Consider the following 56,186-nt stretch of genomic DNA (forward strand, 5'->3'; position numbering starts at 1 on the left):
TTTGGGCGGCGGAAAGATGTGTTGAAGCACGCAATGCAGGCCGTCTGAAAACGCCCTTAACCAGCCACGGTTTTCTGCTGGAAAACATCACGTTTTGGACACCCGAGAAAACGGCGGTACGGCCAACCGCAACAGGCGGCATAGCGGCGGTCGGCCACTACCATGCACCCGAACCGCAAAGCAAACTGCGTGGCGGTGTGGGCGACTTAATGGAGTGGGCAAATGAGGCAGGAGAATGACTGGCTGAAAAAAGAAATCGCCAAAGGCTTTATGCTGCTCTCGGCCTTGAACCTCAAAGGCCGTCCGGCGGCGAAAGACCTAACAGCGGTGGCCGAAGTCTGGTACGGCCTGTTGGCCAAGCAGCAATGGCAGCCCGAACGCGACATACCGCGTTTTCAAACGGCCTTTGAAACCATCGCCGCCACGCAGACCGAATGGCCTAATCCGGCCGATTTTGCGAAGTATCTGTCGCCCTTACCCGTAAAGATGGTGCCGAAGCTGGAAAAGAAACACGTCCGCACCGAATACGGCAAGGCGCAGATGGAAATTTTGAAACAGCAGTTGGCTGAACTGAGAACCCAAAACGCACCGTGTATGAACCGCGACTGGATACACGGCCCGCGACACCGCTCGGTGGAGGAATGCAAACGGATTTATGCCGAAAGGCAGAAAGAGAAGGAAAAATGAAACAAATTGAAAACGGTCTGGCAGATTTGCTGCTGGAATTTGTCACGGAATATTTTGAAGAGTTTGAAAAGTATGCCGCTGCAAACGGATTTGATGACGATGCGGTTGCAGATGCCGTAGAAGCCCTGAAAGGAGAAGAAAATGACTGATTTAAGCCAATACCGCCAAGATGCCAAGGGTAATTTAGTACCTTTGGCCAACATCAAAGAAATTGACCTGCTGCGCGATGAGCTGGTGATGGAAATTGCCGGTAAGGCGCATAAGGTGCAGCAGCAGATGACTGCGTTTAAAGCCGATTCGATGGCCGATATTGCTGCTTTTGTGCAGCTCTCTGCCGACCGCTACGATGTGGCCGTGGGCGGCAAGAAAGGTAACGTGACCCTGCACAGCTTCGACGGCGCATACCGCGTCAACCTCTCCATGCAGGATTCGCTGGTGTTTGACGAAGGTTTGCTGGCGGCCAAAGCCCTGATTGACGAGTGCATCAACGAGTGGACGGAAGGCAGCCGCAGCGAGCTGAAAACGCTGATTAACGCGGCGTTTCAGGTGGACAAAGAAGGAAACATCTCCACCGCCCGCGTACTCGGTCTGCGCCGCTTGGAAATCAAAGACGAAAAATGGCAACGCGCGATGGAAGCCTTGAGCGACAGCTTGCAAGTGCATACCAGTAAGCAGTTTGTGCGGGTGTACAAACGCGATGATGCCGGTGAGTATCAGCTGGTGAGTTTGGATATTGCGAAGATTTAAACAATCAAACCGCGCGGCACGGTCTGTCGCTCATTAATCTTTTGGAGTCAATCATGAATAAAACTGAATTTGTAAATGCGGTCGTTGAGAAAATTAATGCCAACAGCGACTATATTCGTAAAGAAACCGTGGCTAAGGTGCTGGCGGCGTTTGAAGACGTTATCGAAGCAGAGCTGGTGGCCGGTAACGATGTGCAATTGACGGGCTTCGGCACTTTTTATGTTGCTCAAACCACCGAGCGCATGGGACGCAATCCGAAAACCGGCGAAGCTTTAATGCTCCCTGCACGCAAAGCCCCGAAATTTAAAGCAGGCAGTAATTTGAAAAAAGCACTCAATTCATAAGCGGTTTAAATAAAGGCCGTCTGAAATCAGTCGTCAACGTCAAGTAGGCAGCTGGTTTTCAGGCGGCCTTTTTTTATTTGCCAACGACATGGCAAGCGGATAGAATAAACGCTAATTTATTGATTTTACGCTATAAATGAAACAACGTTTCACAGAGTGAAACAGAAAGGATTGGGTATGGAAACCGCCAAGCAGACCAAACAGCGTTTAATCCGCCTGATCCACGTGGCGAAAACGCAGTTGATGATGAGTGATGCCGATTATCGGGCATTGCTGGCCAATGTGTCATGCGGCAAAACCAGCAGCACCAAGCTGAGCATTGCCGAGCTGGAATTGGCCATCCGCGCGATGAAAGCCAAGGGCTTTGTGGTCACAACCAAGCAAAACAGCGCGGCCAAACCGGACATCAAGGTGCGCCCCGCGCACAAGGCCGTTGATGCGCAAATCAAGAAAATTCGTGCGCTGTGGTTGACCCTGCATGATTTGGGCGAAGTACGCAGCCCGTCGGAATTGAGTTTGGCCAAATTTGTGAAGCGCATGACGGGTGTGGATTACCACGGCTGGCTCGACAGCGACAATGCCAGCAAGGTCATTGAGCATTTGAAAGAGTGGGAAAAACGGGCATTAAAGAAAACGGGGGTGGCAAGTGGCTGATGAAAGAGTACCTGAGCTGGTGGCCGATTTGGAAGACCAAACCGCTGCCTGCTTGATTGCCGAGCTGGCGATGGAAAAAAGCCGTGCGCTGGAAGTGGCCAAAAAAGTTGCACGCCACATCACCAACAACTGGGGAGGCCAGCTGATTTACATCCCAAAAAACCATTTTGGCCAATTGTCGGAACGCGACCGCAAGCTGTATGAAGAGTTTAATGGCCACAACCATGCAGCCCTGAGCAAGAAATATAACCTGACAGTGCAGCAGGTTTATCGCATTGTGAAAGAAGTCGGCATGCGTGAACGGGCAAAAAATCAGTCAGATTTGTTTGCGTAATGGCGGATGAAATCAGAATAGCGGTCAGGTTTTGTCCTGACCGCTTTTATATTGCGTTTCTCGGCTTGGTCGGGGGTTTGCCTACCCTAAGCGCGAAACGCGCTAAAAATGCCGTTTTTGCGCCTTTGGGGAAAAACAAGTTTTAAACCGCATTAAAAGCCGTTTCAGACGGCCTTTGTCAAAATAGCCTCATCAATCCGATGAGGCTTTTTTTGTGAAAAAGTTTTTTGAAATTTTTAAATCCGGCACGCGCACCGACAACAACGGCCGCACGGTGACGATTACCGATGCGGATGTTGCGCAGGCGGCTGCGGCGTATGACCCCAAGCTGCATGAAGCCCCGCTGGTTATCGGCCATCCTAAAATCGATGCCCCGGCCTATGGCTGGGTGGGTGGCTTACACGCCGATGGTGGCGTGTTGTCTGCCGATTTCGCACAGATGGACGATGACTTTGTCGGCTTAGTGCAAAGCGGCCGCTATAAAAAGGTGTCGGCCAGCTTCTATCCGCCCGACAGTCCGAGTAATCCGAAGCCCGGCTCTTGGTATTTGCGCCATGTCGGCTTTCTCGGCGCACAGCCGCCTGCGGTGAAAGGCTTGTCCGCCATCAACTTTGCCGAAGACGATGTGTATGTGGAATTTTCAGAAGCTGCGCACGGTTATGCTGCCGGTTTATTTGTCCGCCTGCGTGAATTTTTGATTGAAAAATTCGGCATTGATGAAGCGGATAAAGCTGTACCGAGCTGGCAGATTGAAAATTTGGAATGGGCAGCGAAATCTGCCGATACATCACCCACCCCGGCTTTTGCCGACCCCGTAACCCCAACAGAACCTCAAAACCATGAAAACAAGGAGACCGATATGTCGCCCGAAGAACAACTGGCAGCCGAAAAAGCCGCCCGTGAACAAGCCGAAGCCAAGGCTGCTACTGCGGAAGCGGAGCTGAAACGCTTGAAAGACGAACAAGACCGCGACTTGCGCGACGGCAAGCATGAGCAGAATGCCGAATTTGCCGAAGGCTTGGTGAAAGCAGGCCGTCTGAAACCGGCCGATAAAGACTTGGTGGTGCAGGTGTTGGATTTTGCCGAATACCCCGAGCATACCAGCGTCGATTTCGGCGAAGGCGAAGCGAAAAAGCCGCTTTCTGAAGCCCTGCGTGCGTTTTTGGGTGCGGTGCTGCCCACGCAGAATTTGGGCGGCAAGTTTGCCCAAGGCCGAACGGCAATGGATTTTGCCGAAGGCATGAGCCACCACGACCGCGCGCTGGCCTATCAAAAGGTACACGGTTGCAGCTATGAAGAAGCCGCCCGTCGCACCGCGCAAGATTAACCCCTGTATCGAAAAGGAAACACAATGAGCAAGCATTTAGCAGCGTTGCGCGAAAAAGACGAAGTGCTGACCCATCTGGCGGTCGGCTACCGTCAGACCGGCTTTGTCGGCGAACAAATCGCGCCGGTGGTGTACACCGAAAAAGAAGGCATCAAGGTGCCGGTATTCGGCAAAGGTTCGTTTGTCGAATACGAAACCGAGCGTGCGGTCGGCGCGGCCAGCAACGTGATTACGCTGGACCGCGGCAAGACCATGCCGGTGGTATTGGAAGAGCACGACTTGGCGGCCGGTGTGGACTACCGCGAGCAGCACGAAAGCCGCCATGACGAAAAAGCCAAGGCCGCACGCCGCGTAACCGCCGGTATCCAGCTGAAGCAGGAATTGGAAATCGCCCGTCTGATTCAGGATAAATCGGTGTACCAGTCCGGCCATACCGAAGACTTGTCATCCGCCGCCGAAAAACAGTGGACACACGAGCAATCCGACGTGCAGGAAGCGTTGGAAACCGCCAAAGAGAAGGTGCGCGCCGCCTGCGGCATCCGCCCGAACATCTTGGTGGTGGGTGCGCAAGTATTGAGCAAGCTGCGTATGAACGCAGGTTTGCGCAGCCACCTCTCGGCCAACGACCGCAAGGTATTGCTCAACATCGAAACCCTGAAAAACCTGCTCGATGTGGACGACATCATTGTCGGTGAGTCGGTGTATGCAGAGGGCAGCGGCAAGGCCACCAAAGACGTATGGGGCAATTTTGCCAGCCTGATTGTGCGCCCGACCATGATTGCAGACGGCAACGACGAAGGCCAAACCGCCTTTGCCTACACCTTCCGCCGCCGCGGCATGCCGGTGGTCGACCGTTACGATGCAGTGGGCGGCAAAGTGGAATACGTGCGCTATACCGACATCCGCAAAGCGGCGGTGGTCGGCGGCGCGTGCGGCTATCTGTTCCAAAACGTGATTGCTTAAATGCGACGACATCGTCGCTTTTGATAAAGGCCGTCTGAAAGCCTTTCAGACGGCCTCAGGAGAAACCGGGTGACTTTACAAGTGAAATTCGAAGACCTTGATGCCAAGGTCAAGGTAGCGGAATACCACCGTATCGGCGAAACCACCGCCATCGTCTGCTCGCTGACGCTGCAATCGGGGTTTGTGGTTATCGGTCAGGCCGCCTGCCTGAACCCTGATGTATTTGACAAGCAGGCAGGTTGCGAGCTGGCCTATCAGGATGCCATGCGTAAATTATGGGAGCTGGAAGCCTACCGCGTCAAAGAAAATGCTTTTGCAGAAAAGGAGGCCGTTCATGGCTAAACAAACCAAACAGGTGGTGTTGACCACCACCATCAAAACCACCGGCAAGGTGGTGGAAAACCGCTTCGTAACCTACGCCGGCAAACAGGCAAAGGCCAACGAAGCCGTGCTGGGTGTAGCTGCCTACGATGCTGACGAGAACGAACTCTTGGCTGTTGACGTGGTCGGCATTGCGCTGGTGGAAGCTGGCGGTGAAGTGGCCGCAGGTGCAGCGGTATCTGCTGATGCACAGGGTTGTGCGGTGGCCGGTACGCAGAATGTGGCTGGCACGGCGGTAACGGCTGCAGCGGCTGCAGGTGACTTTATCCGCGTTTTGCTGAAAGGTTAATCATGGCGAAAAAAACCTATATCGCGGAAACCGCGTTGATTCTGCAAGACAAAGACGGTAAGGAATTTCGTGTTGAAGCCGGTGAAGTGGTAGACCTTACGCCGGAGCAGTATCAGGACGTGGCCGCCCATGTGGTGGCGGCGGAAATTTCCGACGAAGACTTGGCCGAAGCGGGCTATCAGCCCGACGGCGAAACACCGTTGGAAGACACACCTGCCGAATCCGTGCCATCTGAAACCACTGAAGCCGACGCACAGCCTGAAAGCAAACCTGCCCGCAGCCGCGTTAAGAAAGGCGCGTAATGCGTTACATCACGCGTGATGACTTGGCGGCCGCGGTCAGCATGGCTGAGCTGGTGCAACTGAGTAATGACCAGATGAGCAACTACGGCATGGAAGAACCCGATTGGAACGTGGTCGACCGCGCCATCGTGTATGCCTCGGAACTCATCGACGGCCATATCAGCGGCCGCTACACGCTGCCGCTGGTACCGATGCCGGGCATCCTGCCGCAGCTGGCCACCGACATTGCGCGCTTTTGGCTGCATCAGCGGCGTGTCAATGCGGCGGAGTTTCCAAAGCCCGTTCAGACGGCCTACGACAATGCGCTGAAATTTTTGGCGGCCATCCGCGACGGCAAAATCCATCTCGGCATACGCGAGGTGGAAGAGCCGACAGGCCGGTTGCAGCCCGAGCGCGGCGCATACCGCGTGCGCGGCGGCGGCAAGATGGATTTGGAGGGCTACTGATGGCGGCGACCGTACCGATTTTGCAGGCGGTGGTGTCGTGGTTGCAGGAGCAGCTGCCTGAAGCCGAAGTGCGGCTGTTTCCCGACAACCCTGCCCAATACCGCTTTATCCACCCCAAGGGCGCGGTGTTGGTGGGCTATCAGGGCAGCAAGTTCGGCAGCATCGAACAGTTGGGCAATATCTCGCAGCAGCGCGTGATGACCCTGCATTTAACTGTGTTCGGGCGCGGACTGCACCATGACGGGGCGGCTTTGGATTTGCTCGACAGGCTGCGTTTGGCCGTTGTGGGCTTTAAGCCGCCGCACTGTCTGCCCTGCCACTTAATCAGCGAGCAGTTTGCGGGCGAAGACGGCGGCGCGTGGCAATACAGCCTGCTGGTGCAAACCGAAACCCACCAAGTGCAGCAATGCCGCGAACCGGCACAACCGACCTTTATTGCCGCGCGTTACCGCCGCGAAGGCGACCCTTTAGAAACCGATTTGAAACCCAAGGAGAAACCATAATGGCAGCAGCCTTCCACCACGGCACGGAAACCATCCGCATCGACGGCGGCTCAGTGCCCGTTTACACCGTCGACGGCGCGATTACCGCCATCGTCGGCACCGCGCCTACCGGCGCGGTGAACGAACTGACCGTGTGCCAAACCAAAAAAGACTTTGCCGCATTCGGCGGCGAGCTGACCGGCAAAGGTTTTACCCTGCCCGATGCCGCGCATATCTGGACGCGTTACGGCTCGGGCGTGGCCTATGTAATCAACGTATGCGACCCGGCCAAACACAAAACCCGCATCAGCGACGAAGTGCTGAGCGTTGACAGCGATACGCTCACCGCATACACGGCCAAGCCCGCATTGTTGGACGGTTACCGCCTTGCCGACGGCGCGGCCGCGCTGACCGAAGGCCAGCACTACACCATCAATGCGCTGACCGGCGAGATTGTGTACAAAACCAAACCGACCTCCCCGAAAATCACCTACGACCATGTCGACCCGGCAAAGGTTACCGAAGCCGACATTCTCGGCGCGTATGTAGCCGCCACGGGCAAACGCACGGGCTTGGAGCTGCTGACCGAAGGTTTCAACCGCTTTGGTGCGGACGCGAAAATCCTCATCGTGCCGGAGTTTGACAAAACTGCCACCTGCGCCGCCGCCATGATTGACACGGCCACCAAGCTCAATGCCATTGCCTATATCAATGCCCCGAAGGGCACATCGTTGAGCAAGGCTTTGGAAGGCCGCGGCCCGAACGGCACGATTAATTTCAAAACCTCTTCCGACCGCGCCCAACTGTTTTACCCGCACGTTGTCGGCCTGCTTGGTTTGGAACATCTGGCCACCCACGCGGCCGGCCTGCGCATGAAAACCGATGTGGAAAAAGGCTATTGGTGGAGCATTTCGAATAAAGAGCTGTTGGGCGTAACCGGGCTGGAAGTGGGCTTGACCGCCCGTGCCGATGACCCGCAAAGCGAAACCAACCGCTTAAACGAAAAAGGCATTACCACCGTGTTCAACAGCTACGGCACGGGCTACCGCTTGTGGGGCAACCGCTTGGCCTGTTTCCCGACCGTTTCTCATATCAAAAACTTTGAAGTGGCGCAACGCACGGGCGATGTAATTGACGAATCCATCCGTCGAGTTGAGCTGCAATACGTTGATCGCCCAATAGATGTTGAGGATGATGCTTTGATCGATAGCCTGATCGAAACTGTACGTACCTATTTGGGCACACTAAAGAGTATCGTCGGCTACGAAGTGGATTTAGACTACGATTACGATCTGCCCGATGCGTTCAGCAAAGGCCAAGTCCCGATCAAATACGATTTCACGCCCAAGCTGCCCGCCGAGCGCATCACCAATACCAGCGTGATGACGCGCAAGTATCTGGTCAACCTTGCCTCGGGCAACCGCAATTAAGGAGCTGACACATGAGCGATTACATCCGCGCGATTTACAATGCCAACGTTTACGTTGACGGCAACAGCCTGCTGGGTAAGGCTTCCGAGTTCAAACTGCCCGATTTTGAGATTACTCAGGACGAACACAAAGGCTTGGGCTTGTACGCCACCATCAAGCTGCCCTCGGGTGCCGAAGCCTTGGAAGGCGAAATCACTTGGAACAGCCTGTATCCCGAAGTGGCCGAAAAACTCTACAACCCGTATCGCGGCGCACAACTGATGGTACGCGCCAACCAGCAGCTGCACGATGCGGCGGGTTTGGCCAAAGAAGTGCCGGTGGTTACCGTGCTGACCGTCTTGCCGAGCAAAAATGGCTTGGGCACGTTCAAACCGAAAGAGAAATCGGAACACAACACCACCTATCAGGCCACCGAAATCCGCCAAATCATCGACGGCCGCGAAGTGCTGTATTTCAACGCGTTCAAAAACATCTACCGCGTCGGCGGCAAAGACGTGTTGTCGCAGATGCGCAAAAACATCGGTGCGTAGGTTTTAAACCGCATTAAAAGCCGTTTCAGACGGCCTTTGGCAGAATCGCTGTATCTCCCGCAGATACAGCGATTTTTTATTTGTATTGAATTTTTAAAAAGGAAACCATCATGAACGAAGCACAGAAACTGCAAGAAGACTTGGGCGCAACCCAAACCGTGAAGCTGAAATATCCGGTGCGTTTGGGCACGGGTCAGATGCTGGAAAAAGTGAATGTACGCCGTCCGCGCGTAGGCGATTTGCGTGCGGTTATGCACATCAGCAACGAAGCCGAGCAAGGCTTGTTATTGGTCGCCCGTGTAACAGGTTTGGTGCCGGAAGACTTGGACGAGCTGGATTTGAAGGATTTGGAGGCGATTCAAGCCACCTTTCGCTCCGAAGACGAAGCCGTCGGCGCATAAATCAGCTGCCGAGTCCAATCAGGAACTATTGGCCGCCTGTGCGGATTTGGCCTGGTGGTTTGGTTGGAGCGTGCAGGCCGTTTACGACCTGCCACTGGATGAGTTTGAGGAGTGGCAGAAAGAAGCAGCCCGCCAAATTAAGGCGGGCTATGCTCGGAACGGAATGATTTGACGTTATGGCCGGATTAACAGCGTTTTTCCCGTACTTCTTCAGCGAGACGCGTACACCAACCGTTTGGTTCCGGCTCTTTTTTGAACCATGCTTCGTATACCCATTCCAGTAAGCCCCAAGCAAGTCCGGCAATCATAGCCAAACCTGAGGCAATCACGATGAGAAGCAAGGCTGAGACGGCAAAGGCAAACATCTTTTTTCCCTTTCGTTATTCATAAACAGGATATTACCACATGGCTTCTGATTTAGGTGTTTCGATTTCGGTATCCGCTACTGTCGGCGGTGCCTTATCGGGCTTGGCCAGCGTCAGCAAAGCCATGAAAACGCTGGAAACGACAACAGGTACGCTTAAAGCCCGACAACATGAATTGGCTGCTGTATTGGAGCGGAATAAAGACCGCTTGGGTGTGCAGGCTGCCAAGCAGTTGTGGCAAGAGTACGACAAAATCGACCGTTCTATCAAAAAGCTGACCGCCAGTTCTGCCAAGTTACAGCAAATTCAGGCTGCCAAGGCGGTGAATGCACAGCAATGGCAAGGCTTGAAAGGTCAATGGCAGACTGCAGTAGGTGCTGCCGGTACAGTCGCTTTGCCTGTCAAACTCGCTATTGATTTTGAATCGTCGATGGCCGATGTGCGCAAAGTCGTCGATTTCGATACGCCACAGCAGTTTAAAGAGATGGAACAGGACATCTTAAAGATGACCCGTACCATTCCGATGGCGGCTACGGAATTGGCCAAAATCTCGGCATCCGGCGGCCAGCTGGGTATTGCGCGTAAAGATATACCTGCTTTTACCGAAACCATCGCCAAAATGTCGGTCGCTTTCGATATGTCTGCCGAACAGGCGGGCGACAGTATGGCGAAGCTGGCCAATATCTACAAAATCCCGATTGCCGAAATCGGCAGGTTGGGCGATGCGGTCAACCATCTTTCCAATAAAAGCCCGGCCAAAGCTGCCGATATTGTCAATACGCTCGGACGTGTCGGCGGTGTAGCCAAACAGTTCGGCCTGACCGAGCTTCAGACGGCCTCGCTCTCTAATGCTTTCATCAGTTTGGGCAGAACGCCCGAAGTGGCGGCTACCGCCATCAACGGCCTGCTGACCAAGCTGGGGACAGCAGACAAACAGGGCAAAAAATTCCAAGACGCTTTGAAAGCCATCGGAACCGACAGCAAAACCCTGAAAAAAGCCATCAAAGAAAACGGCGAACAGGCTCTGATGGATTTTTTGAAGCAGATTGAAAAGCTGCCGAAAGAAAACCAGATGGGCGCGTTGGTGGATTTGTTCGGCTTGGAATACGCCGACGATGTGGCCGCGCTGGTTGGTGGTTTGGATACCTATAAAAAGTCCATTGAAGAGCTGAAAAAAACCGGCAAAGGCGGCAAGCCCGAATTTATGGGCAGCATGGAGAAGGAGTTTGCCGCGCGTTCGGCAACAACGGCTAACCAAATCCAGTTACTGAAAAACAGTCTCGTTGAGTTGGGTATCTACGTCGGCAGCGTGATTCTGCCTGCGGTCAATGATTTTGCGGGTGCAATAACCAAGATTGCCAATAAACTTGCGGACTGGGCGAATGCACATCCGGTATTAACAGGCTATATTATCAAAACAGCGATGGCTTTGGCTGCAATGGTTGCCGGTGGTTGGTTGGTAAGAATAGCAGCCAATCGGATTACGGCGGGATTTCTGACTGCCAAAGGAGCACTCCAATCATTCAAAGTAACGGCGCAACTGGTTTCTATGGTTATGAAAGGCGGTATCCTGCCCGCCGACTTACCCGGCCGCTTAGGGGCATTTGTCCGCGCCTTATCCGCAGCCCGCACTGCTATGATGGGTTTCGGCCTGTCTTCATTGGTTGCCATGTGGCCGGTGGTGCTGGTGGTGGCCGCAGTCGCTGCTGCCGCATTCTTAATTTATAAATATTGGCAGCCGCTTAAAGCCTTTTTTGCAGGATTATGGGACGGCTTAATGCAGGGGCTGGCTCCGCTGAAACCGGCATTTGATGCTTTGGCCGCGGCAATGGCTCCTTTCGGACAAGCCATTATGTCCGCACTGGGCAGCATTTGGTCTGTCATTCAACCATTGGTGCAACCGCTGCTTGACTGGTTTGGCGATTTTTTCAACATGAGCCAAGTAGCCGAAGGCGGTGCTCGTAACTTTGGGCAGTCTATCGGCCTGTGGATTGGCCAAACCATCGCAGCATTGGTGACATTTGCATCAACAGCATGGGCAAACATTATCGCCTTTTTCTCAGCCGGCATTGCTGCACTGCTTAACCTGATTCTGACCTTCTCGCCGGTAACTGCCTTTATGACTGCTTTTCAAGCCGTATGGACTTGGTTCTCGGGCTTGGGTGCAACCTTTATGTCCTACGGCAGCATGATGATCGATGGACTGGTCAACGGCATCAAGGCGGGTATCGGCCGTGCGGTGGCAGCGGTGCAAGGTGTGGTGTCGGCGGTTAAGTCGGCGTTTACTTCCGACCGTAAAGGTATGGGCATTCACTCGCCGAGCCGTGTGTTTGCAGGCTACGGCGGCTACATGACTGAGGGCTTGGCCGTGGGCATCAAGCGCACGGCAGGCAGACCGTTGCAGGCTGTGGGTGCATGGGCAGGCCGTCTGAAAGACGGGTTTTCCCGTCGTGTGGGCGGTATGCGTGCGGATTTGGCGGCGCGGATTTCCGGCAGCAGTGCGGACTTTGCCGCTGCCCGCGCAGCGCAGTCGCAAGCCCAAGCAGGTGGCATCACCGTGAATTTTAATCCGACCATCAATGCGCCCGGCGGCGACCCTGCCCAAATTCAAACGGCTTTACAAATGGGCTTGCGTGAATTTGAGACACTCTTTAACCGCATGATGGACGACCGCGAACGGAGGGCTTACTGATGTACGCACAATTAGGCGAGGTGCAATTTGAATTGCTGCAAGGCTTTACCAGCCTTGAGTCCACTCACGCAGCCAAGTTTGCCAAGCATGAGGTTTTGGCCGGACGGCCGCGTTTGCAGGCTTTGCAAAACGAGCTGACCGAGCTGCGCTTCGGCGTGAAGCTGCACTGGATGCTGGGCAATCCCGACACGGCCTACAAAGGCTTGCTGGCGGCGTTGGAGGCGCGACAGGCGGTGTCTTTGGTTTACGGCAGCGGCCGTTTTGCGGGCTGGTGGGTGATTGAGCGGCTGACCGAGCGCACGCTGATTACCGATGCCCAAGGCCGCACGGCTGCGCGCGAATTGGATGTGGAGCTGACCGAGTTTGTCGGCGACCCGAACAATCCGCTGCCCACGCCTGCCGTGATGGGCGGCAAACAAAACCCGCTGCTGTCGCTCTTGCCCGAATCGGTACAGGCGCAAGCAGGCGAAGTGATGAAAGCCGTGGAAACGGGCGTGAAAATATATCGGGCAGCAGAAAGCGGCATAGATGAGATGCAATCGCTGCTGACGGCGGCCAAAACCTTGAAACACGACCCTGCCGCGCTGTTGAACCTTGCCGGAGACGCTTTGGGCGCGGGCAGCGGCGTGTTGGCCAAACTGAACGGGCTGCCCGAAGTTACCGCCGTGTTGGGCGATTTGTCGGCGGCAGGCCAAATGGCCGCACAACTCGGCCAAGCCGGTACGCTGCTGGGCGGTACGGTGGCAGGGCTGAGAAGCGGCATGGAAAGCGGCACCGTCGGAGACTGGTTGGAGGCCGCATCATCGGGTGTCGAATCCGCGGCAGGTGCGGTGATGAACGGCGCGACGGCCGCCGAAACGCTGACGGGTTTCTTAGCCTCGAGGAGGAGCTTATGAGTGCGGTATTGCGCTACACCACCCGCGCGGGCGACCGCTGGGATTTAATCGCCCACAAACACTACGGCAACGCGCTGATGATTGACGGGCTGATTGCGGCCAATCCGCACCTGCCCCTAGCCGAAGAGTTTTCAGACGGCCTGACCGTATTCGTGCCGGTGTTGGAAAGCAAACCGAAAAACAGTCAGGCGGATATGCCGCCGTGGCTGCGTAAAGGAAGTGAATGATGGATGTTTTGGGCGTATTTTTACAGCAAGCTGGCTTGGCGGCGGCTAACGTCCACCCCGTTACCCGCCCCGATTTCCTGCTGGCCTACGAGCAGCAGGACATTACTGCCGACATCAAGCCCTATCTCTTGTCGCTCACTTATACCGACTATCTCGGCGGCCAGTCCGACGAATTGCAGGTGGACTTTGAAGACACCGACGGCCGCTGGCTGCGTGGTTGGTATCCTGAGCAAGGCGATGCGTTGACCTTGTCGTTGGGCGACCAGTTCACGGGCTTGGTGGATTTGGGCAGCTTTGAGATTGCCGAAATCGAATACAGCCATCCGCCCAGCACCGTCTCACTCAAGGCGTTGGCCACGGGCATTACCAAAGCCAACCGCACCCTGCAGGCCAAATCCTATGAAAAAACCACGCTGGATAAAATCGTGCGCATGGTGGCAGGCCGTCTGAAACTGAAGGTAACGGGCGAAGTGGAAAACATCGAAATCGAACGCGTGACCCAGTATCAGGAGCGCGACATCGAGTTTTTGGCGCGCTTGGCCAAACAATACGGCCACACCTTCAAAATCGTCGGCGATACCTTGGTCTTTATGAGTAATGCGAAGCTGGCCCAACGCGAACCCGTGGCCGAGCTTTTGCCTGCCGACATGATCCGCGTGCGGCTGCGCGATTTGATTAAAGGCGTGCCCGACAAGGCGGTGGTGTCGGGTTACGACCCGAAAACCAAGCAAAAATACGAAACCGAGCGGCCAGCCCGCCCGCGCCGCCCCAAGGCCAAACGCAGCACATCGGGCGACACGCTCAAAATCATCCCCAACAAAGGCGAGAGCCAAGCACAGACCAATGCCCGGGCCGACGCTGCCTTGGCCGATGCGCAGGATGAGCAATGCGCCGGCAATGTGACCGTGGTCGGCAACGCCAAGCTGGTGGCCGGTCAAGTCGTTATGCTGAAAAGCCACGGCAAATTCAGCGGCCGCTATATGGTCAAGCAGGCGCGGCACAGCTATGACCGCATGAGCGGCTACACAACCGATTTGGAAATCAAAATGTTGGAATACGTCCCCGAAACCGAAGAAACGCAAGGAAACACCGATGCCGTCTGAAACCCATGATTTCACCGCCACCATGCAGTTCGGCACGGTATCGGCGGTCGACGAAGCAGGACACAACCTGCGCGTGCGACTGCCCGCCTTGGAAAACATGGAGACCGACTGGCTGCCGATGATTAGCCCTGCGGCGGGTAGCAATCAGTTTTACAGCCTGCCCGACGAAGGCGAGCTGGTGGTCTGCTTGCTCGATGCGCGCGGCGAAACGGGCTGCGTGGTCGGCGCGGTTTACAACGCCGCCGACAAACCGCCTGCGGCCGATAAAGACAAATGGGTGCGCCGCTTTAAAAACGGCACGGTCATCGAGCATGACCGCAAAACGGGCGATGTGTTGGTGCAAACCCAAGGCGTGGTAACCATTGATGCCGATGCGATAGTGAAAAAAACGCTGACGGTCAACGGCCTGTTTACCTATACCGCCGGTATGGCGGGCAGCGGTGGCGGCGGCGCGGCGGCCAAGATTGACGGCGCGATTGAAGCAACGGGCGACATCAAGTCCAAAGGCATCAGCCTGCCCGACCATTACCACGACGGCGACAGCGGCGGCCAAACCTCCAAAGCCAAAAAGTAGTTTTAAAACTCATTAAAAGCCGTTTCAGACGGCCTTAGGCAAAATCCCTGTATCCATTAACGATACAGGGATTTTTTCATGCAGTTTTCCACGCCCGTTTCCAAGCACTGGCAGCTTGCTCAAGGCGGCAGCGGCCTGTCGCAGGGTGCGGACGACATCGACCTCTGTATCCACACAATTTTGTCCACCCGCAAAGGCTCGGACGTTACCCGTCCCGATTTCGGCAGCAACCATTTCGACTGGATTGACGCGCCGGAAGACGTGTTCGTTCCCAACGCGGTTCGCGAAATCGTGCTGGCCGTGCAGACGTGGGAAAAACGTGTGCTGGTGGACAACGTAACCTTTTCGGGCAACGCGCCGCACATCGTGATGATGGTGCATTGGCGCGTGGCCGATGACGTGGCAGGCGAGATTTACGCCACGCAAGTGATTTTGGAGCAGGCAGCATGGATTTAGCAAAACTCAAACGTGCCCACGTGAAGGTGGTGGACGACGATTTGGCCAAAGTGCTGGCCGAAACCATCGCCGACTACGAACAGCGCAGCGGCAAGACCTTACAGCCCGCACACATTGAGCGGCTGCTGATTAATACCTATGCCTACCGGGAAACATTGGTGCGCCAAGCACTCAACGAAGCCTACCGCCAGCAGCACCCGCGCTTTGCCACGGGCTTGATGCTGGATTTATGCGGCGATGATGTGAACACGCCGCGCTTGGAAGCCTCTGCCGCACGCTGCACCATCCGTTTTCAGGCAGCTTTGAGCGGCGTTCAGACGGCCTATATCCCCGTTGGCACACAAGTGGCTGCGGGCGAAGTGGTGTTCGCCACCACCGAAGCGGCCGAACTCTCGGCCACGCGCAGACAGGCCGATTTGCAGGCCGTCTGCACCCAAAGCGGCACGGCGGGCAACGGCTGGTCGGCAGGCCAAATCAGCAATCTGCTGACCGCGTTTTCAGACGGCCTTAAAGTGAAGGCCGCCAACATCAGCGTGCCTGCGGGCGGTGCTGATACGGAATCCGACGATGCCTACCGCGAGCGTATTCTGCTGGCGCCGGAGAGCTTTTCGGTGGCCGGGCCGGTGGGCGCATACGAATATTTTGCGCGACGCGTGAACCCGACCATCTGCGATGTCCATGTCGACAACAAAAAAACCGCCTCAGGCGAACCGATAGGCGGTCAGGTGCAGGTTACGGTTTTGACGAAGAACGGTCTGCCGTCTGAAGAATTGTTGCGCGAAGTGGGCAAAGCACTGAGCCACGAGCGCGTGCGGCCGCTGTGCGACACCGTTACCGTGTCTGCGCCGACGGCAGTCGATTACGCGCTCGATGCCGAACTGGTGCTGTTTACGGGGATTAACCCTGCCGAAGCCGTGGCCGCTGCCGAAGAAGCGTGGGCAACCTATGAAGCCGGAAGGCGCGAACAGTTGGGCAAGGATATTGTGCCGCTAGATATTCAGACGGCCTTGAAAGTGGCCGGTGTCTACGACGTGGTGCTGCACAACCTGCCGCGTAAAGTGGTGGCGGCCGACCAATGGGCACGCTGCACTTCTGTGCGTATCCGTGCGGCCGCGCAGCAGACGGAGGGTTAAAACATGACCAAACTGAGCTACGCGGCGGTGATTGAGCGCGACCAACGCTACAAAATGCTGGCCGATTTGGGTTTGCGCCTTAGCGAGGCCGACACGGCCAAACTCATGCCGCGTCTTATCCATTTGGTTGCGCCCGAGCATCTGGAGCTGTTGGCCGAAAGCCGCAGCATCTTGGGTGCAGACGGCTACTGGCTGGCCGAGTCCGACCAAATGAAACGCCGCCTGATTAAAGGTGCGTATGAGCTGCACCGCCATAAAGGCACGCCATGGGCAATCCGCGAAATCGTACGCCGCTTGGGATTCGGCGAAGTGCAGATTATCGAAGGCATGGGCGGCAAACGGCACAACGGCGAAATCGTTCGCGACGGCCGCTACGCCTACGGCCACAGCGACCGCTGGGCGCACTACCGCATCATCATGAACAACGTGATTACCAACGACCAGGCCGCGCTGCTGCGCCACACCCTGAAAGCCTTCGCGCCGGCACGCTGCGTGCTGGCTGCACTCGACTATCAGGCCAGCGCATTGAGACACAACGGCCGCGCCCGCCGCGACGGCCAATTCAACCGAGGAACCGCATAATGGCAAACTTAACCGAAACCAGCCGCTGGGAAGCGGGCATCTATCAGTTTGAAACCTCCGACCCCGTGATGGGCGGCCCCAACGGTATCGACAACCGCCCGACCCGTGAGCTGGCCAACCGCACCCTGTGGCTGAAAAACGAAATCGCCAAAGCCGTGCAGAGCATCGGCACGAACAAAACCGCTGCCGAACAAGCCATCGCACTCAAAGCCAATGCGGCCACGATGCTGACCGCCGGTGCAGGTTTGACAGGCGGCGGCACGCTGGCAGCCAGCCGCAGCTTTGCGCTGGCCACGCCGTCCACGCTCAACGGCAGCACCACCAACTGGGCAGGCAACGGTGCAACCGGACATACGCATGAGTTGGCCAAAGCCACCCCGACCGTGGCTGGCGTGGTTAAGCTGGTCAATGCACTAGATGTATCCGCCACCGATGCCGCATTAACCGCCGCGATGGGCAAAAAACTGCAAGACGAAAAGCTCGGCAACAGCGGCAATCAGACGCTGAACGGCCAACTGGGCATTACCCGCAATGCGTGGGAAAAAATGCGCTTCACCAATTCAGACGGCAGCTTCTGGCGATTTGAATCTGCCCCGATTGCCAGCGGCGAGAACGGAGCGCGCTTTAACTGGGTTTTTACAGGTAAAGATAGTCAAGAAGTAGGCCGCGTTTCATTCCCGCGCGTTTCAGGGGGTGAAACGGTTGCCTATCAAAGCTGGGTTACTCAAAAAATCGGCGAGGCAGCAGATAATAAAGTGCCGTCGAAGGCTTATGACTATTGGGCAAGAGCATCGTCAGACTATGGACAAAGCGGTTTCTACCGTGCAAATGGTCGCGAGGCAGACGGATTGAAAACGCCGAGTATGGAAATCCACATTGCCCATCCTGCCGAACAGGGCACCAACAAATACGGACGCGGTATCGGTTTTTCTTATGGCCCGTCTTTTGGCTTGGTAACGACAGCTTGGGACGCCGAAGGCCGATACCAAGGCATGAAAACCGTTCTGACCGAAGAAAATGGCGTGATGTTGAGCGGAAACCAAACCGTCGGCGGCACCAAAACCTTTTCCAACCGCGCCGATTTTGCCCAAGGTCTGCGCATCAGCGGCAGCAACACGGAACAATACTCAGTATTTTTACGCGGTAATGGCGACTGGTATTGGAGCAACCCGATTTCAGGGCAAGCCTTGCAACTCAAAGACAATGGCGACCTAGCTTACCAAAACCGCAAAATCTACCACGAAGGCAACAAACCCGCTTGGGGCGACATTCAGAGTAAGCCCGATGTTGCTACGCGCGGCAATACATTAGCGCATTACGGCATTGTCGATTCCGTAACCAACGCGGAGTTCCAGTGGTCGAGAGTACCGACAGGCACGGTTGCCTACTTTGCTTCCGACGGTGCGCCGCACGGCTGGCTGAAAGCTGACGGCGCACAAGTCAGTCGAAGCGGTTTTGCCGATTTATTCCGCATTATCGGTACGCGTTACGGCGCAGGAAACGGCAGCACCACATTTACCTTGCCCGATTTGCGCGGCGAATTTGTGCGCGGCTGGGATATGGGCCGCGGCGTGGACTCAAACCGTGTTTTAGGCAGTCTGCAAGCTGACGCAATCCGAAACATTACAGGCAAAGCCCTTGTGATTGACGCGGATATTGGCAGTGCCGGCGCAGGGCAAGGTTCGCTCTATTTGGAATCGTCAACGGTACAGACAAACGCGTCTGAAAACTCATCAGTCGGCTCTGCACACCGCAATCTGATATTTGACGCTTCGCGTACTGTGCCGACCGCCAATGAAAACCGACCGCGCAATATCGCACTTTTGGCCTGTATCAAGGCTTAAGGCCGTACCGCTATGCGGCAGGCTACGCACTCTGGAACTGTTTTTTAAAAAGGAAATCACATGACACAAAATATCCAATGGCAAAAACCCGTCTGCCAACTCGATCCAGACGGCCTGTATCTCCATCAGACGATGGCCGACCTTGATGTTTATACCAAAGACGGCGGCTACATCATTCCGGGCGGCTGCATCGATGCCGAACCGCCCGAAACCCGCGAAGGCCACGCCGCCCGCTGGGCGGGTGAGACATGGGAATATCTGCCCGATTTGCGCGGCCGCACCGCCTACCGCACCGACAGCGGCGAAGCCGTGCTGATTGAAACGGTTGATGCGCTTTCAGACGGCCTCACCCTTGAACCGCGTCCGAGCGAAGCGCACGAATGGCAAAACGGCGCATGGAAGGAAAACACCGAACGCGCCGCCGAAATCAAGGCTCAGGCCTTGGAAAAAGCCAAAGCCGAAAAGCTGGCCGAAATCAACCGCGCCGCGCAAGAGTTTGTCAGCCGAGCGGCGGAGCTCGACAAAACGCCAGAATTCGAAGTCGCCACTTGGCCGCTGCAAGCCGCCGAAGCGCAGGCATGGCACGCCAGCCCAGAAGCCGAAACGCCCGTATTGGCCGCCATCGCCGCCGCACGCGGCTTGGATTTGGATAAACTCCGCGCTGCCGCTTTGCGTAAAGCCAACGCCTATACGACTTTGAGTGCGCATATTGCCGGACAGCGTCAGGCTTTGGCGGATAAGCTGGATAAGGCCAAAACGCTCAAAGCGGTGGAAGCGGTGTCTGTTTCCTACGCGCTGCCCGGCTGATTTTTAATCCGCATTAAATGCTTGTGTCCTACCCAAACGTTAATATCCCTGCATATTTATGCAGGGATTTTTTTATGAAAATCGCGTTTTACAAAGGCACGCTGCGTGGCCGCGCAGGCTGGTTCAGCCGCTTGGCGCGCTGGGCAGATCAAGGCCGTTACAGCCATTGCGAAGTAGTGTTTTCAGACGGTATGTGCGCTTCGGCCAGCTGGTACGACGGTGGTGTACGCTTTAAAAAGATTGCCTTCAATTCAATGAATTGGGACGTGATCGAGCTGAATTTTACGGCACAAGCCGAAGCAAAAGTACGCGCATGGTTTGAACGCCACGAAGGCCAACCGTATGACCTGCGCGGCAGTTTGGGCGTGGTATTCCGCCCGTTTGGCCAAGGCCGCAAGGGCTGGTTTTGCAGCGAGGCAGTAGCCGCCGCATTGGGAATGCACGAGCCGTGGCGTATCAGCCCGAATCAGCTCGCAGCCTTTTTGGAGAAGGTTAAATGGTAAGGCTAGATATGGAAATCGTGCGTGACGACAAGCAGAGCATTGTGGTCGAACTGCTGGATTCAGACGGCCTCACCATCAATCCGGCCGATGTCGACAGCTTGGTGGTGTGGGTCAAGCCGCCGTTTCAAGACAAGATTTTTCCTGAAGTTGAGATGCTGCCCGAAGATCCGGAAAACGGCTTGGGCAGCCATTTGAAAATTACCTTTACCCGCGAAATGCTGCAAAAGCAGATGTGGACGCAGGCGCAATACGGCATTGAGATTGTCTGCGGCGACGAAGGGCCGACCACCGTTATCGGCGGCAAAGTGATGAGGATTTATTGATGAACCCTGTTGTCAAATCCGGCCAAGCGGCCAGCGTGCAAATCAAAGACCTGCGCAAAAGCAAAGCGCACACAAGCCTGTATCAGGAGTGGCTCAAACAGGGCAACAGCGGCAGCTTTGACGATTTTATTGCCACGCTGCGCCCGACTGCGGACGAAGCGGAAATCCGCCGCATTGTCGAAGACACATTAACCGTACGCGCTTCAGCCTTGCTGCCTAAGTCCGACACCGTTCCCGTTGCACCGCCAAGCGAACCAGCCGTCACCATTCCGCCAGCACAAGCCTTAGACCGCGAAGCCATCGCCAAAATCGTGCGAGAGTTGATGTCCGCCGCGCAGCAGCCCGTCCTGAACATTGCCGAGCAAATCCAAGGCCTGCTTGATGCCGACGATTTTGATATTACAGACGGCATTAAAATCAAAGAAGGCCGCGCACTGAGCAAGGCTGATTTTGAAGAGTGGAAAGCAAAGGTTACGTCCGGTACCAATGTCGTGCAAACGTCCGGCCATGTGCTGGTGGTCAACGACTGGTTTTCTTCGGAAATGCTGGCCGACGTGTTGCTCGAACAGCCTCAGATGCAGCACAGCCGTGCCATTTACGACATTGTCAAAAAGCGCGCCAAGCCCGGCATGAAAATCCGAATGTTCGGTAATTTTAATATGGGCAAATTGGAAGGTGTCGAACCTGAATTGTTCGGCGCAGACGGCCGCGCGCCCGATGCGCCCGAATTGGCGAGCGTGGTAAACGGTTGCCAGCCGACCATGATTCTGCATTTCGACAACTGGGATGTGGATTTCAGCCAATGCCGTTTTGTCGTGCAGACCATGATGACAGACGGTTTTGCTGTGGCCGGATACAAGGGCAAAAACCGTTTCAAGCCCGGGGCATGGGTAACCAAAACCATTCAAGAGCATGACCCGACCCGCCGTTCTGCCTCCGATTGGACGGTTTTGGGCGGCACCAACGGCGTATTCCCGCCGATTGACGGCACCACGGGCTTTGCCGAGAAAGGCTATGCCGATGCGGGTTTCAACACCACCACCCGCCACAAATGGGCGGGCAATTACCGCAGCAACTCGTTGGATACGCGCAATTTGAGCGCAGGCGGCTACGGCGGCCAATTTCCTCAGGCCAACGGCAGCACTGCGGCCACATGGGGTGCTTGGAAAGACGGCGGCCTGCACGGCAATATCGGCTCGGGCGGCTACATTTTCCAACTGCCGGAGGTTGCAGATCGTGAAAGCGCGTCTATCTCGGTAGAGCATATGTATGCCCGCGGCTTCATCACCTACGGCCTTGAAGTTGGCACGGAAGCCAAGCCCAACGGCGATGCTTTCGTCAGCGAAGCAGAGGCAGAAAACTATATTCCGCGCAATGTGTGGCTGGTGCACACTCAAGTCGAAGACTGTTACGAAGGCGGCATCCAAGCCAACCGTTTCTGCAACTTATGGGAACTGTACTCGCGTGTGTATCGCATGGGACATCCGGACAGCGGCTTTACCTATTACAAACCGGGCAAAGACAAATCAGGCTTTATTAACGACCCCGGTTATGGCACGTCTAGCCGTCGCAAAGAATGGCAGATTGGCCGCTACATCATCGGCGGTTGGTATATTGACTGTGCAAGAAAAGGCATTGATGCCCACACTGTCAGCGGTTTGTACATCGCTAAAGTGCGGATTAAATCAAAAATCTGGGGCATTCAGATTTGTTGGGATGAGATTTACACGGGTACAAACGAGCCGTCGCAAAGTGCGTTTCTGGCCAACCAGCTCACCATCCGCGACTGCGAGATTTTCGCCGGTGTAAAAGGTTTGGATTTTACCAACGGCAGTTTCAGTTCCGCCGTGCATCAAAACCCGGCCAAGCAGCGTTTGTTCGAGATGCGCTTTCGCGCCTTGGTTGAGAGCGTGCAGATTTTCGCACCCATTGGCTTCTTTGATAACTACTCGCGCGGTGGTTACGTTTTGCGTGATGTCACCTGCACCTGCGCCTACCCATACGGCAAACTGCCTTACTTCAATCCGTCTAGCTCACGCGGTTTTTGGATTGGCGCGCAAGACCCGTTGGCACGCGGCATTCCGTTCAATATCCGCTTAGAGGGTTGCACGGCGCAAAACTCCAATAGCGGTAACTACGCCGAAGGCTTCCTGCTGCAACCGGCCAACCTGCTGACTCTGCGCGACTGTATTGCCGATGTCACCCCATTTGTGACCGACACTGTGATGCCAGAGCGTTATTTACGCGGTCGCGACGTGGTGCGCAGCGGCATCAAAACCAAAGGCTACAATACCGCTCCCGTTGCAGGTGTGCAGCTGCAAAACGCCACATTCGACACCTGCTGGGAAGTGGACAAAACCAACGGCATCGCGGTAACCCGCATTGCTTTTGGCGACGCCGAAACAGCCGCTGCTACTGCTACGGTAGCACCGGCCACGACGGAAGAATCAGGCAGCGGCACCGGTAACGCCGCCGCCACACCAGCTGCCGCACCGGGAGGTGTAGAGGTGCCGCAAGCCATGCCACAAGTGCTGACATTCGGGATGGCTACCGCCACCTCAACCGTGGTGCGCGACGATACCGGCGCAGTGGCCATTGAGATGGCGGGCAGTCATCCGCCTGCGGATTGGTCGGATTTGGCCGATGTATCGGGCGAAATTAAGTTTTTTAAAGGCCGTCTGAAAGACAGGGTTGCCTCAACCGCCGGTGTGTATCCGCGTATCAAGGTCGATTTGAATCCGGAAACAGAAAGTACACTGGTGCTACCGATTCGTATCCACAGCTTAGGACGCTCGGCCGCAGTGGTATCTCTGGGTTTGACCCCGTTTACCAGCGACGCGGCCAGTCTCGGTTTCGTCACCGACAAAAAGACCGACACCAACCAATTGGCCGTGCGCAATATGAGCCGATACAAGGTGGAGCTTAACGGTGCAGCCAATACTGCTGACACACGCTTGGATTACGGCCAGTGGGCAATTCTGGTCTACAAAGGCAAACTGGGCGGTGAATACCTCAATCTCGGTACACGCCACGACGGCAACGGCCAGCTCGATGCCGACTACGGCGAGGGCTTGACCATTTACCGCAATCACACACCGAGCACGGATGATTTGACCGCCTTGGTAAGCAGCCTCAAGACCAAATACGGTATTGAGTAATGAAAAAAAGCCGTCTGAAAACGGTTTCAGACGGCATTTCAGGAAAGATTTAAGACGGCGACGTATCGGTGCGGACACATCGATACGCCAGCCTAGCAGGGATAGTCTGCATTAGCCAAAGCCGCCACCTCGCGAGGCAGCGGTATTTTATCACTAATGCATAAGGAATGCCCGAAAAATGAAACACCGTTGCAAAAATTGTTTTAAGTTGTTGGCTGTTGGCCGTGGTTGCTTTGAAATTAAGTGTCCGCGCTGCAAATTGCTCAACCAGTTTAAAACCCAATAATTCAATCTTGAGTGCCTTTGAGTACCGATACTTAATATATATAGGAGTAATCATGACTCAAAAGCCTCTTCCTATTGTTCCTTGGATGGGCGGCAAACGCCGTTTGGCCAAACACCTGATTCCGATGTTTCCCGAGCATACCTGCTACGTTGAGCTCTTTGCCGGTGGTGCGGCACTATTCTTCATGCGACCGCAACCGGCCAAGTGCGAAGTACTCAATGACCTCAACGGCCAGCTCATCAATCTTTACCGTGTGGTGCAGCACCATTTTGACGAGTTCGTGCGCCAGTTCGAGTGGACGCTGACCAGTAGAGAGGTGTTCGCCCGTCTGCAATCCATATCGCCCGATGTGATGACCGACATCCAACGCGCTGCACGCTTCTTCTACCTGCAACACACCGCCTTCGGCGGCAAAACGGTCGACCAACACTTCGGCACGGCCACCACCAGCCGCGGCTTTACCGCCGCCGACATCGCAGGCCGTCTGAAAGCCGCACAGCAACGGCTGAACGGAGTCTACATTGAGAATGAGCCGTGGGAGCGTTGCTTCAAACGCTACGACCGCGAGCATACCTTCTTCTATGCCGACCCACCGTATTGGCAGACGGCAGGTTACGACAGAGCCTTTGATTGGCCGCAGTACGAACTGTTGGTCAAGATGATGAGCGAGTGCAAAGGCAAGGTGATGCTTTCCATCAACGACCACCCGGATATTCGGGAGCTGTTCAAAGACTTCCGTATTTATCGGCTGGAACTGGCTTACTCGGTTGCCCGCGACAAAACGCAAAAGACCAGCGGCGAGCTGGTTATCTGCAACTATTAAAATTGTCCAAGCAAGAGCGGATCTTACCCTCTTGCTTGCTGTTCTAAATCTGTCCACATTTTAGGAGCGGCAGCCATCGCGCGGAAAGTAGCAATTGCCCCATCGGTCAGATATTCGATATCTTGTTTTATTTTACCGGCTTCAGCAAATTCAATCATTTCAATCACAAAAAGACCACCGGCGGCACTATTCAAAAAATCAACTGCTCGTTCAATATCTACATCAAGACGTTGGGAGATACGGCGGGCAGCTTTCACAAAGGCCGTCCAAGGTTTATTGCGGTAATCAAAGTGGTTGGCGAATTCTTTATAAAACAAGCTATCTCGTTCCATGCTTGGGTAGTAATCCATATCGCTCTCCTGTAATGTATTTAATGTGAACACATGTTACCGTAGCTACATCAAAGAGCCGAGCAATCCGAGTGCGATGTTTTTGCAAATATAAAAAATCCTGCCTTTATTCGGCAGGACTTGCAACAAAGTTGCACTGTGTGAAATAAAATCAAAAACACTTTATCTCACAAAACGCGCCGATTTTTCGCACGCGGCTTCAGTTAAGAAACGAAAAGGCCGTCTGAAAACAAAGTTTTCAGACGGCCTGTAACCTTTGCAAAACCTCCATATTCGGCACATTTCTTCGCTACACTGCTCGAAAGCTTACGATATTTCCACGCTTTCTGAGCGCTGCTATAACTTCGAACTGTGCCCAAACCTGGTGTTTTGCACAGGCTTCAGCCTCGATCATGGCAAATCAACCACCGCACGCACCGCAGCAGCCGCCTTCGCTGTGGCCGCCACGTTTCTCCTGATTGTCCAAAACCGGTAACTCTACTTCTTCTTTGGCTTCGGTTTCTTGAGTCGGCAAATCGTCGACTTTAATTTTGTTTTCTTCGCTCATGGCTTTGCTCTCGCTATAGGGTTAAAGTTCGGCCATTATAATATGACTTTTATATTCATCTTTTGATGCGGCGCAAAAATAAGGCCGTCTGATTCAGACGGCCTTTCATTTCATCAACAATATTCGCAATCCAAAATATCTTTGCGGATATTTTTCAACAAAAATTCGGCAGCGCTGTCGGAGGCAGTTTGGATGAACACAAATAATTTTGCCACCACCTTACCGATAAACACTTTCTTCAACGCGCAGGCTTCGGCGATCTTATAGGATGCTAAGAAATCGGCAATGTCTTGCGGCAGGCGGCGTTTATCCAGCCTCACCGCTGTCATGCGTCTGTCACTGTTGAAACGTTGCAGCAGTGTTTGCTCTTTATCGAGCTTAATACCTGCTTCTTTTTCTTCAGCCGCAGCGCGGTTAAACGCATCGTAGATTTCGGCATACAGCATGTCGTTCGGCCCTTCGAAAATCGTAAACGGACGGAAGTCGATGGCAATATTGCTGGCCACATGGCCACTTTCAAAACCTTTGGCACCGAGTAATTTTTGCAGCTTTTGCGCGGCTTCATAAGTGTATTCAGTCGCCAATGTCTTGATAATATTCGCTTCCATTACCTGATGGCTGACCGGCTGTTCGGGCGAGACACGGTTGCAGGTAAAATCGTACAACACTTGCGACACTTCATAGCGGCGCTCGATTTCGCGGCGCTCAAATTCAACAAATTTGATGCCGTTGCGCACGTATTTTTGCGTGTTGGCAACGATGTATTCCATGATGCCGTGCGTCATGCCGACCAATTGCAGACGGCTGCGGATAAAAATATTTTGGAACGCGCGCAAGCTGGCCGCATCACTATCTGAAAGTTTCATCACCAAATCAGCCGGAATATTGCCGCCGATGCGGTTAATTGCATAACGCACCGCGCGCAAACCTTCCGATTTCAACACTTCGCAGCGAATGTATTTTTTGGGCACCAGCAATAAATTGATGGCCTTGGATAATTTGCCGTTTTTACGCTCTTTGGCTGCCACCAGCAGGAAATCGCTTTGCGAGTTGCCCTGCCAATATTTTGCTGCTTTGACGTATACAGTTTCGTCATCAACATACTCATAAAACGACTGCATTTCACGCGCAATTGCCGCTCCGGAAGTTTCCGGTTCGGTCACACCCAAGCCGCCGCCCTCGCCTTTGAAAATCAGGTCCAAACCGAGCTTGATTTGCGATTCGCTGCCGAATTCCTGCAAAGGCTGTAAAACCAGCGCACCTTCAATACCTGTACGTAAGGTTACCGGCACACCGTAATGGCCCGCCAAGCGCAATACTTCTTGAATTTCAAACTGATTATTTTTGCGGCCGCCATGTTTTTCATCTAAAAACGGCAGCAGCAAACCGGCATTTTTCAATTCCAGCCATTTGTCTTCCGGCAGATATTGCATTAAGCACAATCCGCTGCCGAATACGCGCGCAAAGGTCTCTTCGATATGTCGCAAAAAAGCAGCCGTATTCATGTTTACCGGCTGCAATCTAGATTCTGCAGATGCCATACAACCTCTTTTTAGGTGACGTGTTTTAGAGTTTAGAGTTTATTTACTAATTTATATCACAATCTTTATCGGGCGACAATCGTTATCAAAAATTTTGGCGGTATCATTGTGAAAAGCAATGATTTATCGGATCAAAGCACGACTAAAGGCCGTCTGAATGCAGGATAAACACAAACAAAAATACAACACCTCTTTGAAAAACCTTGCCCAATGCCGTCCGAAAAGTTTCAGACGGCATTGGGCGGCATGCGTATAATAACGGCTTCACACCTTATTTACGGAATACGCCATGGCAAAAGCACCGAAAACCGTTTACCAATGCACCGAATGCGGCGGCACATCGCCCAAATGGCAAGGCAAATGCCCGCATTGCGGCGAATGGAACACTTTGCAGGAAAGCTTGGCTGCACCCGAACCGAAAAACGCGCGTTTCCAATCATGGGCGGCGGATATCTCGAGTGTGCAGTCCTTGTCTGCCGTGACTGCAACCGAAGTGCCGCGCAACCCAACCGGTATGGGCGAACTCGACCGTGTACTGGGCGGCGGTTTGGTTGATGGCGCAGTGATTTTGCTGGGCGGCGATCCGGGCATTGGTAAATCGACCCTGCTGCTGCAAACCATTGCCAAAATGGCGCAAACGCGCAAGGTGCTGTATGTATCGGGCGAAGAATCGGCACAACAGGTCGCCTTGCGTGCGCAGCGTTTGGACTTACCCACCGACGGCGTGAATCTGTTGGCCGAAATCCGCATGGAAGCGATTCAGACGGCCTTAAAGCAGCACGAGCCGGAAGTAGTCGTCATCGACTCGATTCAAACCATGTATTCCGACCAAATTACGTCCGCTCCCGGCTCGGTGTCTCAGGTACGCGAATGTGCCGCGCAACTGACGCGTATGGCCAAGCAGATGGGCATCGCTATGATTTTGGTCGGCCACGTCACCAAAGACGGCGCAATTGCCGGCCCGCGCGTGTTGGAACACATGGTCGATACGGTGCTGTATTTCGAAGGTGACCAGCATTCCAATTACCGCATGATACGCGCGATTAAAAACCGATTCGGTGCAGCCAATGAATTAGGTGTATTTGCGATGACGGAAACAGGCTTGAAAGGCGTGTCAAACCCGTCGGCCATTTTTTTGGCGAGCTACCGCGACGATGTGCCGGGTTCGTGCGTATTGGTCACACAGGAAGGCTCACGGCCTTTATTGGTGGAAATTCAAGCCTTGGTTGACGATGCCCACGGTTTTACGCCCAAACGCCTCACCGTCGGCCTGGAACAAAACCGCCTGTCCATGCTGCTGGCGGTGTTAAACCGCCACGGCGGCATCGCCTGCTTCGATCAAGATGTGTTCCTCAACGCCGTCGGTGGCGTGAAAATCGGCGAACCCGCAGCCGATTTGGCCGTGATTCTCGCCATGCTTTCCAGTTTCCGTAATCGTCCTTTACCGGAAAAAATGGTGGCGTTCGGCGAAATCGGTTTGAGCGGCGAAGTGCGTCCGGTCGCCCGCGGACAGGAACGGCTCAAAGAGGCGGAAAAACTGGGCTTCAAACGCGCCATCGTGCCAAAAGCCAATATGCCGCGCAATGCGAAAGAATTTCCGAATTTGGAGATTTTCGGCGTAGGCAGTTTACAGGAAGCAATTGATGTCTGCCGCAATGCACGGGATTAAATCAAACAGCTAAATCATATTGAAAAGGCCGTCTGAAATCTTTGAACTGCACCCCAAAAGTTGGACACCCCTCCAACTTTAAAAGGTGCAGTTTTCTTATGTCCAAATATAACCTACACTTCAAATACCGAGCCGTACTCCATTATCACCAAGTGCACAGCCAACAGCGAACCGCAGAGCACTTCAACCTCTCGCGCACCCACCTGCGCCGTTGGATAGCCTCCTATCGCCAAGGCGGTATCGCCGCACTTCAACACCCGCAGGCTGCGTTTATGAAGACCAAACGCAAAAACCCGTTTATCGCCGACAAACCCGACCACGAAAAAACCCAGGCGGAACTGATTGAAGAGTTACGTTACATGAGGGCGGAGAACGACTACCTAAAGCACATGAAAGCCCTCAACGAAAAGAACGCCGCCAAAGCTGCGAAACCGTTCAAACGTTGAGAGCGAAGCACCCGCTGAAATATCTGCTGCACAGTGCCGGCATTCCCAAAAGCAGCTTTCATTACCATATCGGCAAAGCCGATCCCGATGCGGCGGCCAAAACCGCAGTAAGTGAAGTCTATCGCCGACACAAAGGCCGCTACGGTCATCGGCGGATTGCCGCCGTATTGTCGTGGAACAAAAAGAAAGTGCAGCGCATTATGGGTTTGTTGGGACTGAAAGCCAAAGTCCGCAGCAAAAAAGCCTACCGTCCGCAGGTAATAGGAGAGGCTTCGGATAATATTCTTAATCGTGAATTTACTGCTGGCAAACCGGCAGACAAATGGCTGACCGATGTGACGGAGTTCAAATGCACAGACGGGAAGCTGTACTTATCGCCGATATTGGATGTGTTTAATCGGGAGATTGTGGCCTATTCTTTAAGCCGCAGAGCAAACAGTAAAATGGTGGCGCAAATGTTGGATAAAGCATTTGGCCGTCTGAAAGGCCAAACGCCGCTGCTGCATTCCGACCAGGGTGTGCTTTACCGCACCGGGGCTTATCGGGCGAAACTGGCTGAGAAAGGAATGGTGCAAAGCATGTCGCGCAAAGGAAATTGCTGGGACAATGCGCCGATGGAGCGTTTCTTCGGTACATTAAAAGAAGAGAGCTTCTATCAGGAAGGTGCGTTGTCGGTGGCAGAGCTGACAGAGGTAATAGATGATTACATACGTTACTACAATCATGAGCGGATTAGTTTAAACTTAAAAAAGCTGAGTCCTGTCGGCTACAGAACCCAGCTTGAAAAGGCTGTTTGAGAAAGATTCTTAACTTGTCCAAGTATTGGGGGGCAGTTCAGTTTCAGACGGCCTTTCCAACCATTTGCTTATGCGCTTTAAGCCACCAATTGTGGAAATATCGATTTCAAACCGGCCACAATAATCTCCACCGATACCGCTGCCAGCAGCATGCCCATAATCCGGTTGAGAATACTCAAGCCGGTATCGCCCAGCCACTTACTCACTTTGGCCGATGCCATCAACACGATATAGCAAAACAGGCTAATCAAAAATCCGGCGGCAATGATGCTGATTACATCCCAATAATTTTGCGCCGCAGATGCATAAATAATTACGGTAGAAATACCACCCGGGCCAATCATCATCGGAATGGCAATCGGCACTACGGCAAACGACATCACATTATCCTTAGGCTTCGCCGTAATCGTAATCTCACTGTCTTCGCTGGTACCCAAATCGGGCTTGGCCGGATTGTCGTCGCCCTTCATCATCGAAATGGCAATCAGCAATACCAAGATGCCGCCGCCGACTTGGAACGAACCGACGCTAATGCCCAGCAATTTCAAAATAAAACCGCCGCTGACGGCAAAAACCGCTATCACGATAAACACCGACAAAGTCGCCACTTTGGCGATTTTACGTCGCTCGCGCGTGCTGTGGTTGCGGGTTAAATCCAGATAAATCGACAATGCGCTAAACGGATTAATCAACACCATAAATGCGACAATCAATTTGGTGATTTCAACACCCAGTTCCATGTTTTATCCCTTTTGTGTTTCTGCTTTTGCCCGCAGTAATTTTTGTTCGTTGGCAATGCCCATCAGCAACGCTAAAATCATCATGATGGAAATGGTTGCCGTGCCGCCGTAGCTCACCAGCGGTAATGGCACGCCTACCACCGGCAAGATACCGCTCACCATGCCCATATTCACAAAGGCATAGCAGAAAAGGGTCATTGTCAGCGCGCCGGCCAGCGTGCGGCTGTATAAAGTTTGTGCGCGACCGGCAATGTATAAACCGCGCCCCAAAATCACCAAATACACCAGCAGTAATAAGATATTGCCGATTAAACCGAATTCTTCGCCAAACACGGCAAAAATAAAGTCGGTAGTGGCTTCGGGAATATAATCAAGATGCGTTTGTGTGCCGTTGAGCCAGCCTTTACCCCATACTCCGCCCGATCCGATGGCAATCATTGATTGGATAATGTGGTAACCGGCGCCCAGCGGATCTTTGGTCGGATCGAGCAAGGTCAACACGCGCGTTTTCTGATAATCGTGCATGCCGTAATTCCACAACAAGGGCAAAACGGCCACAAAGCCCACAATGGCGGCAAAAATCACTTTCCACGGCAATCCGGCAAAATACACCACAAAAATGCCCGAAGCCATAATCAGCGTAGCTGTACCCAAATCGGGCTGTTTTAAAATCAAAGCCACCGGTACCGCCATCAAGCTCAATGCAGCCAAATAATGCCACCGGCACAACCGGCCTTCAAAGCGTTGGAAAAACCACGCCACCATCATCGGCAAACCGATTTTCATGATTTCAGACGGCTGAATCCGTATGCCCAGTTCAAGCCAGCGAGTCGAGCCGTTGACCGTTACACCGGCGATTTCAACGCCGATTAATAATACGATACCCACCACATAAATCGGCAGCGCCCATTTGGCAATGGTTTTCGGCGGAACTTGCGCCACAACCCACAATAAAATAAAACCGATAACCGTGTGCAGCGTTTTATTTTCCAACTGGCCGAATTCTTGCCCATCGGCCGAATAAAGCAAAAACAGGCTCATGACGTACACGGCCAACATCGCGAAAAACAGCCAAGGATCAATCGGCGCCCACACGGTTTGCTTGATTTTTTTCGCCCAACCGGCACTTTGATGTTCAGTCATTATGCGTTTCCTTTGTCGATTGTGGGTTTACAGAATGTTCATAGGCCGTCTGAAAAATCGAAGGGCGAACCGGCTTGGCTTCTTGAGCGCCAATAGTTGCTTGTTTGACCCATGTTTCAGATTCAGACGGAAACTGATTTTGCTTCACGTTCAGCATATAAAAATCGGTCAAGCTGCGCGCCAACGGTGCTGCGTTGGCACCCCAACCACCATTTTCCAACAACACCGCAATGGCAATTTCCGGCTTATTAACCGGCGCAAACGAAATAAACCATGCATGGTCACGATGTTGCTCGCGCAAAGCGGCCGCATTATAGGATTTGCCCTGCTGGATTTGCACCACCTGCGCGGTACCGGTTTTACCGCCCATGGTGTATGCCAAGCCCGCACCGATGCGATGCCCTGTGCCGCCCGGTTTCAATACTTTTACCATCGCATTTTTAATGTATTCAAAATTATCGTGTTTAAACGGGATGGTTCGCTCCGGATTCGGGTTGATTTTGGTGATTTCCCGATTGTTGTAGTTCAACACTTCTTTCACCAAATGCGGTCGGTAAACCACACCGTCATTAGCCAAAGATGCCGTAGCATGCGCCATTTGCAACGGTGTATAGGCGTTATAACCCTGCCCCACACTCACTGATACCATTTCCCCCGGCATCCACTCGCGCGCCGCCGGCGATTTGGCTTTGGCAAAGCGTTTGGCCTTCCATTCACGGCTTGGTAAAATACCTCGGTATTCGTTCGGCAAATCAATACCGGTTTGCGCACCTAAGCCAAATTCAGCCAAATAAGGATGCGTTTTATCAATGCCCAATTCATAGCCCGCGCGATAAAAGAAGGTATCTGATGAAACCTGAATCGCACGGCTCAAATTCGCCGATCCATGACCGCTGCGCACAGCATCACGGAACAAATGCCGGCTGCCCGGAATGCTCCAAGCGCCCGGCGCAGGCAATACCGTCGATTGGGTCAGCTTACCGCTTTCCAAAAATGCCATACCGATAAAAGGTTTGAAGGTTGAGCCCGGCGGATATAAGCCTTGCGTCACACGATTGATTAACGGACGCTGCCAATTTTCATTCAAAGACTTCCATGTTTCGGTATCGATGCCATCGATAAACAAATTCGGGTCAAACGAAGGCTTAGAAACAAACGCCAAAATATTGCCGTTTTGCGGGTTAATCGCCACAATTGCGCCGCGCTTGTCACCCAAAATACGATCAGCTTCAAGCTGCATGCGGATGTCCATGCCTAAACGCAAAGTCTGCCCCATTTTAGACGGCACATCTTTCAACACTTTGACGATATTGCCGTAGGCATCTTTTTCTACTTCCTGATAACCCGGCACACCGTGAAGCTGGTGTTCATAATAATTTTCCAAACCGGATTTACCGATGTAGGTGCTGCCGCGATACAGCGAGGTCAACTCCTCTTCTTTCAGCTTTTCTTGATCTCGGTCGCTGATACGGCCGATATAGCCGACAAAATGTGAAGTTAAAGCGCCATAAGGGTAAGAACGGAAAGTGCGCGAATTGACTTCAACCCCCTTAAACTCATGAAAATGTACGGCCAATTTGGCGGCTTCTTCATCGGTAAGCTTCAATTTGAGCGGAATATTTTCATATTTGCGATAGCGTTCGCGGTATTTTTTGAAATGTTTCAAATCCGTTTCGCTGATGTTGACATACTGCCTTAAGGCTGCGATTAAATCATCCATCTTGCCTTCGATTTCGCTTGGAATCACTTCCAATGAAAAAACAGGATAATTTTTTGCTAAAGGCACACCGTTGACGTCGACAATTTCACCGCGGATGGGCGGCTTAGGAATGATGGTAATGCGGTTAGTCGATGCGCGGCCGGTGAAATCATCATGGCGCACCACCTGAAGATGAACAAAGCGCGCCAGCAGCAAGGCAAAAAAGATCAAAATCAGCACAAAAGCCACCAACAGCCGCAAAACAAAATCTGATTGTGGTTTAGGCATAGATTTCACCGGTTCGGCGGACAAATTTCGTTTCAACATGATTTTATCGACGGGAACGGCTGAAATTGATCAGGATCAGCATCAATTGGCTGAGCAAAGGCCAAAGCAGCGCGCCGATAAACGGTGCAATGAAGCTTTGCCAAGTAATGATTTGACGGTTTAAGAACAAACGCGCGACAACCAGCATGGCTTGATTGCACAACAAAGCCGCCAGCACCGCCAGAATCTGCATCACATGACCGTAGAGCATGATTTGGCGATGGTAGCTCAATACAAAAAACACCATCACGGTGTAAGACAAGGCATGCAAACCCAAAGAAGCGGCAGTACCGATATCGGCCAAAAGCCCGACCACAAAAGCCACGCCCATGCCGACAGCCTGCGGCCGCTGCATGGTCCAATACAGCAAGATCAAAGCCGTTAATTCCGGTAACCAGAAAAACACGTCGAAAGGAAACGGCATGAAATCCAGCAGCATCGCCACAATAAAGGTAACCACCACCATACTCAATGGTATGGCGTGGAAAGAATCGTCAAATTCATTCATGATGATTTAAGGTTCCGTCGGTGCGTAAACATGTTGCGGCAAAACCAAAACAAAGCGACTGCCCTGCAACGCAGCAAAAGGCGTAAGCGTCGTATCGTAATAAGGCGTTCCCAAAGCGCGCACCACTTGATTGACCGTTGCTACCGGAATACCGGCCGGATACACACTATCCAAACCTGAAGTTAATAAAACATCGTTGGGCTTTAAATCAGAGGCCGTCGGAAAATAACGTAAATCCAATTTGCTGCCGCTACCGTAAAGCAGGCTGCGTTCGCCGGTACGCGCTACCACCACCGGCACAATAGTCTTACTGCTGGACAACAAACTGACTTCCGAGCTTTTCATCTGCACTTGCGTGACCTGGCCGATTAAGCCTTCGGTATCGATAACCGCGTCACCGTTCTTCACGCCGTTGCTGCTGCCTTTGTTGATAATCAGTTTTTCAGAAAGCGGATCTTTGCCATTGGAAATCACTTCTGCACCAATCACATCGCTGATGCCGCGCTGTTGCAAGCCGTAAAGCTTTTTCAATTCGCTCAATTCGCTTAAATTGACTTTATCCCGTTGCAAACGGATTTTCAGACGGCCGTTTTCTTCCTGCAAAATACGGTTTTGCTCCAGAAGATCGGCTTGGGATTGCGACAGATTGCCGACATATTGATAGAGACGCACAGGTTGATTGGCCAGCCACTGTATCGGATACAGCATAGTCGCGCCTAGCTGGCGAATAGATTGAACAGCGGCAAAATGGCTGTCGAGCATCATCAAAGCGATGCCTAACACCACATAAACGGCCAATTTAAATAATGGCTTACGTCTATTATCGTCGCCGTCAAACCGTAAAGAAGATTGTTTCATACCCACCCTTTACCTTTACGGTTAAGGATTTTCAGCAAAAACGGCATCCCATCTGCCGATATAGTCCAAAGCCTTACCTGCACCGTAAGCCACGCAATTCAAAGGTTCATCGGCGATACCTACCGGCAAACCGGTGGCATCGGCCAATAAAGTATCGATGCCTTTGAGCAACGCACCGCCACCGGTCAACATAATGCCGCGATCGGCAATGTCGCCCGCCAGTTCAGGAGGCGCTTGCTCCAGCGCCAAACGCACTGCGCGAACAATTTGATTCAACGGCTCGCTCAATGCTTCGCGAACTTCATCCGTGGCAACCGCAATCGATTTCGGTGTCCCTTCCGCCAAATCACGACCTTTCACACGCACAGCACTCATATCATCATTGCCAAACGCCGAGCCGATTTTCTTTTTCAATTCTTCCGCCGTCGCTTCGCCAATCAAGACACCGCGTTTACGGCGTAAATAATGAACAATGCTTTCATCAAACGCATCACCGCCGGCACGTACCGAATCCGAATAAGCCATCCCGCCAAGCGACAAAATGCCGATTTCGGTTGTACCGCCGCCAATATCGACAATCATCGAGCCGGCGGTTTCTTCAATCGGCAATCCCGCGCCCAAAGCCGCGGCCATTGGCTCTTCAATCAAATGCACACCGGATGCGCCTGCTGCAAATGCAGAATCACGAATCGCTTTGCGTTCTACCTGGGTCGAACCGCCGGGCACACAAATCACCACACGCGGCGGCACCACCATACGGTCGCCGGTCGCTTTTTTAATCAGTAAACCCAGCATCCGTTCGGTAATATTAAAATCGGCAATCACACCGTCTTTCATCGGGCGGACAATCTCAATATTACGCGGCGCACGGCCCTGCATTTTTTTTGCTTCGGTACCGACCGCCAAAATTTTGGCTTTGCCGTTGGCCTGACCGGTTTGTACCGCCACAATCGACGGTTCGTCCAATACGATACCGCGGTCACGCACATAAATCAGCGTGTTGGCCGTACCTAAGTCGATGGCAATATCATTTGACAGAAAACGGGATAAAAAACGAAACATGAAAATACCTGGAATCCCGGGCAACCGCCCCTAACGTGTTATTTTAAACAATCTTCTCAGAATACACAGACACAACAATTCAGACGGCCTGCCATTATTTAATAAATAAAACCAAGCCATCCTAAAATCACCGTGCCACCCTGATGGGTTTTCGGTTATAATTCTTCATTTCATTGAAGATGAACGCAATGATACCCTATAAAGGTTAGATTTGCTATCAGACAAGGACATTTTATGGCTTTAACCTTAAACGATGTGGAAAAAATTGCCAAACTTTCCCGTCTGCGTTTAACCGACGAAGAACAAGCGCAAACTTTAGAAGAATTAAATGACATTTTCGCCATGGTTGAAAAAATGCAAAACGTGGATACCGATGGTATCGAGCCAATGGCACATCCGCACGAAGCCGCCCTGCGCCTGCGTGAAGACCGCGTGACCGAAAGCGACCACGCTGCCGAATACCAAGCCGTTGCACCTGAAGTGTGCAATCGTTTATACATCGTACCGCAAGTCATCGAAGAATAAATTTATTTTCAGACGGCCTGCATAAATTTCAAACGAAAGGTCGTCTGAAGCACAAAATTCGGAAACCATCATGCCTCAATATACCTTAAAACAAGCCAGCGAATTGCTGCAAGCCAAGCAAATTTCCGCCGTCGAACTTGCGCAGGAATATCTTGCCGACATCGATGCCAAAAATCCGGCCATCAACGGCTACATTACCTTAGATAAAAACTTAACCTTGGCCGAAGCCAAAGCCGCCGATGCCCGCATCGCCGCAGGTAATGCCACCGCGCTCACCGGCGTGCCGATTGCGTATAAAGATATTTTTGTCCAACAAGGCTGGCGTTCTGCCTGCTCGTCGAAAATGCTCGATACCTTTGTTTCCCCTTACACCGCCACCGTGGTGCAAAACCTGCTCGACGAAGGCATGGTTACCTTAGGCCGCACCAATATGGACGAATTTGCCATGGGTTCGACCAATGAAACATCGTTTTATGGTACCGCACAAAACCCTTGGAATACGTCACACGCACCGGGCGGCTCATCAGGCGGCTCGGCAGCAGTAGTGGCAGCGCGTTTAGCCCCTGCTGCACTGGGTTCCGATACCGGCGGCTCCATCCGCCAACCTGCTTCCCATTGCGGCATCACCGGCATCAAACCAACCTACGGCCTGGTTTCCCGATTTGGCATGGTGGCTTATGCTTCCAGCTTCGACCAAGCCGGCCCGATGGCACAAACCGCCGAAGACTGCGCCTTGCTGCTCAACGCCATGGCAAGTTTCGACGAACGGGATTCCACCAGTTTGGAACGTGAAAAAGAAGACTACACCCGCGACTTGAACCGACCGTTAAAAGGCTTGAAAGTCGGCCTACCGAAAGAATATTTCGGCGAAGGCAACAGCACTGGTGTTCAGACGGCCTTACAAAACACCATCGGCTTATTGAAAGCACAAGGCGCGGAAATGGTAGAAGTAAGCCTGCCGCAAACGGAGCTTTCCATTCCGGCCTATTATGTGTTGACATCTGCCGAAGCCAGCACCAACCTGTCACGCTACGATGGCGTACGCTACGGCCACCGTACCGCCCAATTCGGCGACTTAGAAGAAATGTACAGCAACACCCGCGCCGAAGGTTTCGGCAGCGAAGTGAAGCGCCGCATTATGATCGGCACTTATGTATTGAGCCACGGCTACTACGATGCCTATTATCTCAAAGCGCAAAAACTGCGCCGCTTGGTGGCCAATGATTTTCAGACGGCCTTTGCCCAATGCGACATCATTCTCGCCCCAACCGCCCCAACCGCCGCTCCGAAGCTCGGTGCCAACGCCACACCTGTGGAAACCTATTTGAGCGACATCTACACCATCGCCGTGAACCTCGCCGGTTTGCCGGGCTTAACGCTGCCCGCCGGTTTCAGTTCGGACGGCCTGCCGATTGGTGTGCAATTGATTGGTAATTACTTTACCGAAGCGAAAATCTTGGGCGTCGCTAACCAAATGCAGCAAAATAGTGATTGGCATAGCCAAAAACCATTGTAATGAATAAGTTTACTTTTCCCTCTTTCCCCGATGTTTATAATTTTGCGTCTAACAAGCTCCAGCATTTAAAATTTACGCTGCGCTGCCTGTGCCCGCAACAACATCAAAGCATTTGAAACGTTTGTGAACACTTCTGAAAGCTGCCAAAATTTTTTTAGAAACCGTTCCTAAAATGCTTATCCGCTGATTCATGCGTATATGAACAAACGTTTCAACGGCAAACAGCGGCTGTCGTCATGACAGACGACTTAAAAGCGGCACGCACGTTATTTGGTCTTTTACCTTTATCGATAACCGCTTGATGATTGGCTCTGTTCAAGAAAGCCCTGCCGGTAAACATGCAAAAGACTTGGTCAGGAAGCTGACGAAAAAGCTTTATGGCCTGCGTCCGCAAAATTTAGTCGTTACTGCGCTGCAATACTTAGCCGATTGCTTGTCGCCGGAAAACATTGCCGGAATTTCGCAGGCAGATCAGGCCAAGATGCGCCGGCGTTTAAAAAAACGGGGCAAATGAATTACGATGTGTTTTGGCAAAATGCCGATGCCAAACTGCATGATGATGGCTATTGGCATTTACCGACCATACCGACGTACAAAGAATTGACGGAAATCGAAAGCAAGAAACGATCGATGTATCGAAAACACTATGAAATGTTGGATAAACTGTTTGCCGATACTGCAATATGCCTGCAAACCAATTAAAGAATAGCGATAACACGACCTTTCTTTGATGAACCAACTTGACTCAGATCTGCTAAAAATAACCAAATTATTGAGAGAATCCTATGACTTGGGAAACCGTAATCGGACTGGAAATCCACGTCCAATTAAACACAAAATCGAAAATTTTCAGCGGCGCTTCGGCTGCTTTCGGTGCCGAGCCGAATGCCCATGCGAGCGTGGTGGAATGCGCCTTGCCGGGCGTGTTGCCGGTAATGAACCGGGAAGTGGTGGATAAAGCCATCAAGCTGGGCTTGGCACTGAATGCGAAAATCAATCAGAAAAACGTGTTCGACCGCAAAAACTATTTCTACCCCGATTTGCCAAAAGGCTATCAAATCAGCCAGTTGGATTTGCCGATTGTGGAGCACGGCAAATTAGAAATCGTGGTCGGCGAGGAAGTGAAAACCATCAATGTGACCCGTGCGCACATGGAAGAAGATGCGGGTAAATCGGTACATGAAGGTTTGGACGGTGCCACGGGCATCGACTTAAACCGCGCCGGTACGCCGCTGCTGGAAGTGGTTTCCGAACCGGAAATGCGTTCCGCTGCCGAAGCGGTTACCTATGCCAAAGCTTTGCACGGCTTGGTAACTTGGTTGGATATTTGTGACGGCAATATGGCCGAAGGCTCATTCCGCATCGATGCCAACGTATCCGTGCGTCCGAAAGGCCAAGCAGAATTCGGTACGCGCCGCGAAATTAAAAATTTGAATTCATTCCGCTTTTTGGAAGCGGCCATCAATTACGAAGTAGAAGCCCAAATCGAAATCATCGAAGATGGCGGCAAGGTTCAGCAAGCGACCATGCTGTTTGACCCGGAAAAAGGCGAAACCCGCGTGATGCGTTTGAAAGAAGATGCCCACGACTACCGTTACTTCCCCGACCCTGATTTGTTGCCGGTGATAATTTCAGATGAGCAATTGCAAAAAGCCAAAGAAGATATGCCCGAATTGCCGTCGGAAATGGCCTCGCGTTTCGTTGCGGAGTACGGCGTGAGCGAATACGATGCCCGTTTGCTGACCGCTTCCCGCAACCAAGCCGCTTATTTTGAATCAGCGGCAAGCGATAAAGCACAAGGTAAGCTGGTAGCCAATTGGATGAACGGCGAATTAGCCGCTACGTTGAACAAAGCCGGCCTCGAATTGGCCGACAGCCCGATTAATGCAACGCGTTTGGCCAGCTTAGTGGCGAAAATTTCAGACGGCACTTTAAGCAGTAAACTAGCGAAAAAAGCCTTTGAAGCAATGTGGGTAGAGCCTGAAGCATCTATTGAGCAAATCATTAAAAAACACGATTTGGTGCAAGTCACTGACACCGGCGCCATTGAAGCGATGGTTGATGAAGTATTGGCCAACAATGCCAAAGCGATTGAGCAATTCAAATCCGGCAACGAAAAAGCCTTAAATGCCATCGTCGGCCAAGTGATGAAAGCCAGCAAAGGCAAAGCCAATCCGGCTCAGGTGCAGGATTTGATTAAAGCAAAATTGGCTTAATGCCACGCCTAATCTGATTTTTAAATCAACCCGGGCCGTCTGAAAAATCACTTTCAGACGGCCTTGATTATGAAATGCACCATAAGCCACACCGTTACCCTTGGTAAAGAAACTCATTTCCATGTTTCCACCAACGAAACCGTTTTAATCGCCGTCACGCGTCAAAATCTCAATTTACCCATTCCTGTAAAAACGGCATTTGCGGTAAATGCAAAGCCGCTGTAATCAGCGGCGAAATGACCATGAGCGGGCATTCGGCAAAATTCTTATCGGCTCAAAAAATCACAGGGAAAAATTTTGCTTTGTTGCGCTACCGCACGGGTCGATCTCACTATTTATATCGATGGCTACAATCCTAACGTGCAAAAGGTCAAAACCTTGCCTGCCCGCGCATCCGCCTTGCGCTTAGGATTGCCCAAAACTTACGCCTTTTCATTTTCATCCGAACATACTGCCTCCCGGCAATATTGTGCGCAACTACTTAATTGCCAACGCTCCTGACAAGACCGGCTTTATCGATCTACACATCCTCCGCCGTGAGCGTGGCATGTGCAACAATATGATTTTTATGCAACCGACTGCATTAAAAGAAAAAGTATCGTCCGCATCAAAGAACCGCCGGGACATTTGTCCTGCAAAAAGACAGCATCAAACCGATTATTTTCTTAGCCACCGCACCGGCTTTGCTACGGTACGCAGCATGTCGGTCGAGCTTATTCGCCAGCAAAGCCAACGTGCCGAGCATTTATATTAGGGTGTGCTTGAAATAAAAGATTTGTATGCTTTGAACGAAGGCCAAGACCATCTAGGCCGTCTGAACAATTCACGTTTTACGCCGGTATTGAGTGCCTCAACACCAGATTGGCAAGGCGATTACGGCTATGTGCAAGATATCGCCGCACACGATTATCCGGATTTGATCGGATACGAAGCCTATGCCTGTGGCGCACCGGCCATGATTGAAAATACCTCCTCTTTATTCACCCCCAATACAGTTTACCTAATTCACCCCCAATGCAGTTTACCTAAAGATGCATTTTATTCGGATGCTTTCACCCAACCCGTCTGAAATACGGCACCTTATAAAAAATCATCGAAAGTATTTTCATTCAATGAAGCTAGCATTTAACCGATAAAATTCCAATATTTTAAAATTATTATTTATTAAATTTTTAATATTTCATTTTATTTGCATTTAAATGGGGGGAATTCTTTTTCAAACCTATTTTATTAGAAAAGAAAGACGAACTTGATTTGAATCAAAACCGAAAAATGATTTTCATCTATAATCCACTCATTGAATTCAGGCAGAGGCCGACAATGCCGAAGCCGCTTGCTTTCATTACCTTTTATCTCTTTCCTCTTGATGTGTGTGTGTTTGGGTGTGGCCATGTTTGCCACCCCTTTTTTTTTGACTTTTATTCTGTGAAAATGTGAATTAAAATCCGTGATAACAAATACAAAGGATAAGCCCATGAGCAACAAACTTACCCCGCCAACCGAATTGCCCGATGAAAACGATTTGCGCGCCGTGCTTGCTTACAATATGCGGCTGTTTCGTGTCAATAAAGGCTGGTCACAAGAAGAACTCGCCCGCCGGTGCGGTCTTGATCGGACTTACGTTTCCGCGGTAGAGCGCAAACGATGGAATATCGCCCTTTCCAATATTGAAAAAATGGCTTCAGCTTTAGGCGTATCTGCCTATCAATTGCTGTTGCCGCCGCAACAATTATTGAATCTCATGTCGAATACCAATCAATAGGCCGTCTGAAATGCCTTTGCCTTAAGGAAAACCATGCTTGCCGATACCCAAACCATACGTGAATGTTTTTTGACGGAAAAACAACATGCCATCGATGCTTTTTTACGCAAAAAACAGCCCATGACTTTTTTTGCCCAATATGGTGCTGCTGTCGATAAGCTTTTGCAGCAACTTTGGCAATATTTCATGGCCGGCAGTGGCATGAGCCTGCTGGCAATCGGCGGCTATGGCCGCAATGAGCTCTACCCCTATTCCGATATTGATTTGGCGATTGTATCGGCGGAAGACATTTCAGACGGCCACAAAGAAAAGATTACCCAATTTGTGCAAACCTTATGGGATATTAAGCTGATGCCATCGGTAAAAAGCGGCAGCATTGGCCAATTGTGCGAAAGTATTGAAGACGAAATTACCGGTGACACTGCCTTTTTAGAAGCACGTTTTTTATGTGGCAACGGAGATTTGGCGCAGCGCATGATCGCCTGCATGAATAAACAGCGTGATGTTTCCACTTTTATCGAAGCCAAGCTGCTGGAGATGAAGCAACGTCACACCAAGTCACAAGGTTCGGGGGCGGTATTGGAGCCCAATATCAAAACCTGCGCCGGCGGTTTACGCGACATTCATACCATGCTTTGGCTTGCCAAGGCACAAGGGCTCAACACTCGCCCTTCTTCTCTGATTCGCGAAGGCATTTTGACCCGCTTGGAAGCCTGTATGTTAACGCAGGGCTACAAGCAGCTTTCCACCATCCGCATCCATCTGCACTTATGCGCCAAACGCGCAGAAGACCGCCTGATTTTCGACTTGCAAGCCCAAGTGGCCGAAAATATGGGCTGGGTAAACAAGAGCTACCGCCAAAAAACCGAACAATTAATGCACAATTTCTACCGCGCGGTAAAAAGCATTAACCAGCTAAACGGCATTTTACTGCCAATGCTGCAAGGCCGGGTTTATTCTGATCCCATGCGGGTAACTTTGCGCATCGATGATGATTATGTACAGGTCAACAACCAAATTGCCGCCCGCGACAAATCTATTTTTGCCAAACAGCCGGCCAACATTTTCAAAATTATCCAAATCTGGCAAAACCACAACGACATCAATGCCATCGAACCGCAAACCTTGCGTGCATGGTGGGCGGCAACGCGTAAGATGAACCGCAAGTTTTACCAAAATCCGGCCAACCGCCATTATTTTGTCGGCTTTTTCCGCAATGGCAACGGCCTAACCCATGTTTTGCGTTTCTTGAATTTATACGGCGTGCTCGGTCATTATCTGCCGGCATGGGAAAAAATCGTCGGTCTGATGCAGCATGATTTGTTCCATGTTTATCCGGTGGACGATCATATCTTGGCTGTAGTACACAATATGCGCCGCTTGGCTTTAGATAACCACAGCCATGAACACCCTTTCGCATCGGCACTGATGCAGTCTTATGACAGAAAAGACATTCTCTATCTGGCCGCTTTCTTCCATGATATTGCCAAAGGGCGCGGCGGTGACCATTCGATTCAAGGCATTGAAGATGCCAAACAATTTTCAGACGACCATTTTCTCACCAAAGAAGAAGGCAAATTACTCGCGTGGTTAGTCGAGCATCATTTACTGATGTCCACCGTCGCACAAAAAGAAGACATCCAAGACCCTGAAATCATCCGGGCCTTCTGCGAGCAAGTACAAACCTACGAACGTTTATGCGCGCTGTATCTGCTCACCATGGCCGACATCCGCGGTACCAATCCGAAGCTCTGGAACACATGGCGCAGCAGCTTATTGGAAAGCCTGTTCCACGCCAGTAGCCGCTATTTGGCAGGCGACAGCTACACCACCACCACGCTGTTAAGCCGTCGCCAGCAAAAAGCTGCCACATTGCTTACCCGCACCGGTACGCCGGAAAAGCAGCAGCAAAAATTGTGGAAAGTATTGGGTTCGGCTTATTTTATCCGCCATCAGACACGCGAAGTGTTGTGGCACACCGCCAATTTGGTGCACGATTTCGAAACGCCGCTGATTCGCAGCCGGATTCTGCCGAAAAGCGATTCGTTCCAAGTAATGATTTTCATGCCCAACGGCCCGCGGCTTTTCCCGCGCTTATGTCGTATTTTCAGCCGTCACGGGTTTGATATTCTGGCCGCACGCGTATTCATTACCGAGCACAACTACATTCTCGACACCTTTATCGTACAAATTCCGTCGCAACACGACCCGGATTACTATCCGAATATTCAAAGCGCATTAGAAGCGGAATTAAACAGCTTTATCCACGGCTACACGGTATTGGAAAACCAAAAATACGATTACCGCTTAAGCCGCCGCAGTCTGTATATGGCGATCCCGCCACGCGTCACCATCACGCAGGAAGAAGATTATCCGGGCTGGTTTACCGTGGAAGTGGTGGCCGTCAACCGTGCTTACCTGTTGGCCGACATGGCTGATGTGTTCTTTAACCACAACGTCAGCTTGCGTTATGCCAAAATCACCACCTTGGACGAGCGCATTGAAGACAGCTTCACCGTGTATAGCGAAGACTTGGATAACCCGAAAAAACAATTCGCACTCAAACAGGCATTGTTAGCGCAATTAACGATTTGAAAGTAAACAAAGGCCGTCTGAAAATATTTTCAGACGGCCTTTGTCACATTAACCATTAACGTTCGCTTAAAGCCTGTTTCATGCGGGTAATTGGTTTGATTAAGTATTGGAATACGGTTTTTTCACCGGTTTTCACGTCAACCGTTGCCACCATACCCGGAATAATCGGCATTTCTTTACCGTTCTTGTCCCTCAAGCTGTTGCTGTCGGTTTGTACCAAAATACGATAATACACTTGGTTCGGATCAAGCTTCAAATCATTGGCACGGTTTTGCATGGAATTACTTACGGTATCCGGGCTGATTAAGGTCACTTTACCATCCAAACCGCCGTAAATGGCATAATCATATGCACTGATTTTCACCACGGCCGGCAACCCCGGGCTCATAAAGGCTACGTCTTGCGGACGGATATAGGCTTCTACCAGCAATTTGTCGTCTAAAGGTACGATTTGCATGATGTCTTGCCCCACATTCACCACACCGCCAACGGTATTAATTTGGATGTCTTTCACGATACCGCGCATCGGCGCACGGATTTGCGAACGCTCTACCGGGTCGGCACGCATAGCCGTATTTTCTTTGGCCTGAGCCAATTCCGACTCTGCCTGCACCAATTCATTATTGGCATCGGCCATATAGCGGTTGCGGCGCTCGGCAATTTGCAAAGTCAGTTCGCTGGATTGGCGCTGCATGCGCAACAATTCCACTTCCGAAACCACGCCTTGCGCTACCATCGGAGCAGTGATTTTGATTTCTTTATCCAACGTTGCTTTACTCAAGCTGAGGCTTTGAATCGCATCGGTCACAGCACGGCGGCGGGCATTGTAAGCAGCCTGTTCACGCGCGCGCAATTCGTTGCTGATGCCTTTTGGAAAGGTCAACGCTGTGTTGTAGGCTTCTGCTTTCAAACGTGCCACCATGGCTTCCAAGTTGGCTACTTTGGCTTCACTTTCGCGCAATACAGCCGAACTGCGTGTATCGTCTAATTTCAGCAGAATTTGGCCTTTTTCAACAATATCGCCTTCTTTAACCGAAATTTCGGTAATGATGCCCGGATCCAAACTTTGAATCACTTGCTCTCGGCTGCTTGGAATCACATTGCCGTTACCGCGGGTGACTTCTTCAATCGGGCTGTTATAAGCCCAAATCACGAAGACCACAAGAAACAGAAAAAACAGGATAATGACCCAAAATTGCCCGCTGTGTTTTTCTTTTTGCAAGGCCGCATTCAAATCGTTGATTAAATGCAAATCCTTATGTTTGACGTTGTTTTCACTACTCATAATGATAAACCTCAATTGGGTGTTTTTATTAAAGGCCGTCTGAAACCTTTTTATTATGTGAACCGGTCTTTACGACTGATTGGCCGAAGCCTGCGCCGTTACTTGAACATTGGGAGTTGCTTGGCGTGCCTGTGTATTATTGCCTTTTTGCACCGCTTTGTTTTTGTTTTGTTCGTTTTGCATCAGGTTTTGCAAGACCAAATCACGCGGACCGTCCATCACTACTTTGCCGTTGTCCATGACAATAATGCGGTTAACGATTTGTAATACTTGCGGGCGGTGTGTTACCAAAACCATAGTGCGGTCTTTGCCCCATTGCGCAATCGCATTCAACGCCATCCGCTCGGTGGCTTGGTCAAGGCTGGTGGTCGGCTCATCCAATAAAACCACTTTCGGATTACGCAATGTCATACGCGCCAAAGCAATAATTTGTTTTTGGCCGCCTGACAAGCCTAAGCCGTCTTCACCTAAAGGCATATCCAAACCGCGCGGGTGGCTGCGGATAATTTTATCCAAGCCGAAACGTTTTAAAGCATTCAGTAAATCCTGGTCGGTAGAATAGCCATCGGTACGCGCCAAATCCATGTTCTCACGCAAAGTACCCAAAAACAAGCGCGGCGCTTGACTCAATAAAACTACTTGATTACGCAGGAAATTAGGATCCAATTGGCGCATATCTACGCCATCTAAGGTCACATTGCCTCTATCTGTATCGTAAAGGCCGCTGGCCAATTTCAACATGGTACTCTTACCGCTACCGATACGGCCCAAAATACCGACTTTCTCACCCGGTTTGATCGTGACACGCAAATCGCTTACTGCTGCATTGGCATCGTCTTGATATTTAAACGATACATTTTCAAAAGTAATCGCGCCTTGAACATTATCCAAAGTGATATATTTACGTTCCGGGCTACGTTCAATCGGACGTTCAACAATTTCATTAATACCCTGCAATGCTAATTTTGCTTGCTGGAAGCGGGTTGCCAAACCGGCAATTTGTGCCAATGGCGCCAAGGCACGACCTGATAAAATCACCGAAGCAATCAGTGCACCCATGGTGATACGGTCGGCAGTATTTTCCGCATGAATCAGATAAGTACCCACCAACACCAAGAATACGGTATTTAATTGCTGCATGCCCACGGCAAAGTTAACCATAAAATTGCTGGTATCTTTAACTTTAATCGCAGAAGCTGAAGTTTTGGCAGTGTATTCGTCCCAACGTTGTTGCGCCCATGAAGTCGCATTGTTGGTTTTGAGTGTTTCAATGCCTTCGATGGCTTCAACGGCCAAGCCCGAACGTTGCGAACCTTCTTTCATCGATTCATTGATGTGGCGTGACAGCGGGCGTTGCACCAAAAAGCCGACGATAATCACAATCGGAATGATGGTCAAAGGCACCAAAGCCAATTTACCGCCGACGATACCGATTACGGTGATAAACAGCAATAAAAACGGCAAATCGACCAAAGTCAACAAGCTGGCGCTGGTCATAAATTCGCGTACCGATTCAAATTCGCGCAAGTTATTCGCATACGAACCCGAAGAAGCCGGACGCTCAGCCAGACGCAAAGCCATCACACGGCGGAACAAGGCTGAGCTGATGATTAAGTCGGCTTTTTTACCGGCAATATCAGTCAAGTGACCACGGATCATTTTAGCGGCAAATTCAAACGTAATCGCTAACACCACACCAATACTCAATACCCATAAAGTTTCATAAGCTTGGTTTGGAATCACGCGGTCGTAAACGTTCATCACATATAAAGAGCTGACCAAAGCCAAGAAGTTGATGATGAACGTTGCCAAAATTACTTGATAGTAATAACCACGGAAACGCCAAATCACCTTCCAAAACCATGCTTTAGGCAGATGGTATTCCGGCAGCTCCGAGCGGGTATCCGACACCATTTTCGGCTTAATAAACCAGCAATAGCCCAAATACAGCACCGATAATTGCTCGTGATCCAGCTCTTGTTCCAAGCCGTCCACTTGGCGGATGTGGTATTTACGCACCTTACCCGCACCTTTGATTTGGGTAATCACGGCTGCTTCTTCGTTGTGCAGAATAATCAGCACAGGCGCGGCCAAAGACGGAATGTCTTCCAAATTGCGTTTTGATAAGGTATTTTCAAAACCGTGGCTACGCAAGACTTCGGTGAGAGAGTGATAGTTGGCATTCAGTTTTTTATCCCGCACAACCTCTGCCGAGAGCGCTGCTTCCGACACAGGAGCCCCTAATAAGCGGGTAACTAATGCAACATGTTCAATAATAGCTTTCATGATGATGGATTCACGTAATGATGATAAGTTTTCTGATGTTATTGCTGTACACCGGCCCAGTTGGCCACTTGCGACTGTGTGACCAGGTATTCCAAAGCGGCGTCACGGAAATCGTTGTGCGCAGTGATGTTTTCCTGCTCGATTCGCGATAATTCGGTGTAGGCGCCCAATACATCGGTCAAGGTACGGCGGGCGATTCGGAATTGCAGCTCGTAAGTTTTCACCACATCTTTTTGCGCGGCAATGTGTTGCGATGTAATTTCGGCACGCTGTTCGCTTTGTCTCATGTCGATTTCAGCGGTTTGTGCCTTTTCGTTGATATCACGGAGGATTTGTTCGGATTTAGATTCAGCCGCAATCAAAGCATGTGCATTTTTCTGCACATTGTGGCGGGCAGCAATATCCAACACATTCCAAGCCACATTTAAATAAAGTTGCTTGGTTTCTTTGGTGGCATTGCCTTCCAAATTGATGGCAGGCAGGCGTTGGGATTTGGAAACATCCAACTCAGCTTCCACGCTCTCTTGCTCGGCAATTTGCGCCTGATAAGACGGATTAATGTTTTTATCCGGATTGTGATAGGTTTGCACCAAGCTGGTCGACGTATCGCTGCGGAATGGGTCGCTCAAATCGGCCTCTGTCATTTTTTTGCCGGTATAGCGCGACAAACGGCTCAATGCCAACTCCATAGTGCGGCGTTGTTGCGAAATGGTGGTTTCCACTTGCAATTGTCGCGCTCTGGCCTCAATCAGTTCTGAACGGCGGCCGCTGTCATATTTCGCAATAACATTCAAATCTTTCAAAAGGTTATTGTGACGAACCAAGCTTTGCTGATTGACCAGCAACATTTCCTTAGCGCGTAAAGCAGTCAGGTATAGTTTCCCCACTTCCCTACCCAATTGCTCTTGGGTTTCAAAATATTTGTGTTTGTAGTATTTCTCTTTGCTTTTATCACGGCGCACAGCCGCTTCGATACCGCCCCAAGAATAGAGATTGAGCGTACCGCGCATACCCAAGCCGCCGTCCATGTCATCGCTTCGGTCTTTGTTTTTTTCAGCTAATACTTGAACACCGGTCAAGGTCAATATCGGATAATGACCGGCACGGGTGGCTTTGGTGGTGCTTTTCGCAGATTCTTCAGTGGCTTTCGCTTCCAACACAGTCGGATCGGAAAGCATGGAGGCTTTTAGAATATCTTTAAGATCGTGCGCAGAAACAGTTTGCGCAGACATCACGCAGACAATCGAGAATAAAGAGATTTTTTTCAGAAACCCCGATTGGCGGGCGCTGAACGGCATGAGACGGGGAAATGGGGTTTGTATATGATTCACAACAAGTGTATCCGTATATGTGTTTGTTATGGGCTAAGAAATTCTTGTAATTTAATTGGTTGGCAGCCTGTTAATGTTCGCAGCATATCATCATATTTAACATTTCTCATCATTTCTCAGATAAAAGGTATCGATAAGCTACCAAAAGTACACATTTTTTTATACTGTCAGCGAAGTGATTATTTATTTACAGTCAGAACCAACAAATAACCATTTATCGAGTGATAATGCAGTACAAATCATACAAAACAAGAGGCCGTCTGAAACGGCCTCTTGCAATCAACCTAACTTATTGATGTGCAGCGATAATCTGCAACATTTGCGCCAACACTTTCGGATTACCGGCCACCACGTCACCGGTTTCCAACCAGTTCTCGTTGCCCTTCATGTCGGTCACAATGCCGCCTGCTTCTTGCACAATCAATGCACCGGCAGCAATATCCCAAGGCTTCAAGTTAAATTCAAAGAAACCGTCCAAACGGCCGCAAGCCACGGCGCACAAATCCAATGCAGCTGCACCTTCACGACGACCGCCTGCGGTTTTCGACAAGAAATCTTTCAAAATAACCAAGTATTTGTCCATCACGCCCTGATCAACCACCGGAAAACCTGTACCAATCAAGCAACGGTTTAACTCGATGCGGCCGGAAACACGGATACGGCGGTCATTCAGCAATGCGCCTTTGCCGCGCGATGCCATATACAAATCATTGCGCTCGGGTGCGTAAACCAAAGCTTCTTGCAACACACCTTTGTGCAGCAGCGCCATAGAAATCGCATATTGGGGATGACCGTGCAGGAAATTAGTAGTACCGTCCAAAGGATCGATAATCCATTCGTATTCGGCATTGTCTTTACCGTGAGAACCGGTTTCTTCGCAGGTAATTTTGTGATGCGGGTAGGCTTCTTTGAGCGCTTCCACCAGAATCATTTCCGATTCACGATCAACATTGGAAACAAAATCGTTGAAGGCTTTGCTGTCGATTTTGACAGTATCCAGATTGCCGCCGGCACGGGTCATCATCTGGCCGGCACGACGGGCGGCTTTAAAGGCAGTATTTAAAATCGGATTCATGGGTTTCTTTCTAAATAAGGTACAATACCGCCTGACGCGTAGCAACCGCACACGCACCAAGCGCAACGTTTTCACGTTTCCAATGTTGTTAAAGAACGTTTCATATTTTCAGACGGCCTATTTTTGATAAAGGCCGTCTGAAAGAAATGGAAGTATGCTGCATTATAACCGATTAGCTTTGAAACCGAAACAAACATGATTGCCAAACCCGCCCTGCCCGACTATTTAAACCACATCCACATCATTCTCACACGCACCAGCCATCCGGCCAACATCGGTTCGGCCGCACGCGCAATGAAAACCATGGGTTTGCACAAGCTCACCATTGTCGCGCCCAACCTGATGGCCACGCCGATGACGGAACATCCGCCCGTCTTCGATCCGCAAAATCCGCAAAATTTTCAGTTACCGGAAGAAAGCTTCACACTGGCGTCAGGTGCGGCGGATGTATTGGCCAATGCCAAAATTGCCGCCACTTTGGACGAAGCCCTGGCCGATACCACCATCAGTTGCGCGCTCACCAGCCGCCGCCGCGAAATTACCGCACCGCTGCAAACTCCACGTCAGTTGGTACCCGAATTATTGCAAGCCGCGGCCGACGGCGAAGAAGTAGCCTTGGTATTCGGCAACGAAACCTTCGGCCTGTCGATTGAAGAAGTGCAAGCCTGCAACCGCTTGATGACTATCAACGGCAATCCTGATTATTTCTCACTGAATCTTGCCCAAGCCGTACAAGTAGTGTGTTACGAAATTTTCAGCCAAACCGATGTTCCGATGACGCATTTGCAGCAAGAAGACCATGCCGCCACTCACGAGCAAATCAAAGGCATGGTGTCGCACATGGAATCATTAATGCATGATGTGGACTTTTTCAAACGCCGCAACAGCGCACGCCTGATGCGCCGCATGCAAAGCCTGTTCGGCCGTGCCAACACACAAACAGAAGACATCGATATTTTGCGTGGCTTTTTCAATACCTTAAAACAACATTTAAAAGATTAATTTTTTCAGACGGCCTGATTGAGGCTGTCTGAAACCCAAAGATGCTATGAATTACGCCCTTGATGCCTTATGGTGGCAACTCACCGGCCGTCCTGTACGCGAGTTGGCAACCTTACTCACCGCCCCGCCCCTGTGGCACAGCGGCGCAGAGTTACCGGTGCGCGAATTGCTGGGCGAACACGGTTTCCGCTACCTGCTTTCGCTCGACCGAAATCCACAGCCACTTACCGATTATCTGGCGCGACACGCCCCGTTTGGCCGCCGTTTGGGTTTATACGCCGAGCATTTGCTGGCATTTTGGTTCAGCCATGCGCCACATGCCGAATTATTGGCGCAAAACCTGCAAGTGATTTCGAACGGCCTTACCATCGGCGCGGCGGATTTTATCGCCAAGCTCAACGGAAAGGCTTATCATATTGAATTAACGTGTAAATATTACGGCAGCGCAAGTGGGAAATTTGATGATTTATGCGGTTTAAACCGGCAAGACCGCTTGGCCGGCAAAGCCAACAAATTACCGCAGCAACTGATGCTGCTGAAATTTTCAGACGGCCTCAAAACCTTGCAGCAACACCAATTGCCCGGCGATTTACAGCCGGCTTCAATCGTACGCGGCATCGGCTTTTTTACCGAAGGCTTCGCTGATTTTCAAGCACCGATGAATCCTTATTCTTGGCGCGGTGTGTATCTGACCGATTGGAGCGAATACGATTTCAGCCGCACCGATATCCGCTATTGCCTGCTTGACCGCACAGCCTGTCTCGCGCCTGCCCGAGTGACCGAAGCGGAAACCTTGAATGCCCAAGCCGTCCGCCAAATCGACAGCGGTTTAGTCGCCGTACTCGAGCTTCGCCCCGACGGCTATTGGCACGAAATATTGCGCATCATGAAAGGGGTGTAACCCGCCCAATCCGCTGCCTGGCTTATTTTTCAGGCGGCATCGTCTTCAAGCCATCTGAAAATCCCGTATAATCGGCCTATTCTATGATTTAAAGCAAACCTATCCATGACACCGATTCAACTCGAACACACCGCCGCGTTACTGGCCGACATGCTGACTTTCAAACAGCCTGCCGATGCCGTTTTGTCTGCCTACTTCCGCGAACACAAAAAACTCGGCCGCCAAGACCGCCACGAAATTGCCGAAACCGCCTTCGCCGCCTTGCGCCATTATCAAAAAATTGCCGCCGTGTTGCGCCGCCCACATGCACAGCCGCGCAAAGCCGCATTGGCGGCATTGGTGCTTGGCCGCAGCGTTAACATCGGCAAAATCCAAGATTTACTCAATGAAGAAGAAACCGGGTTTCTCAGTCATCTGAAAGCACGCAAAGCCGAGTTTTCAGACGGCCTGCATACCGCCGCCGAATTACCGGAGTGGCTGATTGCGCAATTGCAAACCCATTACAGCAACAAAGAAATTCTCGCTTTCGGCCGCAGCATCAACCACCCTGCGCCACTGGATTTGCGCGTAAACACCTTGAAAAACAAGCGCGGCAAAGTCTTGGCCGCCTTGCAAGCCGAAGAGCCGGATGCCGAAGCCACGCCGTTTTCACCGTGGGGCATCCGTTTGAAGAACAAAATCGCCTTGAACAAACACGAATTATTCCTTGACGGATCGGTTGAAGTGCAAGACGAAGGCAGCCAATTGCTGGCTTTACTGGTCGGCGCCAAACGCGGTGAAATCGTTGTCGATTTTTGTGCCGGCGCAGGCGGTAAAACCTTGGCGATTGGGGCGCAAATGGCGAACAAAGGCCGCATCTATGCCTTCGACATCGCCGAAAAACGCTTGGCCAACCTCAAGCCACGCATGACCCGCGCCGGCCTGACCAACATCAATCCCGAGCGCATCAGTAGCGAACGCGACAGCCGCATCGCCCGTCTCACCGGCAAAGCCGACCGCGTATTGGTCGATGCGCCTTGTTCGGGCTTGGGCACGCTGCGCCGCAACCCCGATTTGAAATACCGCCAATCGCCGGAAACCGTGTCCAACCTGTTGGAACAGCAACACAGCATCCTCACGGCCGCCGCCAAACTGGTGAAACCGAAAGGCCGCCTGGTGTATGCCACTTGCAGTATTTTGCCGGAAGAAAACGAGCATCAGGTCAAGCATTTCTTGGCTGAAAACCCGGAGTTTGAATTGCTCGACAGCAGCGAATTGCTCGCCGCCGCCAAAGTGGATTTAAACACCGGCAAATACCTGCGCATGGATTCTGCGGTTCACCATACCGACGGTTTCTTTGCAGCGGTTTTGCAGCGGAAATAACAATAGGCCGTCTGAAAATACAAGCTTTGTTTTTCAGACGGCCTTTGCTTGAATTTCATCTTTTACGCCTTATTTACTTACCGTTGCGGCAAAAGAGTCATTTTAAATTCCCGCAACTTGCGTATAATGATGGCGTTCAAACCGAATCACTCCGATTGTTTTAAAGGAATCACACATGAGCATTCATGATCAAATCAAAGAAGTTGTCACCACCCACCGTGTTGTCTTGTTTATGAAAGGCACCAAACAATTTCCACAATGCGGCTTTTCATCACGCGCCGTGCAAATTTTGAACGCGGTTAACTGCACCGATTATGTAACGGTTAACGTGTTGGAAAACGACGAAGTACGCCAAGGCATTAAAGAATACAGCGACTGGCCGACCATTCCGCAACTGTATGTTAACGGTGAATTTGTCGGCGGCTCCGATATCATGATGGAAATGTTCGAAGCCGGCGAATTAGAAGAAGCACTAAAAGCCTAATTGTTGGCAAAGGCCGTCTGAAACCCTGTTCAGACGGCCTTTTGCATGGTTTACACAGTTTGCGCGACACCTAAAAAAAAGTATAATAAGCCAACTTTACCAGACATCGAGTAGAAGCAATGAATGTGACCGTCATCGACCATCCCTTGGTCAAACACAAATTAACCCTGATGCGCGAAGCAGAATGCAGCACCTATAAATTCCGCACACTCGCCACCGAACTTGCCCGCCTGATGGCCTACGAAGCCAGCCGCGATTTCGCCATGGAAAAATACATCATCGACGGCTGGTGCGGCCGTATCGAAGGCGACCGCATCAAAGGCAAAACCTTGACCGTGGTGCCGATTTTGCGTGCCGGTTTGGGCATGTTGGACGGCGTGTTGGATTTGATTCCCACCGCCAAAATCAGCGTAGTCGGCCTGCAACGCAACGAAGAAACCTTAAAACCGGTTTCCTATTTTGAAAAATTCGTCGACAGCATGGACGAGCGCCCCGCCTTGATTATCGACCCCATGTTGGCCACCGGCGGATCGATGGTCGCCACCATTGATTTGCTGAAAGCCAAAGGCTGCAAAAACATCAAAGCCTTGGTATTGGTCGCCGCCCCCGAAGGCGTGAAAACCGTCAATGATGCGCACCCTGATGTCACCATCTACACCGCCGCTCTCGACAGTCATCTGAACGAAGACGGCTACATCATCCCCGGCTTGGGTGATGCCGGCGATAAGATTTTCGGTACGCGATGATTCAAATAAACAGGCCGTCTGAAAGCTGATGTTTTTCAGACGGCCTGTTTCCCATTTCTTTACTACATCAAATTAAGGAACATCATGAGCTTTCAAGACAATCTGGCTGCCATGCCTGCAATCGACCACTTAAGCGGCCTAGACGTTAATAACGGGCAAGGCGAAACCATTCACCATATTCCTGCCGCACCGGGCAAGCTCGGTTCATTAAAACTCTATCATGCGCTGGCACAAGAATTCGATAACCAATTAAATGCCAACGCAGCCGAACGCGGTTTGGCATTGTTTGCCGAGCACGTGGCCGATGCCGAAGCCAATCCGGGC

At 51.7% G+C, this 56,186-nt stretch carries 61 protein-coding genes and 2 pseudogenes (2 of these 63 cut by a window edge); 49 read left to right on the forward strand and 14 right to left on the reverse strand.

Annotated features, from left to right (window positions below; genetic code table 11):
• The 18 genes from H4O27_RS06930 to H4O27_RS07015 all read left to right on the forward strand — a co-directional run.
• On the forward strand, positions 1-239 hold the 3' portion of the coding sequence (locus H4O27_RS06930) for an HI_1489 N-terminal domain-containing protein (RefSeq protein WP_165009700.1). It extends 271 nt beyond the left edge of the window; only the last 239 of its 510 coding nucleotides appear in the window; the start codon falls outside the window, past its left edge; its stop codon occupies positions 237-239.
• Positions 223-687: a hypothetical protein gene (locus H4O27_RS06935; protein WP_165009702.1), complete on the forward strand. Its 465-nt coding sequence runs from the start codon at positions 223-225 to the stop codon at positions 685-687. Before H4O27_RS06930 ends, H4O27_RS06935 begins: the two co-directional genes overlap by 17 nt.
• Positions 684-836, forward strand: a complete 153-nt coding sequence (locus H4O27_RS06940; protein WP_165009704.1) for a hypothetical protein — start codon at positions 684-686, stop codon at positions 834-836. The genes H4O27_RS06935 and H4O27_RS06940 overlap by 4 nt, the downstream gene beginning before the upstream one ends.
• Positions 829-1,434 (forward strand): DUF3164 family protein, encoded by a 606-nt coding sequence (locus H4O27_RS06945; RefSeq protein ID WP_165009706.1) that lies wholly within the window; start codon positions 829-831, stop codon positions 1,432-1,434. The genes H4O27_RS06940 and H4O27_RS06945 overlap by 8 nt, the downstream gene beginning before the upstream one ends.
• 53 nt (positions 1,435-1,487) lie before the next feature.
• Positions 1,488-1,778, forward strand: a complete 291-nt coding sequence (locus H4O27_RS06950) for an HU family DNA-binding protein (protein WP_165009708.1) — start codon at positions 1,488-1,490, stop codon at positions 1,776-1,778.
• 177 nt (positions 1,779-1,955) lie between these two features.
• Complete coding sequence (locus H4O27_RS06955; RefSeq protein WP_165009710.1) at positions 1,956-2,432, forward strand: gp16 family protein; 477 nt, start codon at positions 1,956-1,958, stop codon at positions 2,430-2,432.
• Positions 2,425-2,766 (forward strand): Mor transcription activator family protein, encoded by a 342-nt coding sequence (locus H4O27_RS06960; RefSeq protein ID WP_165009712.1) that lies wholly within the window; start codon positions 2,425-2,427, stop codon positions 2,764-2,766. The genes H4O27_RS06955 and H4O27_RS06960 overlap by 8 nt, the downstream gene beginning before the upstream one ends.
• Before the next feature lie 214 nt (positions 2,767-2,980).
• Positions 2,981-4,093: a 2-oxoacid:acceptor oxidoreductase gene (locus tag H4O27_RS06965; protein WP_165009714.1), complete on the forward strand. Its 1,113-nt coding sequence runs from the start codon at positions 2,981-2,983 to the stop codon at positions 4,091-4,093.
• A gap of 24 nt (positions 4,094-4,117) precedes the next feature.
• Positions 4,118-5,056 carry a hypothetical protein gene (locus H4O27_RS06970; protein ID WP_165009716.1) on the forward strand — a complete coding sequence of 313 codons (939 nt, stop codon included), beginning with the start codon at positions 4,118-4,120 and terminating at the stop codon, positions 5,054-5,056.
• Positions 5,057-5,125: 69 nt separating this feature from the next.
• Positions 5,126-5,398 (forward strand): Gp49 family protein, encoded by a 273-nt coding sequence (locus tag H4O27_RS06975; RefSeq protein WP_165009718.1) that lies wholly within the window; start codon positions 5,126-5,128, stop codon positions 5,396-5,398.
• A complete protein-coding gene (locus tag H4O27_RS06980; protein WP_165009720.1) occupies positions 5,391-5,726 on the forward strand; it encodes a capsid cement protein in 336 nt (111 codons plus the stop codon). The genes H4O27_RS06975 and H4O27_RS06980 overlap by 8 nt, the downstream gene beginning before the upstream one ends.
• A gap of 2 nt (positions 5,727-5,728) precedes the next feature.
• Positions 5,729-6,028 (forward strand): hypothetical protein, encoded by a 300-nt coding sequence (locus tag H4O27_RS06985; RefSeq protein WP_165009722.1) that lies wholly within the window; start codon positions 5,729-5,731, stop codon positions 6,026-6,028.
• Positions 6,028-6,474 carry a gp436 family protein gene (locus tag H4O27_RS06990; RefSeq protein WP_165009724.1) on the forward strand — a complete coding sequence of 149 codons (447 nt, stop codon included), beginning with the start codon at positions 6,028-6,030 and terminating at the stop codon, positions 6,472-6,474. The genes H4O27_RS06985 and H4O27_RS06990 overlap by 1 nt, the downstream gene beginning before the upstream one ends.
• Positions 6,474-6,977 carry a Gp37 family protein gene (locus H4O27_RS06995; protein WP_165009726.1) on the forward strand — a complete coding sequence of 168 codons (504 nt, stop codon included), beginning with the start codon at positions 6,474-6,476 and terminating at the stop codon, positions 6,975-6,977. The genes H4O27_RS06990 and H4O27_RS06995 overlap by 1 nt, the downstream gene beginning before the upstream one ends.
• Positions 6,977-8,386 carry a phage tail sheath family protein gene (locus H4O27_RS07000; protein ID WP_165009728.1) on the forward strand — a complete coding sequence of 470 codons (1,410 nt, stop codon included), beginning with the start codon at positions 6,977-6,979 and terminating at the stop codon, positions 8,384-8,386. The genes H4O27_RS06995 and H4O27_RS07000 overlap by 1 nt, the downstream gene beginning before the upstream one ends.
• A gap of 11 nt (positions 8,387-8,397) precedes the next feature.
• Positions 8,398-8,916, forward strand: a complete 519-nt coding sequence (locus tag H4O27_RS07005) for a phage major tail tube protein (protein ID WP_165009730.1) — start codon at positions 8,398-8,400, stop codon at positions 8,914-8,916.
• Positions 8,917-9,026: 110 nt separating this feature from the next.
• The gene (locus H4O27_RS07010) at positions 9,027-9,317 is read left to right on the forward strand and encodes a phage tail assembly protein (protein ID WP_165009732.1); all 291 of its coding nucleotides are present in this window, start codon (positions 9,027-9,029) and stop codon (positions 9,315-9,317) included.
• Positions 9,318-9,363: 46 nt separating this feature from the next.
• Positions 9,364-9,489: a GpE family phage tail protein gene (locus H4O27_RS07015; protein WP_226883528.1), complete on the forward strand. Its 126-nt coding sequence runs from the start codon at positions 9,364-9,366 to the stop codon at positions 9,487-9,489.
• 13 nt (positions 9,490-9,502) lie between these two features.
• Here the strand turns inward: H4O27_RS07015 and H4O27_RS07020 are convergent, their stop codons facing one another.
• Positions 9,503-9,682, reverse strand: a complete 180-nt coding sequence (locus H4O27_RS07020; RefSeq protein ID WP_100563528.1) for a hypothetical protein — start codon at positions 9,680-9,682, stop codon at positions 9,503-9,505.
• A 40-nt stretch (positions 9,683-9,722) separates the two neighbouring features.
• Here H4O27_RS07020 and H4O27_RS07025 point away from each other — a divergent pair, with 40 nt between their 5' ends.
• From H4O27_RS07025 to H4O27_RS07095, 15 genes are all read left to right on the forward strand, one after another.
• Positions 9,723-12,374 (forward strand): phage tail tape measure protein, encoded by a 2,652-nt coding sequence (locus tag H4O27_RS07025; protein ID WP_165009733.1) that lies wholly within the window; start codon positions 9,723-9,725, stop codon positions 12,372-12,374.
• A complete protein-coding gene (locus H4O27_RS07030; RefSeq protein WP_165009735.1) occupies positions 12,374-13,270 on the forward strand; it encodes a phage tail protein in 897 nt (298 codons plus the stop codon). The genes H4O27_RS07025 and H4O27_RS07030 overlap by 1 nt, the downstream gene beginning before the upstream one ends.
• Positions 13,267-13,497 (forward strand): tail protein X, encoded by a 231-nt coding sequence (locus tag H4O27_RS07035; RefSeq protein ID WP_165009737.1) that lies wholly within the window; start codon positions 13,267-13,269, stop codon positions 13,495-13,497. The genes H4O27_RS07030 and H4O27_RS07035 overlap by 4 nt, the downstream gene beginning before the upstream one ends.
• The gene (locus tag H4O27_RS07040; RefSeq protein ID WP_165009761.1) at positions 13,497-14,600 is read left to right on the forward strand and encodes a phage late control D family protein; all 1,104 of its coding nucleotides are present in this window, start codon (positions 13,497-13,499) and stop codon (positions 14,598-14,600) included. Before H4O27_RS07035 ends, H4O27_RS07040 begins: the two co-directional genes overlap by 1 nt.
• Positions 14,590-15,174 carry a phage baseplate assembly protein V gene (locus H4O27_RS07045; protein ID WP_226883367.1) on the forward strand — a complete coding sequence of 195 codons (585 nt, stop codon included), beginning with the start codon at positions 14,590-14,592 and terminating at the stop codon, positions 15,172-15,174. The genes H4O27_RS07040 and H4O27_RS07045 overlap by 11 nt, the downstream gene beginning before the upstream one ends.
• A gap of 78 nt (positions 15,175-15,252) precedes the next feature.
• Positions 15,253-15,630: a GPW/gp25 family protein gene (locus H4O27_RS07050; RefSeq protein WP_165009739.1), complete on the forward strand. Its 378-nt coding sequence runs from the start codon at positions 15,253-15,255 to the stop codon at positions 15,628-15,630.
• Entirely contained in the window at positions 15,621-16,763 is a 1,143-nt protein-coding gene (locus H4O27_RS07055; protein WP_165009741.1) for a baseplate assembly protein, read from the forward strand. Before H4O27_RS07050 ends, H4O27_RS07055 begins: the two co-directional genes overlap by 10 nt.
• A 3-nt stretch (positions 16,764-16,766) precedes the next feature.
• Positions 16,767-17,345 (forward strand): phage tail protein, encoded by a 579-nt coding sequence (locus tag H4O27_RS07060; protein WP_165009743.1) that lies wholly within the window; start codon positions 16,767-16,769, stop codon positions 17,343-17,345.
• Positions 17,345-19,189, forward strand: a complete 1,845-nt coding sequence (locus H4O27_RS13055; protein ID WP_226883368.1) for a phage tail protein — start codon at positions 17,345-17,347, stop codon at positions 19,187-19,189. Before H4O27_RS07060 ends, H4O27_RS13055 begins: the two co-directional genes overlap by 1 nt.
• A 60-nt stretch (positions 19,190-19,249) precedes the next feature.
• Positions 19,250-19,996: an HI_1402-related protein gene (locus tag H4O27_RS07070; RefSeq protein WP_165009745.1), complete on the forward strand. Its 747-nt coding sequence runs from the start codon at positions 19,250-19,252 to the stop codon at positions 19,994-19,996.
• A gap of 74 nt (positions 19,997-20,070) precedes the next feature.
• Positions 20,071-20,499 (forward strand): hypothetical protein, encoded by a 429-nt coding sequence (locus H4O27_RS07075; protein ID WP_226883369.1) that lies wholly within the window; start codon positions 20,071-20,073, stop codon positions 20,497-20,499.
• An 8-nt stretch (positions 20,500-20,507) separates the two neighbouring features.
• Positions 20,508-20,822 (forward strand): hypothetical protein, encoded by a 315-nt coding sequence (locus H4O27_RS07080; protein WP_165009747.1) that lies wholly within the window; start codon positions 20,508-20,510, stop codon positions 20,820-20,822.
• Positions 20,822-23,980, forward strand: coding sequence for a hypothetical protein (locus tag H4O27_RS07085; RefSeq protein ID WP_165009749.1), 3,159 nt, complete (start codon positions 20,822-20,824; stop codon positions 23,978-23,980). The genes H4O27_RS07080 and H4O27_RS07085 overlap by 1 nt, the downstream gene beginning before the upstream one ends.
• A gap of 178 nt (positions 23,981-24,158) precedes the next feature.
• Positions 24,159-24,266, forward strand: a complete 108-nt coding sequence (locus H4O27_RS07090) for a Com family DNA-binding transcriptional regulator (RefSeq protein ID WP_123796416.1) — start codon at positions 24,159-24,161, stop codon at positions 24,264-24,266.
• Between the two features lie 52 nt (positions 24,267-24,318).
• Positions 24,319-25,089, forward strand: coding sequence for a DNA adenine methylase (locus H4O27_RS07095; RefSeq protein WP_165009751.1), 771 nt, complete (start codon positions 24,319-24,321; stop codon positions 25,087-25,089).
• Between the two features lie 23 nt (positions 25,090-25,112).
• On the opposite strand, the gene H4O27_RS07100 is transcribed toward H4O27_RS07095, so the two are convergent.
• The 3 genes from H4O27_RS07100 to H4O27_RS07110 all read right to left on the reverse strand — a co-directional run bounded on the left by H4O27_RS07100 (position 25,113) and on the right by H4O27_RS07110 (position 27,527).
• Positions 25,113-25,439, reverse strand: a complete 327-nt coding sequence (locus H4O27_RS07100) for a hypothetical protein (RefSeq protein WP_165009753.1) — start codon at positions 25,437-25,439, stop codon at positions 25,113-25,115.
• Positions 25,440-25,839: 400 nt separating this feature from the next.
• A complete protein-coding gene (locus H4O27_RS07105) occupies positions 25,840-25,986 on the reverse strand; it encodes a hypothetical protein (RefSeq protein WP_165009755.1) in 147 nt (48 codons plus the stop codon).
• Between the two features lie 113 nt (positions 25,987-26,099).
• On the reverse strand, positions 26,100-27,527 hold the full coding sequence (locus H4O27_RS07110; RefSeq protein ID WP_226883370.1) for an acyl-CoA dehydrogenase family protein: 1,428 nt from the start codon (positions 27,525-27,527) through the stop codon (positions 26,100-26,102).
• A 289-nt stretch (positions 27,528-27,816) separates the two neighbouring features.
• Here H4O27_RS07110 and radA point away from each other — a divergent pair, with 289 nt between their 5' ends.
• The 3 genes from radA (at position 27,817) to H4O27_RS07125 (ending at position 30,439) form a co-directional block, all read left to right on the forward strand.
• On the forward strand, positions 27,817-29,196 hold the full coding sequence (gene radA, locus H4O27_RS07115; RefSeq protein ID WP_165009757.1) for a DNA repair protein RadA: 1,380 nt from the start codon (positions 27,817-27,819) through the stop codon (positions 29,194-29,196).
• A 98-nt stretch (positions 29,197-29,294) separates the two neighbouring features.
• Entirely contained in the window at positions 29,295-29,642 is a 348-nt protein-coding gene (locus tag H4O27_RS07120) for a helix-turn-helix domain-containing protein (RefSeq protein WP_193004221.1), read from the forward strand.
• Complete coding sequence (locus H4O27_RS07125; RefSeq protein ID WP_193004223.1) at positions 29,639-30,439, forward strand: IS3 family transposase; 801 nt, start codon at positions 29,639-29,641, stop codon at positions 30,437-30,439. Before H4O27_RS07120 ends, H4O27_RS07125 begins: the two co-directional genes overlap by 4 nt.
• A 77-nt stretch (positions 30,440-30,516) precedes the next feature.
• Here H4O27_RS07125 and H4O27_RS07130 read toward each other — a convergent pair whose 3' ends face one another.
• Genes H4O27_RS07130 through H4O27_RS07155 form a run of 6 tightly spaced genes read right to left on the reverse strand, consistent with a single transcriptional unit; the run spans position 30,517 to position 36,776 of the window.
• On the reverse strand, positions 30,517-31,179 hold the full coding sequence (locus H4O27_RS07130) for a MarC family protein (RefSeq protein ID WP_165010380.1): 663 nt from the start codon (positions 31,177-31,179) through the stop codon (positions 30,517-30,519).
• 3 nt (positions 31,180-31,182) lie between these two features.
• Complete coding sequence (gene rodA / locus H4O27_RS07135; protein ID WP_165010382.1) at positions 31,183-32,322, reverse strand: rod shape-determining protein RodA; 1,140 nt, start codon at positions 32,320-32,322, stop codon at positions 31,183-31,185.
• Complete coding sequence (gene mrdA / locus H4O27_RS07140; RefSeq protein ID WP_226883371.1) at positions 32,315-34,309, reverse strand: penicillin-binding protein 2; 1,995 nt, start codon at positions 34,307-34,309, stop codon at positions 32,315-32,317. Before mrdA ends, rodA begins: the two co-directional genes overlap by 8 nt.
• Before the next feature lie 43 nt (positions 34,310-34,352).
• Positions 34,353-34,856 carry a rod shape-determining protein MreD gene (mreD, locus tag H4O27_RS07145; protein ID WP_165010386.1) on the reverse strand — a complete coding sequence of 168 codons (504 nt, stop codon included), beginning with the start codon at positions 34,854-34,856 and terminating at the stop codon, positions 34,353-34,355.
• Between the two features lie 6 nt (positions 34,857-34,862).
• Positions 34,863-35,714: a rod shape-determining protein MreC gene (mreC, locus tag H4O27_RS07150; RefSeq protein WP_165010388.1), complete on the reverse strand. Its 852-nt coding sequence runs from the start codon at positions 35,712-35,714 to the stop codon at positions 34,863-34,865.
• Between the two features lie 21 nt (positions 35,715-35,735).
• A complete protein-coding gene (locus H4O27_RS07155) occupies positions 35,736-36,776 on the reverse strand; it encodes a rod shape-determining protein (protein WP_165010390.1) in 1,041 nt (346 codons plus the stop codon).
• A gap of 234 nt (positions 36,777-37,010) precedes the next feature.
• Here H4O27_RS07155 and gatC point away from each other — a divergent pair, with 234 nt between their 5' ends.
• The 7 genes and pseudogenes from gatC to glnD all read left to right on the forward strand — a co-directional run bounded on the left by gatC (position 37,011) and on the right by glnD (position 45,390).
• Positions 37,011-37,301: an Asp-tRNA(Asn)/Glu-tRNA(Gln) amidotransferase subunit GatC gene (gene gatC, locus H4O27_RS07160; protein WP_165010392.1), complete on the forward strand. Its 291-nt coding sequence runs from the start codon at positions 37,011-37,013 to the stop codon at positions 37,299-37,301.
• A 70-nt stretch (positions 37,302-37,371) separates the two neighbouring features.
• On the forward strand, positions 37,372-38,817 hold the full coding sequence (gene gatA / locus H4O27_RS07165) for an Asp-tRNA(Asn)/Glu-tRNA(Gln) amidotransferase subunit GatA (RefSeq protein ID WP_165010394.1): 1,446 nt from the start codon (positions 37,372-37,374) through the stop codon (positions 38,815-38,817).
• Positions 38,817-39,519: pseudogene (locus tag H4O27_RS13590) on the forward strand (DUF535 family protein). The gene gatA and the pseudogene H4O27_RS13590 overlap by 1 nt, the downstream one beginning before the upstream one ends.
• An 83-nt stretch (positions 39,520-39,602) precedes the next feature.
• The gene (gene gatB, locus H4O27_RS07175) at positions 39,603-41,033 is read left to right on the forward strand and encodes an Asp-tRNA(Asn)/Glu-tRNA(Gln) amidotransferase subunit GatB (RefSeq protein ID WP_165010396.1); all 1,431 of its coding nucleotides are present in this window, start codon (positions 39,603-39,605) and stop codon (positions 41,031-41,033) included.
• Positions 41,034-41,114: 81 nt separating this feature from the next.
• Positions 41,115-42,102 (forward strand): annotated as a pseudogene (locus H4O27_RS13595) (2Fe-2S iron-sulfur cluster-binding protein).
• A 405-nt stretch (positions 42,103-42,507) separates the two neighbouring features.
• A complete protein-coding gene (locus H4O27_RS07185) occupies positions 42,508-42,795 on the forward strand; it encodes a helix-turn-helix domain-containing protein (protein ID WP_165010398.1) in 288 nt (95 codons plus the stop codon).
• A 33-nt stretch (positions 42,796-42,828) separates the two neighbouring features.
• Positions 42,829-45,390: a [protein-PII] uridylyltransferase gene (gene glnD, locus H4O27_RS07190; RefSeq protein ID WP_165010400.1), complete on the forward strand. Its 2,562-nt coding sequence runs from the start codon at positions 42,829-42,831 to the stop codon at positions 45,388-45,390.
• A gap of 55 nt (positions 45,391-45,445) precedes the next feature.
• On the opposite strand, the gene H4O27_RS07195 is transcribed toward glnD, so the two are convergent.
• From H4O27_RS07195 to H4O27_RS07210, 4 genes are all read right to left on the reverse strand, one after another.
• A complete protein-coding gene (locus H4O27_RS07195; RefSeq protein WP_165010402.1) occupies positions 45,446-46,675 on the reverse strand; it encodes an HlyD family type I secretion periplasmic adaptor subunit in 1,230 nt (409 codons plus the stop codon).
• Between the two features lie 69 nt (positions 46,676-46,744).
• A complete protein-coding gene (locus tag H4O27_RS07200) occupies positions 46,745-48,961 on the reverse strand; it encodes a type I secretion system permease/ATPase (protein WP_226883375.1) in 2,217 nt (738 codons plus the stop codon).
• A gap of 38 nt (positions 48,962-48,999) precedes the next feature.
• Positions 49,000-50,259 carry a TolC family protein gene (locus tag H4O27_RS07205; protein ID WP_371865593.1) on the reverse strand — a complete coding sequence of 420 codons (1,260 nt, stop codon included), beginning with the start codon at positions 50,257-50,259 and terminating at the stop codon, positions 49,000-49,002.
• Between the two features lie 322 nt (positions 50,260-50,581).
• The gene (locus H4O27_RS07210) at positions 50,582-51,367 is read right to left on the reverse strand and encodes an inositol monophosphatase family protein (RefSeq protein WP_165010404.1); all 786 of its coding nucleotides are present in this window, start codon (positions 51,365-51,367) and stop codon (positions 50,582-50,584) included.
• A 195-nt stretch (positions 51,368-51,562) separates the two neighbouring features.
• Here H4O27_RS07210 and H4O27_RS07215 point away from each other — a divergent pair, with 195 nt between their 5' ends.
• The 6 genes from H4O27_RS07215 to H4O27_RS07240 all read left to right on the forward strand — a co-directional run.
• On the forward strand, positions 51,563-52,369 hold the full coding sequence (locus H4O27_RS07215) for an RNA methyltransferase (protein ID WP_165010406.1): 807 nt from the start codon (positions 51,563-51,565) through the stop codon (positions 52,367-52,369).
• Between the two features lie 46 nt (positions 52,370-52,415).
• On the forward strand, positions 52,416-53,270 hold the full coding sequence (locus H4O27_RS07220) for a DUF1853 family protein (protein WP_165010408.1): 855 nt from the start codon (positions 52,416-52,418) through the stop codon (positions 53,268-53,270).
• A 105-nt stretch (positions 53,271-53,375) separates the two neighbouring features.
• Complete coding sequence (locus H4O27_RS07225) at positions 53,376-54,632, forward strand: RsmB/NOP family class I SAM-dependent RNA methyltransferase (RefSeq protein WP_165010410.1); 1,257 nt, start codon at positions 53,376-53,378, stop codon at positions 54,630-54,632.
• Between the two features lie 175 nt (positions 54,633-54,807).
• Entirely contained in the window at positions 54,808-55,116 is a 309-nt protein-coding gene (grxD, locus tag H4O27_RS07230) for a Grx4 family monothiol glutaredoxin (protein ID WP_165010412.1), read from the forward strand.
• Positions 55,117-55,235: 119 nt separating this feature from the next.
• On the forward strand, positions 55,236-55,862 hold the full coding sequence (upp, locus tag H4O27_RS07235; protein ID WP_165010414.1) for a uracil phosphoribosyltransferase: 627 nt from the start codon (positions 55,236-55,238) through the stop codon (positions 55,860-55,862).
• A gap of 84 nt (positions 55,863-55,946) precedes the next feature.
• Positions 55,947-56,186: the 5' portion of a DUF2322 family protein gene (locus H4O27_RS07240; protein WP_165010416.1), read on the forward strand. It continues 78 nt past the right edge of the window; the window shows 240 of its 318 coding nt (coding positions 1-240); it begins with the start codon at positions 55,947-55,949; its stop codon lies off the right edge, out of view.

This window comes from Neisseria yangbaofengii, from assembly GCF_014898075.1.
In the GTDB taxonomy this organism is placed as follows: Bacteria; Pseudomonadota; Gammaproteobacteria; order Burkholderiales; family Neisseriaceae; genus Neisseria; species Neisseria yangbaofengii.

Excerpts from the sequence above, each read along its gene's own strand:
- rodA (WP_165010382.1), bottom strand. The coding sequence starts at position 32,322 with ATGACTGAACATCAAAGTGCCGGTTGGGCGAAAAAAATCAAGCAAACC.
- H4O27_RS07020 (WP_100563528.1), bottom strand. The coding sequence starts at position 9,682 with ATGTTTGCCTTTGCCGTCTCAGCCTTGCTTCTCATCGTGATTGCCTCA.
- H4O27_RS07130 (WP_165010380.1), bottom strand. The coding sequence starts at position 31,179 with ATGGAACTGGGTGTTGAAATCACCAAATTGATTGTCGCATTTATGGTG.
- H4O27_RS07050 (WP_165009739.1), top strand. The coding sequence starts at position 15,253 with ATGCAGTTTTCCACGCCCGTTTCCAAGCACTGGCAGCTTGCTCAAGGC.
- H4O27_RS07210 (WP_165010404.1), bottom strand. The coding sequence starts at position 51,367 with ATGAATCCGATTTTAAATACTGCCTTTAAAGCCGCCCGTCGTGCCGGC.
- H4O27_RS07155 (WP_165010390.1), bottom strand. The coding sequence starts at position 36,776 with ATGTTTCGTTTTTTATCCCGTTTTCTGTCAAATGATATTGCCATCGAC.
- H4O27_RS07195 (WP_165010402.1), bottom strand. The coding sequence starts at position 46,675 with ATGAGTAGTGAAAACAACGTCAAACATAAGGATTTGCATTTAATCAAC.
- H4O27_RS07055 (WP_165009741.1), top strand. The coding sequence starts at position 15,621 with ATGGATTTAGCAAAACTCAAACGTGCCCACGTGAAGGTGGTGGACGAC.
- H4O27_RS07025 (WP_165009733.1), top strand. The coding sequence starts at position 9,723 with ATGGCTTCTGATTTAGGTGTTTCGATTTCGGTATCCGCTACTGTCGGC.
- H4O27_RS07220 (WP_165010408.1), top strand. The coding sequence starts at position 52,416 with ATGAATTACGCCCTTGATGCCTTATGGTGGCAACTCACCGGCCGTCCT.
- H4O27_RS07045 (WP_226883367.1), top strand. The coding sequence starts at position 14,590 with ATGCCGTCTGAAACCCATGATTTCACCGCCACCATGCAGTTCGGCACG.
- H4O27_RS07040 (WP_165009761.1), top strand. The coding sequence starts at position 13,497 with ATGGATGTTTTGGGCGTATTTTTACAGCAAGCTGGCTTGGCGGCGGCT.
- H4O27_RS07000 (WP_165009728.1), top strand. The coding sequence starts at position 6,977 with ATGGCAGCAGCCTTCCACCACGGCACGGAAACCATCCGCATCGACGGC.
- H4O27_RS07120 (WP_193004221.1), top strand. The coding sequence starts at position 29,295 with ATGTCCAAATATAACCTACACTTCAAATACCGAGCCGTACTCCATTAT.
- H4O27_RS07080 (WP_165009747.1), top strand. The coding sequence starts at position 20,508 with ATGGAAATCGTGCGTGACGACAAGCAGAGCATTGTGGTCGAACTGCTG.
- H4O27_RS06935 (WP_165009702.1), top strand. The coding sequence starts at position 223 with ATGAGGCAGGAGAATGACTGGCTGAAAAAAGAAATCGCCAAAGGCTTT.
- H4O27_RS07105 (WP_165009755.1), bottom strand. The coding sequence starts at position 25,986 with ATGAGCGAAGAAAACAAAATTAAAGTCGACGATTTGCCGACTCAAGAA.
- H4O27_RS07225 (WP_165010410.1), top strand. The coding sequence starts at position 53,376 with ATGACACCGATTCAACTCGAACACACCGCCGCGTTACTGGCCGACATG.
- H4O27_RS07110 (WP_226883370.1), bottom strand. The coding sequence starts at position 27,527 with ATGGCATCTGCAGAATCTAGATTGCAGCCGGTAAACATGAATACGGCT.
- H4O27_RS07035 (WP_165009737.1), top strand. The coding sequence starts at position 13,267 with ATGAGTGCGGTATTGCGCTACACCACCCGCGCGGGCGACCGCTGGGAT.
- H4O27_RS07070 (WP_165009745.1), top strand. The coding sequence starts at position 19,250 with ATGACACAAAATATCCAATGGCAAAAACCCGTCTGCCAACTCGATCCA.
- H4O27_RS06940 (WP_165009704.1), top strand. The coding sequence starts at position 684 with ATGAAACAAATTGAAAACGGTCTGGCAGATTTGCTGCTGGAATTTGTC.
- H4O27_RS07215 (WP_165010406.1), top strand. The coding sequence starts at position 51,563 with ATGATTGCCAAACCCGCCCTGCCCGACTATTTAAACCACATCCACATC.
- H4O27_RS13055 (WP_226883368.1), top strand. The coding sequence starts at position 17,345 with ATGGCAAACTTAACCGAAACCAGCCGCTGGGAAGCGGGCATCTATCAG.
- H4O27_RS06995 (WP_165009726.1), top strand. The coding sequence starts at position 6,474 with ATGGCGGCGACCGTACCGATTTTGCAGGCGGTGGTGTCGTGGTTGCAG.
- H4O27_RS07185 (WP_165010398.1), top strand. The coding sequence starts at position 42,508 with ATGAGCAACAAACTTACCCCGCCAACCGAATTGCCCGATGAAAACGAT.
- H4O27_RS06950 (WP_165009708.1), top strand. The coding sequence starts at position 1,488 with ATGAATAAAACTGAATTTGTAAATGCGGTCGTTGAGAAAATTAATGCC.
- gatA (WP_165010394.1), top strand. The coding sequence starts at position 37,372 with ATGCCTCAATATACCTTAAAACAAGCCAGCGAATTGCTGCAAGCCAAG.
- H4O27_RS06955 (WP_165009710.1), top strand. The coding sequence starts at position 1,956 with ATGGAAACCGCCAAGCAGACCAAACAGCGTTTAATCCGCCTGATCCAC.
- H4O27_RS06970 (WP_165009716.1), top strand. The coding sequence starts at position 4,118 with ATGAGCAAGCATTTAGCAGCGTTGCGCGAAAAAGACGAAGTGCTGACC.
- radA (WP_165009757.1), top strand. The coding sequence starts at position 27,817 with ATGGCAAAAGCACCGAAAACCGTTTACCAATGCACCGAATGCGGCGGC.
- mreD (WP_165010386.1), bottom strand. The coding sequence starts at position 34,856 with ATGAATGAATTTGACGATTCTTTCCACGCCATACCATTGAGTATGGTG.
- mrdA (WP_226883371.1), bottom strand. The coding sequence starts at position 34,309 with ATGCCTAAACCACAATCAGATTTTGTTTTGCGGCTGTTGGTGGCTTTT.
- H4O27_RS07075 (WP_226883369.1), top strand. The coding sequence starts at position 20,071 with ATGAAAATCGCGTTTTACAAAGGCACGCTGCGTGGCCGCGCAGGCTGG.
- glnD (WP_165010400.1), top strand. The coding sequence starts at position 42,829 with ATGCTTGCCGATACCCAAACCATACGTGAATGTTTTTTGACGGAAAAA.
- H4O27_RS07010 (WP_165009732.1), top strand. The coding sequence starts at position 9,027 with ATGAACGAAGCACAGAAACTGCAAGAAGACTTGGGCGCAACCCAAACC.
- H4O27_RS06985 (WP_165009722.1), top strand. The coding sequence starts at position 5,729 with ATGGCGAAAAAAACCTATATCGCGGAAACCGCGTTGATTCTGCAAGAC.
- H4O27_RS07100 (WP_165009753.1), bottom strand. The coding sequence starts at position 25,439 with ATGGATTACTACCCAAGCATGGAACGAGATAGCTTGTTTTATAAAGAA.
- gatB (WP_165010396.1), top strand. The coding sequence starts at position 39,603 with ATGACTTGGGAAACCGTAATCGGACTGGAAATCCACGTCCAATTAAAC.
- H4O27_RS07085 (WP_165009749.1), top strand. The coding sequence starts at position 20,822 with ATGAACCCTGTTGTCAAATCCGGCCAAGCGGCCAGCGTGCAAATCAAA.
- H4O27_RS07200 (WP_226883375.1), bottom strand. The coding sequence starts at position 48,961 with ATGAAAGCTATTATTGAACATGTTGCATTAGTTACCCGCTTATTAGGG.
- H4O27_RS07060 (WP_165009743.1), top strand. The coding sequence starts at position 16,767 with ATGACCAAACTGAGCTACGCGGCGGTGATTGAGCGCGACCAACGCTAC.
- H4O27_RS07005 (WP_165009730.1), top strand. The coding sequence starts at position 8,398 with ATGAGCGATTACATCCGCGCGATTTACAATGCCAACGTTTACGTTGAC.
- H4O27_RS07090 (WP_123796416.1), top strand. The coding sequence starts at position 24,159 with ATGAAACACCGTTGCAAAAATTGTTTTAAGTTGTTGGCTGTTGGCCGT.
- H4O27_RS07030 (WP_165009735.1), top strand. The coding sequence starts at position 12,374 with ATGTACGCACAATTAGGCGAGGTGCAATTTGAATTGCTGCAAGGCTTT.
- mreC (WP_165010388.1), bottom strand. The coding sequence starts at position 35,714 with ATGAAACAATCTTCTTTACGGTTTGACGGCGACGATAATAGACGTAAG.
- H4O27_RS06990 (WP_165009724.1), top strand. The coding sequence starts at position 6,028 with ATGCGTTACATCACGCGTGATGACTTGGCGGCCGCGGTCAGCATGGCT.
- H4O27_RS07095 (WP_165009751.1), top strand. The coding sequence starts at position 24,319 with ATGACTCAAAAGCCTCTTCCTATTGTTCCTTGGATGGGCGGCAAACGC.
- H4O27_RS06980 (WP_165009720.1), top strand. The coding sequence starts at position 5,391 with ATGGCTAAACAAACCAAACAGGTGGTGTTGACCACCACCATCAAAACC.
- gatC (WP_165010392.1), top strand. The coding sequence starts at position 37,011 with ATGGCTTTAACCTTAAACGATGTGGAAAAAATTGCCAAACTTTCCCGT.
- H4O27_RS06945 (WP_165009706.1), top strand. The coding sequence starts at position 829 with ATGACTGATTTAAGCCAATACCGCCAAGATGCCAAGGGTAATTTAGTA.
- grxD (WP_165010412.1), top strand. The coding sequence starts at position 54,808 with ATGAGCATTCATGATCAAATCAAAGAAGTTGTCACCACCCACCGTGTT.
- H4O27_RS07205 (WP_371865593.1), bottom strand. The coding sequence starts at position 50,259 with ATGCCGTTCAGCGCCCGCCAATCGGGGTTTCTGAAAAAAATCTCTTTA.
- upp (WP_165010414.1), top strand. The coding sequence starts at position 55,236 with ATGAATGTGACCGTCATCGACCATCCCTTGGTCAAACACAAATTAACC.